This is a genomic window from Gracilimonas amylolytica (assembly GCF_002911695.1).
GTDB lineage: Bacteria > Bacteroidota > Rhodothermia > Balneolales > Balneolaceae > Gracilimonas > Gracilimonas amylolytica.
In genome coordinates this window covers 115344-168994 of sequence record NZ_PQBS01000027.1, presented here as the reverse complement: position 1 = coordinate 168994, position 53651 = coordinate 115344, and the positions used below count along the sequence as shown (strand labels likewise).

The window sequence follows — 53651 nt, the reverse complement described above, 5'->3', positions numbered from 1 at the left end:
CAGTAAGATCTTGTATAAGTTTTGATTTCGATGATTAAAGCGATATTCAGTTTCTTTTAAATACACATAAAAATGAGATTTCGATACCCCATTAAATTGAGCCAACCGGCGTTTGGCATAACTCCAAAAAGATTCAATGCCATTAATGTGACTCGAGGAATTGGCGAATTCATCCTGGCCATGTTGAACACGATAATGTTTGTCATAGCCCACATCCACTAGGCCATTATAGCCTCGCCAACCATCACTGTGAATCACACTGGCCGGGGCCACTTTTCCACGTATAATACACTGGAGTGTCTTTTTTCTTGCATCAGGGACAATTTCGGTATAGACTTTGCCCTTACGTTTGAAAATGCCAAAGACAATGGTTTTACCCGAAGCTCCTCGTCCTCGTTTACCAGGAATTCGTCGTGGACCAAAATAAGACTCGTCAACCTCAATGATGCCTTGGATCCGAGCCGATTGCTCAGACCATCGAGCGATGTGATGGCGCAGTTTGTCAAAGATCACGGTAACCGATCGCAATGAAATGCCGGTTAACTCAGCCGTTTCCGTTGCGGTTAAATCTAACGAAAAACACTTGATCAGATGCCGAAATTTAGCTTCTGAAATATGTGACCGTTTATAATACTTGTTATTCATTGTATAGCAATATGTTACAAGATTTTATAACATGCTATACTTCATAAGACCCATATTTATTATAGTTGTATGAAAAGTTCTAATTCAATAGTATGACGTTATCGATCAACAAATTATATGTATAAAAATTAGTCAATATGATTAGTTATGATGAGGCAAAATCAAATCTTGGTAAATTAATTAATTGGTTTGAACACCATAAGGATGATAGAAATGAGTCAGATACAAGATTTCATTTAATCGATAAAATCTTATTAGAGGTTTTAAATTGGCAGCCCGAGGATATTAACACAGAAACTCATCATAATGGTACATTCACAGATTATATTTTATCAAGTCCAATTCCTTTAGCAATAATTGAAGCAAAAAAAGAAGGAATATATTTCGAACTTCCAGTTGGTAATAAACAAATTACTAGGAATTTAAAACCACTATGTAATGATAATGATGAAATAAAAAAAGCTGTTCAACAAGTTGCAAGTTATTGTCAAGAAAGAGGAATTGAAATAGCTATAGTTACAAATGGGTGGCAATTTATAGTATTTATAGCTAATCGAACTGATGGAATTCCACCACTAGAAGGGAAAGCGTTTGTTTTTGACTCACTCGATTACATAAATGATAATTTTAGAGAATTTTGGAATGTATGTTCAAAAGATGGCGTAACGGAAAAGTATTTACAAAAACAATTATCAGAATCAGAGTTTGAAAAACTACCCCCAAAAAATTCTCAAACATTAGACCGATATCCAGGTTTAAAAAACAGAAATCCACTACAAACTGATATGCAAATTTTAAGTGATTTGGTATTGGAAGATGTAATTAAAGAAGAAGAGGTTGAAGAAGAGTTTTTAAAAAGGTGTTATTCAAAGAGTGGTGCATTATCTCAATATTCACTTGTTAGTAAACAAATTCTAAGGACTAGGTATAAGTTTTTATTTGAAGATAAGGAGAGCAACTTATCAATAGATAAAGCAGTTAAGAAGAAGGGTATTTCTAAGGATTTGGTTGAAGTAATATCAAATAGTCTAAGCCGAAGACCAATTCTTTTAGTTGGTGATGTTGGTGTTGGAAAATCTACATTTATAAGCAATCTAGTTAAAGTCGATGGGAAAAGTATTTTTCGTAAAACTATTGCATTAAGAATTGATTTAGGTTCTAGAGCTATTTTGAATAAAGATCTAAGAGATGCACTTGTTGAAGAGATTGTTAGAATTTTAAAAGAAGAAAATGACACTGATATTCATGAGGATGGCTTTGTAAGAGGAACCTATCATTCTAAACTGCAGGCATTTAAAAAGGGTGTTAATAAAAGGTTATATGATGTTAATCCAGGATTAGCTTTAGAAAAAGAAATTGATTTTTTAGAGAAACTTCAAAATGATAAAATTAATCATGTTAAATATTCTTTAGAGCATATCAGTAAGGCTTGGGAAAAACAGATTGTAGTTTTTATTGATAATTGTGATCAAAGAAGTGATTCAGTCCAACAAGATGCTTTCTTAATTGCACAAGAGATTGCTGAGGACTGGCCAGCATTAGTTTTTTTAGCTCTTAGGCCTGAAACTTTTCATAGGTCTTTAAGATCTGGTGCTTTAAGTGGTTATCATCCTAAAGCTTTTACAATATCGCCACCTAGAATTGATGAAGTGATAACAAAAAGGTTGGATTTTGCTAAAGATATAACGAGTGGAGAAATACCAATTAGACAAATTAACATTACCACAAATCTGTCAAGATTGGATACTATGTTAGAAGTATTATCTTTTTCATTAAAAAGAAATCCAACCCTAATTTCATTTATTGATAACATATCGAATGGTAATGTAAGGATTGCAATTGACTACGTGAAACAGTTTTTAGGAAGTGGTCATGTTGATACAAAAAAAATATTGGATATTGTTGAAGATCAAGGAAGCTATTTGATACCACTTCATGAATTTTTAAGAGCTGTTATCTTTGGAGATAATTTTTATTATGACCCAAATACCTCATCAGTAGTCAACTTATTTGATGTATCACATAATGATAAGAAAGAACATTTTTTGCTTTCAATATTATTATCGATTCTGCAACAAAAAGCAAAAGATGGTAAATCTGAAGGCTTCATAGAGATTAATAGAATTTATGAAAACATACAGAAATTAGGTTTTAATGCTTCTCAAATCGATTCAGTATTAACTTTTAGTTATAAAAAGAAATTAATTGAAAGTTCTAGAAAAGGTGATATACATCAAACTGACCAACTTCCTTCATTAATAAGAATTACTACATTAGGTGCATATCATATAGATTTTTTAATTTCCAACTACGCATATTTTGATGCAATGTGTGTAGATATTCCAATATTTAATGATAATGTATTTGAAGAACTCAATTCCTTCAACGAATTTAATATCGAAGAGAGATTAGATAGAGCTGAACTAGTCTTGGACTACCTTAATAATATTTGGAATGAAATTGATTTGAAAACTGAAATATTGAATTGGCCACATGAAAGTGCTAAGCTAAAAGAAAATATTAATAAGGTTAGAGGGAAGGTTGAGAATAAAAATAAAAGTTAGAGTTTATTTTATCAGTTAAGTTCAATTAAAAATACATCCTGGCTCACGGACCCTCAGAAAGCCTGTATCAGTATTTGGAGACAGGGCGGAGAGCTTGTCAGAAGTATATCATTCCAAAATGCTTCATCTGTTCCGGTGAGGGCAGTACCGGTATCCGGGTCGTCCTATGTTTGGCAACCTAAAACCTATAAAGAGAATGGGTTTGAGCTTGCGATATCGGATCATCAGACTGTTGTTAAAGAATGGTTGGGTAAGATCCGAACCAAACCTACTCATGCCAGGTTTTTGAAGGAAGGGAGTATAACCGCAGATAGTTCAGGTATTTATTATGCAGGATATAACTCGGGTTTCATTAAAGCTTTTTCAATGAATGGAAGTAATGTAGGGGACATTGAACCTGTAGAGGCTGTTCCTAAACCTGAGGTCATCACTAGAGAAATGGACTTCGAGGGCATGAAAGATGTGAGAGTTACGAAGTTAAAGGACGGTTCTGTCATTGCCGCCCTCGATATGGAGGTTTATGATGAGAGGCTGTTTGTTCTGTTTTCTGGTAGTTCGATGGGCCGGGCTAAATCCATCGATGTGTATAATACACGAAACGGAAGATATGAATTCAGTTATGCATTGGAGGATCAACATATCCGAAAGTTTGACATAGCAGGAGACCGGATCTTTGCGATATCCAGCATTGATGGGGAGAATCATTTGATTTAATTTCCTTTGTCTACTGAATAAAAAAATGAGAATCGGAGTCTAATTATAGAAGTTGCAGAATTTGATCCCTTTCAGTAGGATGAGCCTGGTCCTCAAAGTGTAATTTCAGGTTATATCAACATACCGCACCTACGGCGCGAGGGTATGGTGTGGGGTTCCGTGGTTTACATACATGTTGCTCCTATGGAGCAGGGTTAGGGTTTGCCCTGTTCCTATTGCTGTATTACCGAGGCCGGTCCAAATGCCGGTTTATATTATGGGAAAAGGGGTTTTTGCATTAAGAAGCTTTTTAGTACTGACCGCAACATGATCCGGTACCTGTCCCGATAGGGACAACATGCTTGTAAAAAGTGTAGCACCAATAAACCACGTCCCATAGGGACGTTATGTTGAGTTAGTTTCGGACTTACAGGTTACTTCAGGAATATACCGTACCTACGGCGCGGAGGCATGTTGTGGGATACGGTAGGTTACAAACATGTTGCTCCGATGGATCAGGAGGAGAATTGTTTTTTTTAAAAAATTTGTAAGGGATTGCTTTGTAATCGCTCTAACTAAAAAAAGAGAAATGGCGAACACCTACACTCAACTTTATATTCATTTTGTTTTTGCGGTGCAAAACAGAATCAGTTTGATCCAACCCGAGTGGGAGGAAGAACTCTACAGGTACATAACAGGTATCATCCAAAACAAAACCCACAAAATGATTGCTATTAACGGTATGCCTGATCATCTCCACATGTTTATAGGTTTCCAGCCAAAAGGAGCCATGTCAGAATTGATCAAGGTCGTAAAAGGGGAGTCTTCAAAGTGGATCAAAGACCGGAGACTCGTTCATGGCAGGTTTAAGTGGCAGGAGGGGTATGGAGCTTTTTCACACAGCCGAAGTCAGATCGATCGGGTTTATCATTATATCCAGAACCAAAAAGAGCATCACCGAAAGAGAACGTTCAGGGATGAATACCTAAACCTTCTCAAAAAGTTTAATGTGGATTATGATGAAAGGTATGTTTTTAAACCAGTGGAGTAGGAGCAGTAATTCATACTCTAAAACCTGTCCCGTTAGGGGCAGCATGCTTGTTAAAAGAATGTCAGCACCGAAAACTACGTCCCATAGGGACGTTATGTTGAGTTGGAATCTGGTTTGTAAGTTTCATCGGCAACATACCGCACCTACGGCGCGGGAGTTGGACAATAGGTACGGTTTTACAAATATACTGCTCCGATGGAGCAGGGTTTTTGCCCTATGCGATATTCACAATGGTTGGATGCACCGGAACGAGTTTATATAAAACTATTTCCAAAATTCACTCGACTTTTTATCAGGAAAACAAACCGTTACTAAATCCATAGTTTCCATATCCCAATTTATTTTACTATTCTGTGCTAAGTAACCTAAAATTTTCTATTTGCTGCTTAAAAAACCTATAGCGTCTGTAATTTTAGTTCTGGCGGTACTCATTTTCGGGGGTATTGCATTGGAACGGCTCTCCATAGAGCTCATGCCAGATATTGACCGGCCCACTCTATTGGTACGTACCGATTATTCCGGTGCGCCCGCTTCGGAAGTGGAGTTTCGCATTACCGAGCAGCTGGAAGGGATGCTTTCCGGGGTTCGTGGGGTTCAGGAACTGGAATCTCTTTCGCGGCAGGGACAAAGCCTCATCTTCCTCACCTTCGAGTGGGGGTTTGATATGGATATCGCTTTCCTGAACGTACGGGAGAAACTGGATCAGGCCCGGTATATGCTTCCTGATCAGGCCGATCGCCCACAACTGGTGTATTCGTCGGCTTCGGATGAGCCCATTGCGACCATTGCCTTGCAGCTGGCTAATGTATCCAATCAGGAATTTTCGAACCGGCTTTCCCTGAAACGCTGGGCTGATCAGGTGTTTACCCGACGCCTGGAACAGCAGGAGGGCATTGCCCAGGCTTTGTTGGTTGGGGAAGTGCAGCCCGAAGTACAGATCCGGTTCAACCCGCGCTTTATTGACCGCTATGGATTGTCGCTGTCCCAAATTCAACAATCCGTGCAGGATGCCAATTTGTTTTCATCTACCGGCGAGCTTAGGGATGGCTGGTACCGCTACGCCCTCAAGATCGAAAGCAGGATAGAGTCGCTGGAGGATCTTCGAAAAACGCCTGTCATTTCCCTGGCCAGCGGACGGGTGCTATTGCTGGAGGAACTGGCGGAGGTCCGTATGGCCGAGGCCGACCCGACGTCTTTTGCCTTGCTGGATGGGGAAGAGGTGCTGAACGTACTCGTTAAAAAGGAATATGGCTCCAACACGGTGGAGGTCTTTGAGACGCTGGAAAATGTATTGGCGGAGATCCGCGACCAAAATCCGGATATTCTCATCGAGGTGATACAGGAAGATGCGAGCTATATCGAGAACTCCATTTCCAATTTACTGCAAACCCTGTTGATCGGTGGCGTGCTGGCCTTCCTCGTCTTGTTCCTGTTCCTGGATGATGCGCGGAGTCCGTTTACTATTGGGATCTCCATTCCCGTCAGTATCTTCCTCACCTTTGTGGTGATGTTCCTGTTCGATATTCAGCTCAATATCATATCCCTAAGCGGACTCACCCTCGGGATTGGTCTGCTGCTGGATAATGCCATTGTGGTGCTGGAGAACATCAGTCGTTATCGCCAAAAAGGACTGGGACGATTTGAGGCTGCCCGGGAAGGGACCAAAGAGATCAGCCTGGCCGTAACGGCTTCCACATTCACAACCATTTCGGTTTTCCTGCCGCTTATCTTTCTGGGCGGATTTGAAGGCGCCTTCTTCCGTGATCTGGCCGCCACGCTTTCATTCAGCTTGATCGCCTCACTATTAGTGGCTTTGTTCATCCTACCGGTCTTTGTGGCACAGATCAGTAAGCAATCAAAGTCCAAAGGAATTCTAAGTAAAGTCTCCAATGGACTTGATAATATTGTTATGGCTTATGAGCGAAACCTTGGACGGGTCATTCAAAAGCCTTTGCCCATCATTCTTGTGGCCGTAGTTTTACTAGCCGGTGCAGCCTTTGCTTTTATGACCACTGATAAAGCCGTACTTCCCCCCGACGAGCCCTCTAAAGTGGATTATCTGATTTCCATGCCCGGAAACACGGCTCTGCGTTCTGCCAAGCAGGCTTCTGCGGATGTGACCAACATTTTGCTGGAGCGCACCGGACAGACCAATATTCTTTCCCTTGGAGGCTACACCGATAATACGAATCTAAGCTCCATCACCAATGAGGGGCTTAACAAATTTACTATTTCCGTTCCCGTTTTGGGTTTTGATGAGGCAAGGGAAGTGGAGCGGATCATGGAAGGGATCGCCCGAACCTATGCTAACTGGACCTTTCAAAAAATATCAGATGATGCCACGGGTGTGGTTGCGGTTGGACAGGATGCTCCGGTGCAGTTCAGTGTGGTTGGCACCGATCGGGCTTTCAGTAACCGTGTGGCCGGTGCTTTTTCAGATTTCATGAGTCAACAGTATGGTGAAACAAGCCTTGAACTCAAATACCCGCAGCGGATACAGGCCTATCAGATCCGGTTCAGGTCGGAGCAGATGCTGGCCTTTGAGCTTACCGAGGCAGAAGTGATCCGTTACCTGGAATCGCTGACCCGCGGGGCGTTCATTACCGACTGGAACCGTCAGGATGAACAGATATCCATTCGATTGATAGGAGAGCGGGGGCGATCACTGGATCCCACTGAGATCACCCTGGATATCAGGAATAAGATCATACCGTTAACCGATGTGGCGGAGATCTCCCGCATTGATGAAGCGGAACAGCTGGAGCGTATCCGACAGGCTCCAATACTGACCTTTAATTCCGATCTGACCTTCATGGATTGGTGGTGGGATGGAGGAGAGATCCAGCAGCTGGTCAATCAATTTATGCAGGAATCGGGGCATGAGATACAGGTGCGCGGTTCAGCCCTGCAGGTCATTAGCCTGCTGAAAGAATTAGGGTGGCTGCTGATGATCAGTGTGTTGTTGATCTATCTTATCCTTGCCATACAGTATGAAAACCTGAAATATCCGTTCATTATCATTCTGGCCATTCCCTTTGCGTGGATAGGTTCCTTCTTTGCCATGTATATCGGAGGTGTAAGTTTGAACGCACTGTCGTTCATGGGCATCCTGATCCTGACCGGTATTGCCGTAAATGATTCCATCCTGAAGGTCGATTTCATGCGTCGCTATTTTGAGGAAACGGGGAACCTGGAGGAAGCCATTAAGCAGGCGGGTATTAATCGGTTCCGGCCGGTGGTCATGACAAGTATGACGACGATCCTGGCATTGATCCCAATGCTGATCCCGTTTGGCGACGGATATATCTTCCGACAATCATTGGCCATTGCACTGATGGGTGGGATGATCACCAGTACCTTTTTGACCTTGTATTTGATCCCATTGGTGTTTAAATGGACGAATGGGACCCAGTAGAATATCGAATAATGAATATCCAATATTGATTAATGAATTATGAAAAAATCACTGTTTTACTGTTTACTGATCACTGTAACACTGATCTCTGCTTGTAAGAATGAGCGGGAGACACCTGAGGCTCCGGATATGGACAGTGTGGAGATCCGCCCCGAGGTGGTATTTGATGTGGTGGACGATGAACCGTTGAATTTCTATATCGAGAGTCGCGGGGTGGTGGAACCGCTAAGGCAGACCAAGGTCGTGCCAAGGATAAGCGGGTATGTGGAGTCGTATATCATTGAAGAAGGCCGGCAAGTGAATAAAGGAGAAGTCCTGCTGCAATTTGTGGATGATGAATGGGAATATGAGGTGGAGCAAGCCCGGCAGGAATATGTGAAGGCTGAGAATCAGTATGAGATCGACAAGCGACTCCGGGAAGGTTACACCGGCGAAAGTAATGACGAAATGATCCGGATCAACAGTGGACTGGCGGATGCCGAGGTGGCCTACGAGCGTGCGAAATTAAATTTGAGTTACACAACGGTGAAGGCTCCATTCGCCGGGCGACTTTCTTTACAGAATGTGGTCACGAATCAAAGTTTTATATCCGAAGGCTCTTATGTCTCAGCCGGTACGGAACTGGCTTCACTGATCGATGCCTCAACCGTAAGGGTACGATTTGATGTGCTTGAATCTGAGATCAACAATCTGGATGAGGGTATGAAGGTAGAATTGTTTGGCCCTGGGGGCAACGGATATGAGGGTGAGATCATCGCCATCTCCCCGGAGGTCAATGCGGATACTAAGACCGGACAGGTACTGGTAGAGGTGGGTAACCGTGAGTTTGGCCTGAAAACGGGCATGACGGTCGATGGACGGGTGTTTGTGCGCAGTCAGGAAAGTAAGGTCCGCATGCCGCGTGAGGCCCTGTTGGAGCGTGATGGAAGAACTCTTGTATTCCGTTTACTCAATAATGAAGAAGTTGAATGGATCTATGTGAGTCCCGTTGCCATGAATTCCGACTGGGTCTTGATCGATCATCCCGAAATTGAACCCGGAGATACGCTGGCAGTAGATCAGCACTTTAGTATTAGTCATCAGCAGAAAGTGGTGCCGCTTTTGGTTAATTAAAAAATTCAAAATTTAAAATGAAGAATGGATGCTAAGAGCATTTTAAATTTTTCATTTTTAAACCACTATTTGAGATGATAATGCTTTTACGAACCAACAGATTTAACCAAGAATTTCCCCTCTTGGGAGGGGATTAAGGGGTGGGTAAATGTCGCCAAGGAGAAAAATCATTCCATATCGAAAAGAATTAGTTTCAATAGCTAAAAAACTTCGGAAAAACTCAACTCCAGGAGAAATTGAACTATGGAAAGGACTAAAGAAAAAACAGATCCTGGGTTACGATTTTGATCGCCAGAAACCCATTCATAAATACATTGTAGACTTTTATTGTAAAGATTTGAGACTAGCCATCGAAATTGATGGTCGGTCTCATGATTTCAAAATTGGATATGATCAAGTAAGACAACAAGAACTAGAAAATTTGGGTGTTTCTTTTCTGAGGTTTTCTGAATCAGATGCAAAACATTATACACAAAGTGTGTTAACTGAAATTGAACGGTGGATCTTAAAAAACTATGGAAGACCCACCCCTTGATCCCCTCCGAGGAGGGGAAACTCCAAATTAATTGTATTTGCGTTAAGCGTATTTAAATTAATCATAAAACTCTTGAAAGAACTCCTTAACCGAAAATACCTCGTTTCTTTTTTCTATATCATCGTGTGTGTGATAGGGGTGGCGGTATGGCGTGTGTTGCCGGTTGAGAGCACGCCTGAACTCAACTTACCTTCGGTAACGGTCAGTTATAACTGGGGCAGTACGTCTCCCGAGATCATGGAGATGGAGATCACCCGAAAGGTGGAAAGAGAAGCCAATCGTCTTCGGGATGTGACTGATATTCGCTCCATCACTCAGGAGGGAAGGTCTTCAGTGACCATTACTTTCCGCAAGGATTCCCCGGTTGATTACCGCGTGCTTGAGCTGAGGGAATACCTGTTTACGCTGGATGAGAATCTTCCTGAAAGTGTGTCACCGCCAAGTATCACCCGTCAGGTTCCCGATGAGCTTGAAGATCAGCAGACCTTTATTGTCTATACGCTGAATGGGGATATGGCTCCGCGACAGCTGCTGGAGTATACGCGAACCAACATCCGCCCGAAGTTACTCTCCATAGAGGGACTTGCCGAGGTGGCTATCCGTGGCGTGCAGGATCCGGCACTGGTCATTGAATTCAATGTGGATGAGGTTGAAAAATACGATTTGTCACCCCGGCAGATCTTATTGCAGGTCCGTGAGCAGCTGAGCTGGCGTTCTGCCGGATTTCTGGAAGAGGGCATTTCCCGCTACAGTCTGATCATCCCGCCAAAATTCAACAGCATTGCCGATATTGCCGGACTCAAAGTTGAACTTCCCGGTTCCAGAAAGCAACTGGTACTGGATGACCTTGCAGAAATATCCGTTCAGGATTACCCGGCAAAATCCATCAAACGCATAAACGGAGATCCAGCCCTGACCATAGAATTTGTGAAGGAATCGGGAGCGGATGCCTTTACACTGGCTGAAAATGTACTTCAGGCGATGGACGATATTGAAGCCCAGCTCCCGGAAAGTTTATCCCTTATGCTCACTGTAGACTCCACAGAGGAATTGCGTCAGCAGTTTGATGACCTTCAGCTGCAGGCCATCGTAAGTGGGATACTGGTATTCTTTGTGGTGATCCTGTTCATCCGTAAGCTCAGGGCCCCTTTTGTGATCATGGGCAGCGTGGCCTTTTCCGTATTACTAAGCCTGATCGTGCTATACTTGCTGGGATATAGCCTGAATATCATCACGCTGGCTGGAATCACAGTGGCCCTCGGTATGCTGATCGATAATGCGGTGGTGGTTTTTGAACACTTGAATCCCGGTTTGCCAGCTGAAAAATCGGGGCGTATTGAGCATATACTAAATGAGATCGGAAATTCGGTGGTGCCGGTACTGGGAAGTACCTTTACGACAGTAGGGATCTTTATCCCGCTGCTGTTTGCCCTCGATGAACTTCGAATTTTCCTGGTGCCGTTGGCCGTAGCTCTAACGGTTACACTGGTTTGTTCAGTTTTAATCGCCTTCACGTGGATTCCCTATGCACTGGTATGGCTCACCCCAGAGATCACAGAGAAGAAAAGATCCGGTCGGGTCTCAGGCTGGCTGAACCGTTTAGTTATGAAAAGCTTCCTGTTGAAGTCAAAACTCAGATGGATACTGCCGGTAGTCCTGATCGGTGTGATAGGTCTGCCGCTATTTGCTATTGAGGAACCGGAATGGGATTCTGAAGAGGGAACCTGGTGGCCGGAATTCACTCAGGTCTATTTTGATAACCGGGATTCCATTGACGACTGGATTGGCGGACTGACCAAACGGTTTTCAGACGAAACCTACTTTGGCAGTCCCTGGAGGCGTGGGAATGAGCAAAGCATCAATGTGTACATTCAGGCCCCTCAGGGCACGCCGTTGTCAGAGATCGACAAGATCGTGAAGAATTATGAGACCATCGTGGAGCCTTACGCCCATGCCTTTAAGTATTATGAGGCCAATCTGTCAGAATATTTTGGAGCCCGAATGCGGTTTGTAGTCGATCCGGAGTATCTGTACGATACCGACCCCTACACCTTTTTTGGGGAGGCCGCATTCCTGGGTGCCCGAACCGGGAATTTTGCCTTGTCTGTATCCGGGTTGAATCTTCAGGGGATCAGTACCGGATTTGGAGGAGGTTCCTCCAACCACTCCATTCGCCTGGAAGGCTATTCATACGATGAATTACTGAACCTGGCCAAGGACATAGAACGCAGATTGAAAACCAGTCGCCGAGTGCGGGAGGTGGATATCAACTCAAGCTATTACTATCGCCGGGATGATTTTCAGCAATACATACTGCGGTTGAATGAAGAGCGCATACTTGCCAATGACCTGAACCGAAGGGAGGTCATCTCAACACTGATGCTGGACTTGAACCCGGAGAATACCGTTGGCAAGGTCGAGTTTGGGGGGCAGGAAATGTATCTGATCGGGCGGAGTGAGCGCGACAGGGCCTTTGAGAAAGACATGATGAACCGGACCCGAAAGTTTGGGGACGTGAACTTCAATATCAGCCGGATCGGTGAGATCGTGCAGGAAGGAGGTTTGACGGAGATTCGGCGCAATAATCAATCATATGAAAGAACCGTAACGGTGGATTATCTTGGGAATTACCGCATGGGACGGGATTTCATTGAATCGGTGATCGAGACCACACCCGTTCCGGTAGGGGCTGAGATCAATTTTGGACGCGGATTCTTTGGCTTCGGCAACGATGACAGCAGCCGGAATTTCATTTTTATCGCCCTGTTAAGTCTGCTAAGCGTGTGGATGATCGTGTCGGCCCTGCTTGAAAGCGTGAAGTATCCCATCTTTGTGATCATGGCGGTGCCATTCAGCCTTGTTGGCATCATGCTGGGTACGCTGGCCAATGATATGGCTTTTGATCGCGGGGCTATTGCCGGCTCATTGTTATGTATCGGAGTGGTGGTGAATAATGCGATCCTCATTTATCATCAGAAACAGCTGGAAAATGATAATGGTATCTTTGGGTTGCGCTGCTGGATGCATGTGTACCGAAAACGCATCCGTGCTATTCTGATCACGACGGTAACCACCATCACAGGATTGATCCCGATGATGATATTCGGCAACAACGAATTCTGGGAAAACCTGGCCATTGTGGTCATCTGGGGACTGTCGATCAGTACGATCCTTTTGTTGGTGATGACGGGGTTGAGGGTGAAGAGTTCTGCTGAAAGAATTAAAAATGTAGAATGAAAAATTCAAAAATATGGGAAAACTATATAGATATTTGAGCATGTTCCTTCTTCATTTTTTTGTTATTGGGGGTGTAGTAGTCTCACAACCGATAGAAATAATGAATCCACATGAAGGGTTATGGCAGGCAAAAGCATTCGTTCCAATTGAATTCAAGAAGGTTCGTTCTTTTGGTAAAGAATTCCCCGATCAAGGCATTGCGTTTTCAACAAGGGGTAAAATTGTTGGTTTGGATACAGATGCAGAAGAAAATATATATGTGTTAGACAACCAATTGAACATTTTAGTTAAGTTTTCAGATTCAGGCGACCTGATCTGGAAAATTGATCAGGAAGGAAGGGGACCAGGAGATCTTGAAAATCCATTAGCTATAGCAGTCAGTAAAGAACACGTATTTGTATCAAATATTTTTGGTTCGAGGCTAGATGTATTTGATCTAAAAGGCAGGTTTATTAGATCAATTGACATGTATGACATATCAACAAACCCCGTCAAAATTGTGGGTGTCCTGAACAAATCCTATTTAGTGTTAGAAAATGTAGTGTATGGAAAACCCGGTATTAAAATCTCTGTTTTAGATATTGAAAATGAATTTGAATTAGTATCACAGTTCAATGCATTTGACGATACTGATTTGAATATTCCTGCAGGTGCTCAGATAGCAAAAGAAGCTACCGTTATAGGTGAACATATAGTCATTGCGGGAGTGGCTAATTATCGATTGGATTATTATGATTTATTTGGTTCAATCTATAAAAGCATAAAAAGAGATTTTCCGGAATTTGTAAGAGTTGGTGTTGCACGTAATTCTAGCCGAGGATATGCAGTTCAGCTTGGTGGCCTTACCAGCTTTTATCAGCTTTCGGATAGTTTACTTATGAATAATGTTGTTTGGCCGGAAAACATTAAAAATCCTGATAAAGCTGCTGAATCGGCATTGAAGGGTGAATTTGTGCCATTGGAGGCAAAGAATTCATTAGATTTTTATTCGAAGAAGGGTGAATTATTGTATTCAATTTTGTCAGATGGTTTTAGGCCTAAAATTGGCAGTATATTACATAGCGATAAAAACGGACACTTGTATACTGCAACTAATGATCCTTACCCGAGAGTGATTAAATATGAAGTGCTTTTATTACAGAGTTCACAAAGTTTGAGTAAAGAGCGCTAGTTTGAGACATCTTTGTGAACCTTCGCGTTCTTAGCGGTTATGCTATAGTACCAAAGTTATATTTAAAAAAACGAGAACAGATCAATCGAATAAATGGACTACAAAACACATAGAAATTTTACCGGCTTATTAGTATCAGTACTAATGATAACCGGTTTTGGATGCGGAAGTGGTGGGGATGATACCTCTGCCATCAAAAAGGAAAACGGGGTGATCTATAATCCCTCTGTGGGGCTTTTGCAGGATGAAGAGGCACCGGTTGAGTTTGAACTGGTTGAGACCATTGATCTTTCAATGATCGAAGAACCGGTGATTAGCAATGTCGGCTATTTGCAAATTGACGACGAGGGTAATTTCTATTTCATAGACCGCCGGTTGAGCAAGCTGATCTCTTTGGATCCAGAGGGTAATCTCCGCTGGGCTGTTGGAGAAGAGGGCAAAGGCCCCGGTGATCTTGAAAGTCCGTTTGGGATGAGTCTGTATAAGGATAAGTTATATATATCGAATGTTCAGGGCTCCCGGTTAGATGAATTCGATCTGTCCGGTAATTTTATCAAAACTTATGATCTGCCTGAAGATATGCGTTTTGCTAGTATGGTCGGCATACGTGATGATGGGAAGGTCTTGATGAGTGGGGCTAATTATGGGGCCGTGGGTGCATTAGTCTATACGATGGAGATATCAGATAGCCTTAGAGTGATCAGTGATTTCAAGATCACTGAAACGGAAGCAGATGAATACAGCCGGGCAACACTCTGGGGAGGATTTGCTATGCAAGAAGATGGATTCTATTACAGTTTTGGTACCGATTATACATTTCAGATGTATGATTATGATGGCAATCTGAAGACTGAAGTTCAGAGGGAATTCGATGGTACGTTAGGTCCCGGAATATATACCAGCGAGAACAGTGTGAGTTTATATGGATTAGGTAGCATTGGTTCGCCTATATTTTTAAATAGCGACCTTTACCTGATACAGGTTGAACACCCGGTCAATATTGATGACCCACATGCTTATGCCCGCCGGGCATCAACCGGTGATACAGAATCTCCGATCTATGAGCACTTTATGGATGTGTATAATGCAGACCACGAACTGTTATATACCTTTGAGGACTCAGATTTTGTAGAAGGGTTGGGTAGTCTTTCCGTGCGGGATGATGAAGGCTACTACTATTCAGTATTCAGCAGTGATCTTTTGATCAAAAAGTATCAGGTAAACACGAAATATGAGGGGTCTGAAATGAAGGGGATGACCCAATTCCTATTGTTAATTAAGTAATATCCGGCCTCAAGGCGGATATGTACTCGATCCGAAAGTCCATCCTCGGAACACAGTCCCGGAAGCTCCTGCTTCCCGTGAAATAAGAAAGCCATGCTCGTACATTGTTTTCTAAAAACCACAAAGGCCAACCTCCGGTAAACATCAGTGGCTTTTATACCAACCAGGTGGAGGTTGTACGTCATGGTGCTAATTTACCCCGCCCTGAAGGACGGGGCTAGATCCGGTGATTTCTCAGGGATCTTCTCCAAAAAATCATAGCGTTCTAATAAACCATCATTCCGTCCGATCGTAATTGAATGTTCATCAGCTAAGGAGAGGACGGGGTGATGGATGGTGGTTTATATGAGACATGAGCTTAGTTAAAGAATAAGGTGCCACAGCTTGCTCCATCACCCGGCTCTTGTTGGTATTGGAATTTGTTCCAAAAATATACTGAGCCGAATGATGGATTGGTTAGATCCTTACCCAAACTTCTTAACCAGTTCCCAGCGTTTGACCTTTCCCGTTTCGGTCATAGGAAAATCTTTCACGATCTTGAGTTCTTTGGGGATCTTGAAGTCGATCAACATGTCTTTGAGCTGTTCCTTGATCTCTTCGATCTGCGGGGTCTTGCCATTGGTCAGGGTGACCACGGCTGTTACCCGTTCGCCCCATTCCTCATCCGGCAAGCCGATCACAACGGCTTCCTTGATCAGCGGAAGCTTGAGCATGGCTTCTTCCACTTCATTGGGGTTTACGTTCTCGCCACCGGTGACGATGAGATCGGTACGACGGGATTCAATGAAGAGGTGGCCAAAGCCATTCATGTGCCCATAGTCACCCGTATTGAACCATCCATCCTCATCAAATTTGATATCATTTTCTGAGCTGTTGTAATAACCGTCAAAGACCTGGGGACCTTTAAGCCATAACAGGCCTGACTGATTCTTGCCCAATACTTTTCCGTTTTCATCCCTGATTTGCATTTCGTTCGGAGGAAAAGGTTTTCCCACGCTTTTCAGGGGGGTGTACATACCGGACGGAGCCAGTAACGGATTGGCTATGATCTGTGCACAGGTCTCCGTCATGCCGTAACTGGAAACGATAGGAATACCCCGCTCAGCGGCTTTTCTCAGTAACTGTTGGGTAACCGGTCCGCCCCCAAGCAGGATGGATTTGAACTCGCGATGAGTTTTAAAAAGGGAGTCGTTCATCAGGCGCTTAAGCATGGTTGGGACCAAGGAGGCAGCCTGAAATCGCTTATTTTCCTCCAAAAATTCACGAACCATTTCCTCATCAAATTTACCAAGCCGGTAGATGGCCGATCCATAGATCAGCGAGCGCAAAATAATGGATATGCCTCCGATATGATTCAGAGGCAGACAAAGCAACCAAAAATGGTTGGGATCGGGTTTGAAGTTCTCAGCCGAGGCAATGGCAGCACTCAGGATCTGTCGTCTTTTCAGTGGGACGATCTTGGGTTCACTGGTGGTGCCGGAAGTAAAGAAATATCCAAAAACGAGTTCGTCGTCCAGATCATCCGCTTCAGGAAGATCTACGTTACGGGCATCAAAATTAAAGGAGTTTAGGAAGAAATTTTCATCGATCTGAATAACATTATCAAAACCGAGCCGGCTTCGGTTCTTACTGTCGCAGAAGATCAATGCAGGCTTGAGTTCATCAAGGTATTGTTCGAGATCTCCATTTTTAGCGTTTGGATCGATTGGAATAAAGGGGATACCCAGTCTCCAGCACGCTGCGATACAAAAGACCAGGACATCTGAGGATTCGGTAACGAAGGCTACCGGCCACTTTAGGGAATCTGCGTTATCTTCTACCACATCCTTAAAAAAGGCCGTAAACCGATCAAGGTCGGAATAAGTGTACATTCCATGTTTTGAAGACAAGAACACATCCTGTTTCTCATTTTTCCTGAATTCAAAATTATGTAGCCTTGATTTGAACATATACCGTTAAAGCTCTGCGAGTCCTTCTAATTCAATATTTATTCCTAAACCGGGAGTTTCCGGGATCTTAACATTCGGGGAGTTAAGCCAACTGTCTGATGTAAGATCCTCTTGTAAAAACGAGCCGGTTGACAAGCCTTGAGCATATTTAGGATCACCTAAGCCTGCTGAAAGGGCTGCAATAGCTGCCCGACCGACCGCAGATTCAAGTGCGGTAGTTAGCACAGCTTCTATAACATGAGTATCAACGATCTCTTTTGTTACGAAAATATCCTTGTAGGTCCCCATCAGCGTTGGTTTAATGATCACCACATTCATGGCTTTCACAAATGATAGTTCTTTAGCCGACCTTTTGTTCCGAAAAGATTCATCTGCAGCGATCGGAATTTTTACCGCATCAGTAACCCGCTTTAACCCGTATATATCATCTTTTATGACGGGTTGCTCGCAGTATTCAATGTCAAATTTTTCCAGTAACCTGAGGTGTTTGATGGCTTCATCCGGGAGCCAGGCCTGATTGGCATCCAATCGAATCTTAAGTTCAGGATATTTTTCACGAAGCTGCTTTATGATGCGTACTTCTCGTGTGATCTGATACCCAACTTTGATCTTGAGCGTGGAGTAACCGGCTTCTACATATTCATCAGCTTTTTTCAAAGCACTTTTGACCTCTTGAATACCAATGGTGGCATTACATTTTATGTCTGCATTGAAGTGGTCAAATAAGTGGGAAGAAAGAGATTTGCATTCACGTTTTGCGGCAAGATCATGTAACAGGGTATCCAGGCCAAAGCTGAGAGAAGGGAAGCGGTGAATTTGATCGAGGACCTTAAGGGCTTCTTTTCCGTTATTTTCTTTGATGGATGTGTTGATGTAACCTTTGTTGGTTTTCAACACCTCGATCACATCCTCAAGGTCTTCATCTGAGAAACCCGGTAAGGGTGCGACTTCCCCATAGGCTGTTATACCACTTTCGGGATCTTCATAGGTTAATATCACTCCATCCCGATGAAAAAATTTATTCCCCGAGATCTGAAGCGGGGAAGTAAACGGCAGATGATATTTATAGTATTTGAGCATTAATTCATGAGTATACCGATAGAAAACAGAAAGCCATATAATATCATAAATTTAGCCGTCTTTTCAAGCATTCCGTTGAGTTTAGTTTTATCGGTTTCTGTGCAGATCTGATAGCTGTAATATATTAGCAGTGGAGCGGCTGTAAACGGAAGGAGTATCCATTGATCAAAATCCAAAACGAAGTAGAAATGGGGTGGAATGGCGTAGGCTAAAGCCGCCATGAGTATGTACTCAAACTTCAAGGCATTTTCACCCAGTAAAACTCCAAGGGTTCTTTTGCCGGATCGCTTATCCTGCTCCACATCCCTGAGATTATTGACCACCAGAATATTGACACATAAGGCTCCCACGCCAATGGAGACCCAGAATGAAGCTTCAGACCATTCCAAAGCATTTACATAGTAGGTAGTCATAACAGCAACAAAGCCAAAGAAGATGAACACAAAGACATCTCCCAGGCCGTTATAGCCTAAGGGAAAAGGTCCACCCGTGTACAAAACCCCAAAAATGAGAGAGAGAATTCCAATCAACAACACGATCCAGCCGGCAGACCAGACCAGGTAGAGTCCCATAATAAAAGCAAGGGCCATAGTAAGAATGGTAGCACTTTTCATTTGCTCGGGTGATATTAAGCCGGAAGCTGTGGCCCTTCGGAACCCAATGCGATCTTCGGTGTCCGATCCCTTAATGAAATCAAAATAATCGTTGGCAAAGTTAGTACCGATCTGAATGAGAAGAGCACAGATCAGGGCAACGGTTGAATTTTCCCAGTTAATAAGATCAACCCGGTAAGCCAGAGAGGCTCCAACAATGACCGGAACGATAGCGGCCGGAAGAGTTTGAGGGCGTGCTGCTTCGATCCATAGTCTCAACTTTGATGAATTCAAGGAATTTAATTTTCAGGATTGGTTGTGGATAAAATGATCGTAAAAGATACAGCTTTTGAAGGTGGCTTAAAAAGTGAAGAGATAACCCAAAGCAGAAAAATTATTAAGGCTGAAAGCGGTTCAGGCTTCGGTTATTCTTAATAAAATAAAGTAAGAGGTTTAAAATGCCTGTAATAGTTATATGTTGATAAAATATTTATTAAATAAGTTGAGTAAAAGAAATAAATAGCTTTATATTTGGTCGTCATTTCAACAAATAACCAAACTTTTTAAAGAATCACATGACCAAGGCTATCCAACGATACGATAACTTAGCAGCTGCACGAAATTTCAGGCCGGGTGAGGTTAGAAGTACATCCATGGACATTCCTGAGATCTTCGGTAAGAACACCCTTACCCTGGATAAACTCGAAGAACGGCTGCCGAAAGCAGCCTGGAAAGACCTTCAGAAAACCATAGATGAAGGCGAACCTCTGAACATTGATGTAGCTGATGCGGTGGCGTTAGCCATGAAAGACTGGGCAACTGAAAAAGGTGCTACTCATTACACCCACTGGTTTCAACCACTGACGGGATCGACAGCTGAAAAGCATGATAGTTTTATCACTCCAAATCAGGGGGGTGGAGCTATGGCCGTCTTTTCCGGAAAGGAATTGATACAGGGTGAACCGGATGCTTCCAGTTTTCCGAGTGGAGGACTTCGCCCTACGTTTGAAGCTCGCGGTTATACTGCCTGGGATCCGACATCGCCGGCATTTATCATCGAGAATCAAAATGGAACTTATCTTTGTATCCCAACAGCCTTTGCTTCCTGGAAAGGGGAAGCTCTGGATCATAAAACGCCGCTCCTAAGGTCGAATGAGGCACTGAATAAAGCTACCAAAAGTGCCCTTGAGTTGTTTGGTGTTAAGACTAAGCGTGCACTTTCAACGGTTGGTTGTGAACAAGAGTACTTCCTGATCGATCAGGAATTTGTGTACCGGCGACCCGATATCCTGACCTCAGGCAGAACCCTGGTCGGTGCAAAACCCCCACGCGGACAGGAACTGGATGATCACTATTTCGGATCTATTCCGGAACGTGTTCTGTCGTATATGCTGGAAGTTGAAAAAGAATTGTATAAACTCGGTGTACCGGTCAAAACCCGGCATAATGAAGTAGCTCCAAGTCAGTATGAGCTGGCCCCGATCTTTGAGATGGCAAACGTGGCGGCCGATCACCAGCAGTTAACCATGATGGTTCTTAAAAAAGTGGCCAAAAAATACGGATTGGAATGCCTGCTCCACGAAAAACCATTCGATGGATTGAACGGTAGCGGTAAGCATTTGAACTGGTCACTTTCTACTATTGAAGGTGACAATCTGCTGGAACCGGGGGAGAGTCCACACGAGAACATGAAGTTCCTGTTCTTCTTTACGGCGGTTTTACTGGGGCTATATCGTCATCAGGATCTGGTCAGGATCTCTGTGGCACATGCCGGAAACGATCACCGTTTAGGAGCCAATGAGGCACCGCCTGCCATTATCTCTTCTTTTATTGGAGAACAACTGCATGATATTATTGAGCAATTGGTAAATGGAGGGGCAAAAAGCTCCAAACAAGGTGGATTATTAGGTCTCGGAACTCCGGTTCTTCCACATTTGCCAAAACACGCAGGGGATCGTAACCGGACCTCACCCTTTGCTTTTACCGGTAATAAATTTGAATTCCGTGCACTCGGTTCAAATCAGTCGCCTTCATTCCCGATCGTAGTATTGAACACAATTGTGGCGGAAGCGATAGAGGATATGACAGAAGACCTGAAAAAGGCCAGCAAAAAGGGTTCAATTGAAAAGGCTTTAGGTAAGGTTTTATCTGACAGACTTAAGGAATGTAAATCGGTGATCTTTAATGGTGACGGTTACTCAGATGACTGGCAAAAAGAAGCTAAAAAACGTGGTTTACTGAACCTGAAGACGACACCGGATGCCATTCCATATCTTAGCAACAAGGAAAACATCAAGCTGTTCAAAAAGTACAAAGTACTGAACGAAAAAGAGATCCATTCCCGTAAAGAGATCTGGACGGAGCAGTATATCACCACCCGTACCATTGAGGTGGATACCATTGAGTCGATCGCGAAGACCATGATCTACCCGGCAACGGTTCGATATATTGGTGAACTCAGCAAAGCGGCAGAACAGTCCGGTGATCTTGGGCTGGATAACTCAGGATCCAGATCCATGCTGGCTAAAGTAAACGACGGTTTGAATAAACTGGGATCAGCCCTCGATAAACTGGCCGATGTTCAGGCTAATCTGAAATACAAGAATACCTCAGAGCATGCAGCCAAGGTGGAGTCTGAAGTTCTTCCGGTGATGACGGAGATCCGTGATGCCATCGATTTCCTTGAGCGTTATGTTGCTGATGACTACTGGCCATTGCCGGTATATCGTGAGATGCTGTTCATCAAGTAGCCTTTTAGGTTTCTTTTAAATGGTTAAATTAAAGCCCTGTCTTTTTTTGAAGAAGACAGGGTTTTTTAATTAAATGACGTTACATGGATACTATCAGCTGGAGTGATTTTGAAAAAATAGAACTGAGAACAGGTACGATCAGGGAGGCAGAAGATTTTCCGGAGGCTCATAAACCGGCTTACAAGTTGACAATAGATTTTGGAGAACCGATAGGAAAGAAGCGTTCTTCGGCTCAGATAACGGACCTTTACTCGAAAGAGGAGTTAGTTGGGAAGCAGGTAATTGCTGTGGTAAACTTTCCTCCCAAACAGATCGGGCCCTTCATGTCCGAATGCCTGGTGACCGGATTCCCGGATGAAGAAGGCAGGGTAGTATTAGCGGTTCCTGATACTTCAGTTAAAAACGGTATGAAACTATTTTGAAAGTGCTTAGTTTTATTCAGTGATCAGTTTCGGTTCACATTATATCAAATCAAATTCAGATACTGCTTAATGAAATCAGTCTATGCTTTTTTAATAACGTCAATTTTCACCATGAATGTGTTTGCCCAGGAGATATCCTATCCGGAAAAAGAACGAAAGGTCTCAAGCTTTGAATTGGTGATCGAAGGCATTTCAGACATAGAGGGGGAAGTCCGCGTGGCTGTCTTCAATTCTGAAAAATCTTATGGTGAAAAAGAAGATCCACTCCATGCAGTAGTTCTTGAAGTCAGGAGTGATTCGGTTATCTGGGATGACGTTGAATTGCCTTATGGAAAGTATGCCATTGCCGTTTATCATGATAAAAACGTTAATGGGAAACTGGATTCTAATTTTCTTGGGATACCCAAGGAAGCCTATGGTTTTTCAAACAATGCCAGGGGAAAATTTGGCCCGGCATCCTGGAAAGATGCTCATTTCAGTATCGATGAGAAAACAAGCTCTATGTCCATTCAGGTGAAGTAACTTTCTGGTATTTATTTCCGTTTAAGTGAAAAGCCGACATATCAATTATTATGAACGATCACATCAATACTTTTGAATCACCTCAACCCAACCATCCTGAAATGGGTTTGAGAGATTGGGTTATCACGGTATTTTTGTCTTTTCTGCCTTTGATCGGCCTGGTGATGCTGATCTTTTGGTCCCTGAATGATCACATCAATCCCAATAAAAGAAACTGGGCGAGAGCAGTCCTGATCGTCTATCTGATCTTTACCGTACTCTATCTACTTTTTATACTTTTGTTTGCGGGAACAATGATGTCAGGCATGGAAGAGATGTACCGCATGTGATGCGGTCTTGGAACATTTATAATACATCCTGTAAGGACTCGTCCTTCATGATGATCGCCTTGGCAAAAGGGCATAAAGGCATCACTTTAAGATCATTATCCCTGGCAAACTGAACGCCGTGTTTCACAAGCTTTTTGCCGTATCCTTTGCCGCGACCGACCTCAAAGACCTCCGTGTGATCAATGATGATCTTGTCACTGCCGGCTTTTGAGTAGGTCATCTCAGCAATACGTTCCCCTTCCTTCTCGATAAAGAATTCACCTTTGTGATCTGTTTCCTGATGCATAATATCCATAAGAGTAGTTCCTGTTGTTTGATCTGATTAATTACCTATGACGGGGAACGGTCAAATTTATCCCAGTTCGGCTTTCGTTTTTCAAGGAAGGCATTGCGACCTTCTTCGGCTTCATCGGTCATATAGGCCAATCGTGTGGCTTCTCCGGCAAATACCTGCTGTCCCACCATGCCATCATCAATAGCATTGAAGGCAAATTTAGCCATTTTGGTAGCGGTTGGGCTTTTAGTCAGGATCTCCTGTGCCCATTCGTAAGCTACTTTTTCCAACTCATCGTGAGGAACCACTTTATTCACCATACCCATTTCGTAAGCTTCCTGAGCTGAGTAGTTTGCCCCGAGGAAAAAGATCTCCCGGGCTCGTTTTTGTCCCACCTGACGTGCTAACAGGGCTGAACCGAAACCACCATCAAAACTGGCTACATCGGTATCAGTTTGTTTGAAGATAGCGTGCTCTTTGCTGGCAAGGGTGAGATCACACACAACATGAAGGCTATGACCACCACCTACGGCCCAGCCCGGTACCACGGCAATGACCACCTTAGGCATGAACCGAATAAGCCGCTGTACCTCAAGGATATTCAGCCGTGCAATGCCATCCTCACCCTGATAACCTGTTTTGGTTCGAACCGATTGGTCACCACCTGAGCAAAAGGCCCATTTTCCATCTTTTGGAGATGGCCCCTCGCCACTGATCAAAACAACCCCTATGTTATTATCTTCCTTTGCATCACTCAGTGCCTCGTATAATTCGAAGACTGTTTTAGGGCGAAAGGCATTGCGAATCTCAGGCCGGTTAAAGGCGATCCGGGCTACTCCATTCGATTTCTTGTAAGTGATATCTTCGTATTCTTTGACCGTTTTCCAATTCATGATCAGCTATGGTTTTGTATAAATGATTTAAGAATTCTATTCAATTTTTTGGGTTGTTCCAAATGGATACGATGGCCGGCATCTTCAACAATGGTAAATGATCCGTCCGTAAGCTCTTTCTCCATTTGATTGTTGATATGGAGAAATTTAGAATCATTTTTGCCGGCAATAAGCTGAACCGGGATCGGGATCTCCGATAATCTGTCCTTTACACAGGGCATGGTTCCTGTTCCAAACCCGAGCAGTGCATTCGATAACCAGAACGGATCCTGATTCATTTGAATGTTCATCATGTTTTCCATGAAAGAAGGAGCTATGTTGGCTGAACGAAACATAGGCTTTTGTTGCCATTCAGTAAGGAACCCCTCAAAGTTACCGGTAATGGCATCTGCACGACGTGCATCCAATGCCTGCCGGGCCTGCCGTTCCGTTTCGCCTTCGATCCCAAAGGTCGCGCTCTCAAGTATCAATCCCTTGAAAAGGTCAGATCGATGAATGGAGAGCTGTAGGGCTAATCGACCACCCATGCTGTATCCATAAAGAAAGAGAGGCACATGGAGTTGTTCTGAGATCAGTTTACTGAGGTCCGCAACCTGCTCTTTGGTTGAAAACCGATAGTGGAGTTCTGCTCCTTCACTTTGTCCGTGACCCAACAAATCAATAGTTACCGGATTGCAATACTCTTTAAGGTTCTCAATAAGATGCTCAAAAACCTCTCCGCTACCCATAAATCCGTGAAGTAAAACAAGGGTAGGCAGCGCAGGATCTTCCTGATGTAACTCAAAATGATAAGCAACGCCACGAACCTTGATAGTCATGCTTAATTTTTGACCTTGAAATTCCAAAGAGCATGTCGCTGAGACATTGATTCATCCGGGCCTGTCATGACTTCCATAACGTGTAGTCCTTTCTGATTGATCAGATTTTCGAAAGTGGAAACGATCTGTTCAGGTCTTGATACCAGTGTATGGTCCACATTGTGAGCCCGGCAAAGGGCAGCGATCTTAACGCTGTGGGGTGTCTCAAAATATGGGGTGTATTTCTCCTTAAGCTGAAATACCGGGAGCATACGGAAAATGGTTCCACCACCATTATTCAAAACGACAATGACCAAAGGTTGATTAACTTTTTTAGCCAGTAAAAGGGCATTGGTGTCGTGCAAAAATGCAATGTCTCCGGTAAATAAGATCCCGGGTTTGTCCTGAGCAATACTCAATCCGATGGCCGTAGAAGTAATTCCGTCAATACCCGCTGCACCCCGGTTTACATAGATCTCTTTGCCGTCAAATTCCCCAAACAATGAAATGTCGCGCACCGGAAATGAGTTTGATGCCATGATAAACGATTTCTTGGGCTGTGTTTCCATAATCTTTGAAAACACGTATCCATCAGAAATAGGAGTGGAAGGGTGGAGCTGTTCTTCCCTGAATGTCTTGAAGGCTTTTTCAGAATCTTTCCAGGATTTCAGCCAGCTTTTATCTGCCACACCAGAAACTTCAGAGATCTTGAGTGGGGCTTTCAGGATGACCTGTTTTCCGGAAGATAATGTGCCGTCGATCCATTGATTTGGATTCATGAAGCTGATCTGCATACTATCCGCCTGTTTATCCAGGTAGGTATTTAGCGCTTTGCTGACCGGCTGTTGACCAAATCGTAATATGAGGTCAGCTTTCAGGTTCTCCCAGTTTTCCGGATTTCTTAGAAAACCGTCGAATCCCTGAATGGTATGCCGGGAGGATGGAACCATAGATCCTGGTTCAGCTAATATGGGAGCATTCAAAGCACGTGCCAGGGGAGTGATGAAATCCAGTTGATCGGATTTGGAGGTAGGACCAACCACGATCAAGGGCTTTTCAGCGGAAATGAGATCTGACCAGAAGGTTTCACCCATTTTCATAGAATCTATTTCCTGCTCATAGGTAGGCAAAGGTTTTCGTGATCTCTTTTCGTTTTCAAATTCAACCTGCCTGAGGTAGTCAGGATCCGGCTCAAAAGGTTTGGAAAAAGGGAAATTCAGGTGTGAGACGCCGGATCTTTCAACGGCCATTTGTACCGCCTGAACAGCTGCCAGCTTCAATCGCTTGTGACTGCGATCACTCGAATCAGGTTCCCCTACTTCATGATGGAATACCGGATAATGGCCAAAGATCTTTTGTTGATCGATGGTTTGGGATGCTCCAAGTCCCCTGTAATGTGGCGGACGGTCTGCACTTAAAATGATAAGCGGCACACCGGAGTGTGTAGCTTCAATAACAGCCGGATAATAGTTGGCTAAAGCCGTTCCTGACGTACACACCAAAACTGTCGGCACACCCGTCGATTTAGCGATTCCCAGGGCGAGAAAACCTGCCGATCGTTCGTCTATGGCCATGTGTTTTTTAAAGCCGGAGTGAGCCGAAAATGCAAGGGTTAACGAAGTTGAGCGGGAACCGGGAGAAATAACTACCTGCTCAATACCTTGTTCATAGAGTGCCCTAACAAATGTTGTACTCCAATAAAAAGCTGAATTCTGAGGTTCATTTTCTAGCATATTCCAACGCAGTTAACATGGGTATGAATTTCAAATTAGTCTCTTCCCATTCTTTGTGGGGATCAGAGTTCTCTACAATACCACATCCTGCGTAAAATCTCACCTCATTATTTGTTAATAATCCACTTCTGATGGCCACCACGAACTCTCCATTACCATGGGCATTGATCCATCCCACAGGGGCCGCATACCAGCCACGGTCAAAGTGTTCCAGCTTGTTGATAAAAGGCATGGCCGCATCTCTGGGATAACCACCTACAGCCGGTGTTGGGTGCAATTTTGATAAGACCTCTGTTCTGGATACTCCTTTCTTAATGGTAGCATGAACCGGAGTATATAAGTGCTGTACGTTCGATAGCTTCTTTATGCCCGGATTAACAGGATGTTCAAACACATCCGAATATTTTTGCAAATGCTCCTCGATGGCGTCAAGCACAAAGGCGTGTTCATTAAGGTCTTTCTGACTGTGAAGCAGCCGGTGTTCAAGGGCGGCATCTTCCGAAGCTGTTTTGCCACGGGAGATACTTCCTGCAAGTCCCTCAGTCTGTATTTGGCGATCGTTGAAGGAAGCCAACCGTTCCGGCGTGGAACCCAGGAATGCAGAATCTCCATCCTGACTAACCATAAAGGTATAGCAATCCGGATATTGATTCCTCAGTTGATTAAGTATGCGGGTTGCAGATGCCGGGCGGTGTAGTTCAACCTTCAATTGGCGGGCAAGTACGATCTTTTTAAAGCGGTCTGCCTTGATCAGGTCCGTAGCATTTTCAACGGCATTCACCCATTGGTTGTATTCTTCAGATTCTCTCTCCGGTATGGTAATGCTTGAGTTGAATGAGGCATCGACTTGAGTGTCATAGGTGCCGGCATCACAGATCCTTTCAAGTTTACTCAGGCAGATCATGAATGCTTCTATATTCGTGGAAACAGATGCCTTTCGATCGATCTTCTTCGTTATGGTAAGTATGGTGAGATCATCTTTTCTTACCAGCAGCCATTCGGGCAGGGTAAAGGAACCGGCACCAAATTCTCTCCATTCTTTACTGATATTATGCTCAAAAAATGAGAAGCCTCCCAGTAAATGTACCGAAGCGAGGGGATGCTTGACCTCAGAAAGATGGTAAACACTCTTTAGTAATTCCTTTCCCTCATCAGAGGCATTCCTGAAACGTTGCTCACCTGTAGTTTTGATGCGATGAACTGCTCCTGCAGCTGCAATGGAGAAGTTATCAGTGGGCTTTTCCCAGAAATACTGAAAGTTGTCCGTTTTTCCATTTTGTTCCAGAACCGCCAGAGTATCAACTGTGGGAATGTGTATGGAAAAGGAAAGGAATTTGAAATCATCATTCGGTTCATTCAAGATGAACTCGAAAGCTTCTTTGAGTGCCAGTGATGAGATCTGATCACTGAAACACTCTTCAATTTTACCTACAAGGGGATTCTCTGAATCCATATGCAACAAGATTAATTTTCAATATAAATTGAAAGTACGGAATATTATAGCAATGTTAAACTAATTTTAGTTCCGTCGGAGCTATGGGAAAATAAGATCCCCATTAAAACAAGAAAAGCTTAAGGTATTGGGCTGCCGCAGATTAGGTTATTATTGTTGATTTATTCGGCGTCGTCATCCTGACCGCTTGTATAGGGATTGTAAATGCCAAATTCGGTTGGGTCGTACTCAGCCAGTTTAAAGAAGTGTTCCCAGGCAGCTTCACTTTTACCATCCTTGTCAACCCAGGTTGGGTGGCTCTGTTTGATCAATCCAACAACTCGCTTTGCGTATGAAACGCGTTCTTCAGTGTCTTCAATACGCGGCAGGGCAGCGATCATGAGGTCCAGGTTGTAGCCGCAGTCAAAATCTTTTGGTTTTTGTTGATGTATGAACATGTGATGAGATAGGTTTTGTTTCGGCTCGAAAATAAGCCTTAAAACACATATATGTAAATATTATCTGTATTTAAATATCCGAAGTGGATTAAGTGATCTTCAACGAATATTCTTAAGTGTGTGGACCAATAATTTCTTAGTTTTGGCGCACAAAAATAATCAATAAAAATAACCTATGTATCTGAACTCCATTCTGGAAGCGGTTGGCAATACCCCGCTCATCAAACTGAATCATGTAAATGGAAATTCAAAAGGCACCTTGCTTGCCAAAGTGGAATATTTCAATCCGGGTCACAGTATAAAAGACCGGATCGCAATTAAAATGATCGATGATGCTGAAGAAAAGGGATTGTTGAAACCCGGAGGCACCATTATTGAAGGAACTTCCGGAAATACCGGTATGGGGCTGGCTTTGGTAGCTGTAACCCGAGGTTATAAGTGTATTTTTACCACAACGGATAAACAGAGCAAGACCAAAGTGGATCTTTTGAAAGCTTTGGGTGCTGAGGTGATCGTATGTCCAACGAATGTAGAAGCGGATCACCCTGACAGTTATTATTCTGTGGCTAAACGATTGAGTGAGGAGATCGAAAACTCCTACTACCCCAATCAATATGACAACGAGAGTAACCTGATGGCTCATTATGAATCGACTGGGCCTGAGATATGGGAGCAGACAGAAGGTAAGATCACGCATTATGTGGCCGGAATGGGAACCGGTGGAACCATATCCGGGGTTGGAAAGTACCTGAAAGAGCAGAATCCTGACATCAAAGTGATCGGTATTGACAGTTTCGGGTCCGTTTATAAAAAGTATTTTGAAACCGGTGAATTTGATAAGAATGAGATCAAACCCTATATGACTGAGGGGATAGGCGAAGATATTATTCCCGGAACCATTGACTTTGACTACGTGGATGAAGTGATACAGGTGAATGACAAAGACTCTGCAAATGTGACCCGTAGACTGGCTCGCGAAGAGGGATTACTTGTTGGGTGGTCGTGTGGAGCGGCTACCATGGGAGCTTTGGAATACATCAAAGAAAACCCACTGGGTAAAGATGACCTGATGGTCATTATCATGCCGGATAGTGGTACACGTTACATTCATAAAGTGTATAATGATGAGTGGATGAAAGAGCAAGGATTTCTTGAAGAATAAGATCAGCCGTAAGTAATTAATTTCTAAAAAAAGCCAATCAAATGGATAAGAAAGATCAGACGATGAATCCCGGACAAATGGAGATCGAACTCAAAGAGGAGGAAGCAACCGGAACGTATTCAAACCTGGTTATGATCACCCATTCTCCTTCAGAATTCATACTGGATTTTATTGCCGTGATGCCCGGTTTGCCCAAAGCCAAAGTGGTCAAACGAATGATCCTGACACCGGATCATGCCAAGCGACTGGCCAATGCCCTCAACGATAATGTGGCAAGGTATGAAAAGGAACACGGAGCCATCAGCTCGAAGGATAAGGTGGATATGCATATGTATCGGGGACCACAGCCGGAGGCTTAGGAATATCGAGCCTGCCTCATCGGTAGGCAGGCATTCAACTTTTTAACACTGAATGTTGAAATTATTTTTTGGCTTCGATCAGTAATCCTATCCCCAAGAGGAAAAAGAATATATGGGGAAGGGTGGCTGCAAGTTCGGGAGATAGTGTCCCATAATACCCAAAGGGTTCAATGATCTTCATAAAAGCCAAGTAAAGGAAACTAATGGTGAGTCCTGCTGCAAGATAAGCTCCTTTTCCACCCCTGCGGCGCACACTGGCAAAGGCAAAACCAACTATAATGACAACGATAATAGAGAAAGGGTAAGCCATTCTTCCAAACAACTGAACCTGAGGGATCTCAATGCCGCCGGCTCCACTTCGCTCAATGGATGCAATGTAATCTATGGCTTCTGCGTAGGTAAGCTGATAAATATCCGAGGTTGTACGGGCCAGGTCTCTCGGAAAAACGTTGATCACGGTATCTTTGGTAGTATGAGATTCTTCGGTGTAGCTATTTTCATTGAAAACCAGCTCTTTAACGACCTCCATCTGCCAGCTTTGGGTGGAATCGATCCACACCATTCGGTTGGCATTGGTAGTACGTGTGATCCGATCGCCCTCAAACTCAAGTAGCTGTACACGGTAGGCTATATTCTTGTTCTTATCAAAGTAGTTGACCTGAAGTTTTGTATGAGGTGAGGGTTGCCTGTAAATATCATTCTGATCGATCTTTTCCGATTTATTTTTCAGGTATCGCTCTTCAAAGGCAATACGTTCTGCATTCGATCTGGGTATCACATTTGCATCCAGGTAGCTGATGCCCAATGCGCAAAGTATTGCAAAAACAAGGTAGGGCACAATAAGCCGGTATAAACTTACCCCGGCCGCTTTCAGGGCTGTGATCTCAAGCCGGTCAGAGAGTTGTCCCGTTAAGAACAGGCAGGCCACAAAAACCGCCACCGGGATCACCAGGCGTGTCATCTCAGGAATGTAGTTCAGGTAGTAATTCTTGAAGATCTGACCCATTTCGGCCCCCTGATCTGCAAAATCATCACTATTCTCGGAAAAATCGATCATAATGAAAATGAAGATCAGCATCACCAGTACAAATACGGTAATGGTCAGCAGTCGGAAAAATATGTATCGGTCAAATCGGTTGATCACTGTTTTCGGAATAGGTCTTTAAAGCTGAAGCCGGTTGAAAGATGAATGATCAGGTAAATACCTGCAATGGATAATAGGATGTTGAAGGTCCACATACCAACAAAGGGTGTCACCATCAGGCGGTCGGCCAGTTTTTCTCCCTGTATGAGGGATACCCAGTAGAAGGTCAGAACCACGGTACTGATGAGAGCAGCATAACCAAAGTTACCCCGTTTGGTCATAATTCCCACCGGTGCACCGAATAAGATGAAAACCACGCAGGCAAATGGAATAGATAGTTTTTTATGGACCTCAACGAGATAGCGGGCAATACGTTTTTCCCTCCATTCCACATTGGCTTTGATGGATTCAATGCGTCCTCGATACTCTCTGATCTTGCGAGTCGATTCCTCTACCAAGCGTCGTTGAATATCGGCCTTATCAAAATGATTGACCATCACGTAGTCGGAATTTGACCCGGGAATGGAGTCGAGGTGAGAAGGCAGTACAAGCTTTGAGGAAAAAAAGGATTCTTCACCCTGATAAACTTCTGTTGGATAAACGGGTTTATCATTGACCAGCATACCAAGCTGTTGATCGATCTCTTTGTTGAGTGAGTCGACCACGGCCAGCATGGTTCGGGAGCTCATGGTACGGTCACTTTTATTTCGTTCGTCCGGATCCGACCGCATGAAAGAGAGATCAGAGAGGTCCAGGGTCATAATATGCTTGTCAAAAGTATTCCGCTCGATGGATCCTTTATTGTTTCTCCGGGCCTGCGTGTGTTTCAGGCTGTTCCCATTAATAAGGTGTAAATCAAGAGCCTGATCCCCTTTACTCACCAATAAACCCTTTTCAGCAGTGATGATCATACGATCCCGGTTATTTTCCGGATCCTGAAAAAGAGTAATGTTGTACAAGCTGTCTGTGGTTCCATCGATCTCTTCCACTAAAAACGTGTATCCCTCAATGCCATCGTAGAAGATGTTGGGTTTAAGGTCAAAGCCCGGTTTTTTAACCCTGATATCGATGAACAGAGATCGGGCTTTTTGGTTGGCTTCCGGCAGAACGTTGTTTGAGAACCACGCTAAACCAACAAACAAAAGGACGGAGGTTACGAGTACAGGACGAATGATCTTAAGCGGATTGATACCGGATGCGCGTAAGGCGGTCAGTTCATTGAGTTCGGAGAATTTACCATAGGCCATCAGTGTGGCGACCAATACGGCCATGGGAGCGGCCAGCACAACCATATAAGCCAGGTTGGTAACAATGAGTTCTGCGATAACCGAGAGGGGAATATCCTTACCAATGAGGTTATCGATATGCAGGATCAGAAACTGCATCAGCAACAGGAACATCAGCGTAAAAAAACAAAACAGAAAGGGGTTAACGTGCCTTTTGAGCAGGTCGACCTGAAGTTTATTTATTTTGGACGCCACAGTGCTGTAATCTATAGTTTTTGTTAAGGGAGAAATATCGTTTGATTGACAGTAGAATGCCAAAAATCATTTATGATTCCATTTTCAACATATTCAAATATATGGTATTATCGTTTGCAACCATTTACATTCATCTGCAAATTAAAAAAGAAAACCACTTCAGCCTATCGCCTAAAGCTACAGAAAATAAGTAATAACCGAGCCACTACATATCCGGTGTATTCTTTTTTAAAGTTAGTTTACTATTTACCATTCGTTTGTGTGTTGAATGGGGTTTTAGCCATTGGTACGTCCTATGCCCAGGATCGTGGTGCCATCGCAGTGGATACGACTGCCGCTGATTCAACCGCTTTATCCGACTCACTGATCTTCAAACCTTCCGGCAGGTTTCCAACGGCGGTCACCCGACCGAAATTATATTACATACAGAGTCAAAATGAGCGCTTTGATGTTGAATGGGATTCAATGGCTACCTATCGGATCAACCACAGGTTCGGTTCACAAATGGTATCTCCTCCGGTGATCCTTTCTTTTGAAGAGTATGTCAACCTCAGAAGAGAACAGCAAAAACGGGAAATTCGATATACGTTGATCGAAGAAGGGAAGCGGATGACCGGCGATGAACGTGGCCTGCTTGATTTCAGCCTTCAGATACCGGGTGGAGAGGCATCCGTATTCAGTTCTATTTTTGGTAAACCGGAGGTAAACCTAACGGTAAACGGTACGGCCAATATGAATGTGGGGGTTTCGATCCAGAATATTGATGATCCCACTATTGAGCCTGACCTGCAGCGAAGAATTGATCCTACATTCAATCAAAACTTACAGCTTAACATTCAGGGTACTATTGGGGATAAACTCACGATAGCCACTGACTGGGATACCGAGCGAGCTTTCGACTTCCAGAACCGGCTGAATATTATTTACGAAGGCTATGAGGATGAGATCATAAAATCCATTGAGCTGGGAAACGTCTCGATGGAAACAGGTAATTCCCTGATCCGCGGTGGTGCCTCTCTGTTTGGGATAAAGTCGGTGGCAGAGATCGGTTCCCTGAAGATGACATCCGTGTTATCTCAACAAAAGGGTGAAAGTCAGACCCAGACCATTACGGGCGGTGCTCAGGAGACGCAGTTTTCACTGCGTCCGGCTCAATACCAAAACAATCGTCACTTTTTTATTGATTTCTACAACCGGCAGCAGTTTGAAAATAATGTAGCTGATCCTCAGCAGCTGGGTCAAGCCTATCAGATCTCTGATATGAAGGTTTGGATCTCTGAACCCCAGGTTAATACTACGGATCCAGAAGCGGTGAGGGCAGCGGCCTTTGTTGACCTTGGAGTTGTTGATAACGGTAATGGCACATACGGGCTCCCCGATCCGGAACTGGACAGCATAGATGATGCCCTTCTTGAGGCGAACCGGGGTAACAACAGTGCCTCAGCTGAATCTTTTAATGTGAGTGGAAACGACTTTTATAACGGATATTTTCGGCCTTTGCAGGAGGGAAGTGATTACACGGTCAATAAAACGCTGGGTTATATCAGCCTGAACCGAAACCTGAATGCGGGTTCCTATCTGGCTGTATCATTCGTAAGAGAGCGAGTGCCCGGGGAAGGTACCGGTAATGTGGTGGTAGGAGATGTTAACCCTCAATCCACCGGTTTGACCTATCTGAAACTGATCCGGCCCAATAACCCGACGCCTGACCTTAGTTCCTGGCCATTAACCATGCGAAATTTCTATTCCCTTGGGGTTTCAAACGTAACTCAAGATGGGTTGGAAGTGGAGATCAATTACACGACCGGAAATGTGGATGAAACCAACCTTCCGGGCAGAAACCAGACCTTGCTTCAGGATCTTGGTCTGGACAGAACGGATACGCAGGGAGCCGTCAACCCCGATAACATCATTGATTTCTCAGGCATTGTACTGAATGCGAGAAACGGAACCATCATGTTTCCCTATCTCGAGCCATTTGGAGCACGTATTCGAACGTTACTGGAACAAACAGGGGCTTCTGATTCGCTTATCGAATCAGTGACATACAGTGAGCTTTATACTGAGAGGCAGAACACGGCTGATCAATCCAATAAGAATAATTTTTATCGGATCGATGGAGTATCAAGCGGGGGAGTTTCCGGGAATTTTTCACTGGGTATCAGTTTGGTGGAAGGGTCGGTTAAAGTATTTGCGAATGGAACCGAACTCATAGAGGGAGTGGATTATGAAGTGGATTATTCGTTTGGGAATATCACCATTCTGAATGACCGATATTTGGCATCCGGGCAGGATATCAGGATCGAGTATGAGAATAATCAGCTTAATGTGATCGGGCAGAAGAATTTTACCGGTTTACGGGCTGAGTACGAGTTTACAGACGATATCCGTATCGGAAGTACCTATTTCAAACTGAAGGAACAGCCATTATCCGATAAGATCCGTATTGGAAACGAAACGATAAACAACACCATACTTGGAATGGATGCCGAGGCTTCGTTTGAGACGCCATGGCTAACCCGAGCGATCGATAAGGTACCCTTACTTCAGACTAAAGAACCTTCCAATATTGAGGTAAGTGGCGAGGTGGCTCAATTGCGACCCGGCGTTTCACAAACCAATGCCGTGAGGGATGCGATCGACAAAGGAGATCTTTACAGCGATGAAGAGAATGGGCTTGTTTTCATCGATGATTTTGAAGATTCAGAGCTGACCATTTCGTTTATGAGCCCTACGCGATGGAATCTTGCGGCTGCACCGGCAGCTATCCCGGGATACACTCCTGATCAGGCTTATTTCACGGATCCACAGATCACACCGCTAAATACTCTCGAATCAAAAATTGACCGCTCTGATCTGCGTTCGCAGTTTGCCTGGTACACAATACCACGTAATATAAGCGGTATTTTGGGTGGGGTTGAGGTGACTCCTGAATCTGAAGTGGTGCTTACGGAAAATGTCTTTCCGGGGCGGGAGACCAATCTGGCCCAGGATGAAGTGATCAACACTTTAGATATCTATTATGACCCGACGGTTCGTGGCCCCTACAACTACAACATGAATCTCAGGGATGATCTGGAGAACAACCCGGAAAATCAGTGGGGAGGTATGACAGCTGCCGTTCCTTCGGGGCAGGAAGACCTTACTCAGAACAATGTGGAATTTATCGAATTCTGGGTTCAACCTATCTTACCAAATGGGCAGCCACCTACCGCCGGGGATCTTCAGAGCTATGATGGCAAGATCTATATTGATGTGGGGACGATCTCTGAGGATGTGGTACCAAACTTTGATCTTAATTCTGAGGATGGACTGGCTAATAATCTGGCTAACCTGGAACTGGATAGTTTTGGCGAGAATGCGCGATCGTATGTGCCGGCAAATCCAACAGCTCCCCAGGGGCAATTCTCTAACGAAAATCGACAGCTTGAGGATGTTGGGTTTGATGGAGTACCAAGTGCAAACGGCTTTGATGCCCAAAAAGTAGAAACGGCTCTCTTCGCACCTTTTATTGATTCCATGCGGGTAGCCTACGGAGGAAGCAGTGAGGAATTTCAATCCATTTTGGCGGATCCATCCAATGATGATTATGTGTTTTATGGAGAATCGAAGGTACAGAATTTACCGCTTCACAAAAGATTTCACCGTTTACTCGGCTATCATGAGGGCAATACACCAACGGCGGGAGGAGATACAAGAGCGATCACTCCAAGGCCGGACTCAGAAGGACTGGTAAGCCGCGCGAATATAGAGACCAATAATAACTACTATCAGTACGAAGTAGATCTTAACCCGGCTGATTTCAGCAGTTTACAGATCGGAAGTCCGGGTACATACATTGTGGATAAGGTACCGGGCGACAGGCAACAGGATCGGTGGCATTTGGTTCGGATCCCGCTTTCAGAATTTACACGAAAGGTTGGGGAGATAGATGGCTTTCAGAATATCAGCCACATCAGAATGTGGATGTCGGGTTACGAAAAGCCATTTACATTACGTTTTGCCAGTTTTGAGTTTATAGGGAGTCAGTGGCGGAAGGTTGAAAATATTGAGGAAACCCAGAATGCAACCGGTGAATTCAGTGTAGCAACCATCAATATCGAAGAGAATGCTAACAGAACACCGATCCCATACAGACAACCGGATGGAGCGATCAGAGCCCTGGATAGGGGAGTTCAGGTTCAAACCCTTCAAAATGAACAGTCTATCATTCTTGGGGTTGAAGGACTTGGTGCCGGAGAGCTTCAGATGGTAAAAAAAGTATATCCCGGTGGACTGAACCTTCTAAATTACTCAAATATGCGCATGTTCGTGCACGGAGAGGGTTATGGGGATGGACCTGAAGAGCGCAACCATGCAGAACTGGTGATCAGAATGGGAACCGACCTGAATGCCAACTACTACGAATACCGACAACCGGTAACGCCGTCTGATCCAAATTTCCCGTTTTCAGCTTATAGTCCTGATGCTGCCGGAAGCCTTGAAGGGGATGCTGAGGAAGTCTGGAAGTATGAAGAAAATAGTATGAATGTGCTTCTTTCGGCATTCAATGAACTCAAGCAACTTCGGGATCAACAGGGGAGCGGTGACCTTAATCAAAAATTTGAATTACCATTGTCTGTTGAAGGAGACGAAGCTGTACCCGGCGCGGTCATAGCTATAAAGGGTAATCCATCGTTAGGAAGGATCTCGGAGCTGGCCATGGGTATCAGGAATCCCTTCGACCCAACAGATGTGAATTCTGAAGGCGTACCCAACCTGAACGCAGAATTCTGGCTGAATGAATTGAGGGTTTCTGGTTTTGATAATGAAAAAGGGTGGAAGGCGAATGCCAAAGCCAGTTTTAAGCTGGCTGATTTTGCCACGGTCAATACCAATTTCACGCGAACTACCAATGGTTTTGGAGGCCTGGAATCCCGATTGGGTCAGCGAAGTATATCAGATGATGTCGGATATGATCTGAGTTCCACAGTTAATCTTCATAAACTGGTTCCGGACCGATATGGGTGGAATTTTCCGGTTACGGTTTCAACCCGAAGAAATGTATCCACCCCGAAGTTTTTGCCGAATCAGGGGGATATCAGGCTTGAGGATTTCAAGAATGCCACAAATAATAACTCGCAACTATCTGAATCTGAAAAAGAAGAGATCATTGATCAGAGAATCGATGAGATAGAGACGGTCAGGAATAATTTTTCGGTGAATGTGGCTAATATCTCCAAGCAAAATTCAAAGAGTAAGCTGGCTCAATACACTATCGACCGAACCAAGCTGAGCTATGTGTACAATGAAGGAAATTCCAAAAATCCGGAGACCCTTTTTCAAAATGATTGGAATTACACTTCATCCGTTCAGTATAATTTATCGTTTAATAATGTAGGGTTACTGCGTCCCTTTGGTTTTACTGAAGAGGTTCCTCTGCTAAATATTCTATCCGGGATTCGATTAGGTTATATGCCTTCGTCCGTAAATGCATCAGCTAACTTGAACCGATCTTACTCTGAAAGAAGGCGCAGAAATCTTGCTGATGTAAATGGAACACAGGGTCTGCAACCCCTTCAGCAAAGTCACACCTTTAACCAAAGGTCTTCATTTGGCTTCAATTACAATCTCACTCCAAGTATTCCGATCTCATTCCGAAGCAGTACCGGATATGACCTCTCGCGAGCCGGCCGGGAGGATGTAAATGTCACGGGGAATGAAGTCGATAGTCTTTCATATAGAGTCGTTCCGACCTTTGAGGTTCTCAATAAGATCATCACGGATTCGCTGTCTGCACGCCGTTCAAACTATGAGGAAAGTTACACCATGAGCTGGCGACCAAGGTTTGATAATATTTCCGCCCTCAACTGGATGAATTATACCGCCTCATATAGTGGAGGGTACAATTGGACCAACAGTCCAAGAGGTTCTCAGCTTGGAGCCGGTGTGGCAAACAGTTTTAGAATAGATCATACCCTGAAATTTGAGGTTGAGGATCTGTTTGATAAAATGCCGTTTTACAGTAAAATGATCGATAAGAACCGGGAAGAAACAGAAGCAAGGAGAAGCGACTCTCAGGATTCTGACCCAGACCTGGCAAAAGATGTGGCATACATAGGGCGGAAATTCATTCTGGCTTTATTTAGCATGCGCAGTATTGACATCACCTATAATGATAACAAAACCTCAAGTCAGGCCGGCTATAGGGGCGACTCCCAGCTTTATTACACATTCAGAAGCCCGGATTCAGACCATTTTTCACCACCCTTTGGGTATAGGATCGGTTTACAGGATGAGATACCGATATCTCAATTGATCCGTCAAAGTCCACAGGGAAGAACCATCACATTACCTAAAAACAACACCTATTCGGATAACCTAACGCTTGGTACCAGCCTCAATATTCTGACTAATTTGAAGCTGGATCTTTCATGGGATACCAAGTGGGATGAACGCACAACCGATAACCTTGCTCTGAATGCGAGTGGCGATATCAATTCGACGATCTCTGCGAGTGGTAATATCAGTTCTTCGGTATGGGCTTTTGGAAATGGGTACAGGGATCTGTTTGAAAGGCAACTGCAAACGGCTTTTGATGATCTTGATGGAACGAACATGATCAGTGATGAGAGTGGGAATGGAGATGGCCGAATTGTACTGAACCGGAATACCCTGGAGGAAGATTTCAGAAGGGCTTATCTGGGTGGTGGGGTGAATTCTATTGGAGAGAAGGGATACACACCGATACCAAGGCCAAACTGGAGATTGACCTGGACCGGGGTGGAGAATGTGATCCCTTTTATTGGTGATAACATGAGGCGTGCCACCATTACTCACAGCTACAGTGGAAGCTATCGCCTGGGATGGAATCTGAACAGTATTACCGGCCTGCAGTCTGAACAGGGACTTGGAGCTTTCAGCCTGATAGACCGAAGGGATCTTTATGAACCAAATTCTATCAATATCGAACAGCGATTTTCACCGTTCTTACAACTGAATGTAACATGGGAGTCCAATCTCAGAACACAGATCAGCTTTGACCGCAGTAAGACAAGCAGTCTTGCTCTTTCAAGTAAAACAGTAACTGACCGACTTTCAGAGGGACTTACGGCCTCCATTAATTATACATTCAGGAGAGTGACATTGCCTTTTTTACCACGCATCAAAAACAATATCGATGTAACTATAAATGGTGGGTTTGCCGATGATACCGAGCAAAAGTATTATCTGAATCAGGATATCAGTCAGGCTCTGAGTGACCCTGATCCGGTTCAAAACGTAAGCTTGTATGATTTTACGGATCCATTTATAACCGGTCAGCGAAGGATCAATGGCTCCATCGTGTTGGGTTATCGGTTTTCTCAGACTGTGACCTCAAATTTTGAATATACCTACACCAAAGTAACGCCGAAGTCCTCTGCTTTTCCACCACGAACCAATCACGATATCAGATTTAACTTCAGGATCGCTATTCAATCACGATAGGTCAGTATCCTCTTTTCTGAGATAAAAGTAGGGAAAGAACCCAACGGTCAGCATCAGGCAAAATATGGGAAGCCAGTCGCCAAAGCGGGTGTAAAGGGTTTCTGTGTATCTGTTGTACACGTTTGAGACAGATCCGGTTCGAACCCAATAATCCGTTTGACTGATGATCTCACCATTTGGAGCGATGATCCCTGAAATACCATTATTGGCACTCCTGGCGACCCACCGATCGAATTCAATGGCTCTGAGTCGGGCATAGGCAAAGTGTTGCAGGTGGCCCGATGTTTTACCCCACCAGCCATCGTTGGTGATGATGGTGATGAATGAAGCATCATTGCTTACAAAATTACGGATCCAGGAAGGGTACACGGAATCGTAGCAAATGAGTCCGGGCGTACTAAAGTTTGAAGTTTCGATCATATCGGGAGTGCTTCCTTTTCCAAAGCCTGCAATGCTACCCCAATCCACCCAGTCAAATATATCGATGGCAGCGAGTTGTTCAACAAATGGAATGCGTTCGACGATGGGAACCAGGTTGGCTTTTTCGTAATCAGATATGGCACCGTTTTCATCAACAAAGAGGGTGGCGTTAAAGTAGTTATAGGGAAGGCCTGAATTTGGGGCTACCCCTCTGTATAGCTCCCGGGTACCAGGATCATAGGTTTTGAATAATCCGGTTCCCACTACAAAATTAGTGCTCCACGTGCGGGCAGAATCAGCTAATCGTCTTGCTGTACGTGAGTTTGAAAATATGGCTCCATCAATAGCATTCTCTGGCCAGATGACCAGGTCTGTATCTGCAGTGATGGTTCTTTCAGTCAGGCTCATTAGGCTGTCCATAACCTCACCCAGGCCACTCATGCCACCATAATCTTGATAGGAGTCATGATTAGGTTGAATAATAGCCACTTCAACGGCCTGTTCAGGTGGCGTTTCTATATTGGAAGACGCATAATCTATCAAGGACCAGAACGGAAATATCAGAAAAGTACATAACGTGAGGTATGCCATAAATTTGTCTCTTCTCAACAAGAACTGATAAAAGAGAGCAGAAGATAGTACCACCCAGAAGGAGATCCCCAAAAACCCCGTCACTGAAATATATTGAATGATCCCGATCCAGTTTGACCACGCATTACCAATAGCCAGCCAGGTCCATGAAAGATCCCAGTGATGGTGAAGATATTCATAACCTACCCAGGCAGAAGCCTGCAATATCGCGATCAGAATAGGCAATTTACTCTTTTCTGAAAAGAATTTGGCCAGGCACAAGGGAATGGTCATAAGCACACTATTGGCAAGAATAGCCGCAATTCCCGCCGGCAGGCTGGCCATCATCAACCAATAGGTTCCGATCAGATTCCAAATGACAAACCCCGCATAGCTGTAGTAAGCCAGTTGCTTGTAGGAGTCTGTTGTTTGAACCAGATGAAATAATAAAATAAAAGCCGGAAAACTCAGGAATGAGAGATTAACCGGAGGAAAGCTCATTCCCAGTAAGATACCCGCGGTGATCGAGATCACCCATTTATTATCAAACCACTGTTTCATTCTGAATATCCTTTCCCGGCCACAACCACCACGATCTCGCCTTTAATGCTGTCACGGGATTCAAACTCGGTTTTGAGTTCATTTATTGTGCCACGCACCACTTCCTCGAATTTTTTTGTGAGTTCCCGGGCTACCGCTCCCAGTCTTTCAGGTTCAAAATGTTCTTCAATTTCACCGAGTAATTTTAGTAGTCTGTGAGGACTTTCATAGATAATGATGGTGCGTTCGTCTTCAGCCAGCTGGCCTAATCGTTTTTGTCTTCCTTTTTTGTGGGGAAGAAATCCTTCAAATACATATCGGTCGCAAGGCAGTCCGCTTGCCACTAAAGCGGTTGTGGCAGCGTCGGGGCCGGGAATAACACTCACGGTGTGACCAAGGTTTTGAGCCTCACGCACAGCCAGAAAACCGGGGTCGGAAATACCTGGCATGCCGGCATCACTGATAAGTGCCACATTTTGACCGGCATCCAAAATGTTGGTCAGGTGCCCGACTTTTCGGTGTTCATTATGCTGATGAAACGAGAAAGTAGGTTTCTGAATACCAAAATGCTGGAGCAGATTCCCGGATGTGCGGGTATCCTCACAGGCAATATAATCCACCTCTTTTAGCACCTCAACGGCACGGGGTGAAAAATCACTCAAATTCCCAATGGGTGTGGCAACGATAAATAATGTAGACAATAGACTATATTTAATTTTAGCTGTGCAAATATCAAAGTACAGCATTCAAAAACCAAACTGCAATTCATGTTTTGGTTTGGAATTTAAGCAGTTGGTTGTATGTTTAGCGCAGAAATAAAAATAAACTTAATCAGATACAGCATATGAATTTTAAACCAACCGGCCTGAATCACATTACCATCAGAGTGAACCGTATTGATGCTTCCAAAGAGTTTTATGGTGATATACTTGACCTTGAGTTAGTAAGAACCATGGGGCAGAGTATGGCCGTTTATAAGATCGGGGAAGAAGATACCCTTGTGATCGTTGAGGCGGAAACAAGTTATGATCCAACTTCAAGAGATTTCAGGGTAGATCACTTCGGGTTTTATGTAGACAGTCCGGAACAAGTAGATGAACTCGCAAAATATTTCAGAGAAAAAGAAGTGACCATCATGAGTGGACCTGCAAATCGGAAAAAAGGCCGCTTTCTTTTTGTTGCTGATCCTGATGGGAATATGATCGAGTATTTTTATGAGGAAAAAGAATGAAATAGAACAAAAGCTGGATGAAAAGGAATTAGAAGCTGACCTGCATAGAGATCTGAGTAGTCAGTATTCCAACATTGAAGTCATTCAAAAGCTCTATGAGGATAAAAATCCTTATGTGATCGGTGTGATGAATTTTTTCTTCACATTGGTATTTTTTGAGCTTCTTTACTTTTTGGTGAAAACATTGATCAATTCGATGACCTTAGGTTTCACCGGAGAATTTTTCTTCACCTTAAATCCGTTTGTTCACATCATCATACTCATTTTATGCATCACTTCGGTAATTAATAGGAAATCGGCTGTTGAGGTTGTTATAGACCGATGGCCATTTTGAAAATGGATTGTTAGAGATCATGCCAACAAAATCAAGGACCGATACCACTTCGTTTGTGATCGATGTGCCTTACAAGCTTATTGAGACAGGTTTAACTGAAGAAAAACCATTGATCATTTACCTTCACGGCTTTAACCAAAACATTGAGTACCTGGAAAAGAAGGTACATAGAATGCTGGAATTTCAGGCCTATCATCTGTTTATACAGGCTCCTTATCCGATATACGATAAGAAACAAAATCGTCAAGTAGAGCAATGGGGAAGGGCCTGGTACTTGTATGATGGGGATCAGGAGCAATTTCTAAAGTCGATGGAAAAGGCTTCAGAATTCATTCAGAAATTGGTGAATGATATTACTGAAGATCTGAAAATAAACAGAACCTGTCTGTTTGGGTATTCCATGGGGGCTTACTTAGGGGGCTATTTTGCATTATCAAGACCGGAATACTTGACGGAACTGATTACTATTGGTGGCCGGATCAAAACAGAAGCCTTTGAAGGAAAAAGAGCAAAAGCGAACCACATCAATATTCTTGCCTTGCATGGTAGTAATGATACAAGTGTCTATCCTGAGCCCCAGAAGAAGTGTGTGGAACAATTACAGAAAGATGGATTTAAAGCAGAATTCAGACTTGTTGATGCGGGACATAAACTGGAGGATGTATTTATAAATGAAACCGTAGAGTGGTTGCATTCTCTTGATTACTCGGAAAGGTGATTTTTTGTTATACTTTGTTTCTAATGTTTGTTAAGTTATTTTAATACAATTATAATAAGGCGGCTCTTATGGTGAAGTATTACTTGATTTCACCATATCATCACTAAATAATTTCAGGTAAAAAATGAACATACTTGTCATAGAAGATGATCCATCAGTACGAACCTTGGTCAAAGCCGTGCTGGAACATAATGGTAACTCAGTATCTACTGCTGATAATGCAACCGATGGAGAATCGCATGCCATAAATAATGATTATGACATGATCATTCTGGATCTTGGATTACCGGATGGAGATGGCTACGAAGTTTGTAAGAATATTCGGGATAACAATATTGAAACGCCGGTCCTTATTCTTTCCGGAGAACAAGAGACAGACGTAAAAGTGAAAATGCTGAAAGTTGGAGCCGATGATTACCTGACCAAGCCTTTTAACACTGAGGAATTGATCGCCCGTATGACCGCCATTAAGCGACGGACTGAGTCGGGTGGTGAGCAGCAAATTTCATGTGGTGAACTAAAGGTGAATTTGCTGAAACGAGAATTCACGATCAATAAAGAACCGGTTCAGCTTACCAATAACGAGTTTAACCTACTTGTGTACTTTATGAAGAACCGTAACCGGGTGATCACACAGGAAGAGCTGGCTGAGAAGGTATGGGATATCCATTTTGATACGCAAACGAATTATATCAATGTGTACATCAGTTATCTGAGGAAGAAGATCAGAGAACACACTGAAGTGGATTACATTGAAACGATCCGTAAAAAAGGATTTGCATTCAGATGTGATTAGGATCATACACTAATTTAAAAGATCATTGTCCCTCAAATCATCATTTGAGGGACTTTTTTTTGTTACCTATGGAACAACAAAAACTAAAGAGATTAACCGGATATTTAAGAGAATTTGCTACCGAAGAACGCTGGGAAACCATTTCTGAGGTAGCAGCTAAAAGAACCCGTCATATCACGGTGGTAGTTGAAAATATATACCAGCCTCATAATGCCAGTGCCGTTTTGAGGAGTTGTGATGGATTTGGTATTCAGGATGTATATATCATTGAAAATGACAATGAATTTGATGCTTCCAGTCAGGTAACCATAGGAGCTGATCAGTGGCTGAATATTCAGCGGTTCAACAAAAAGGGTGTAAACAACACAATTTCGTGCATCAATACGCTGAAGGAAAAAGGGTATCAGATCATTGCCACGAGTCCACACGAAAATGATACAGATTTAAATAACCTGAGTGTTGATCAGAAAACAGCCCTGGTATTTGGCAATGAACTGGATGGTATCAGTGATACGGTTAAAGAGATGGCTGATGGGTACGTAAAAATTCCGATGACAGGGTTCAGTGAGAGTTTCAATATTTCGGTCAGTGCAGCCATTTGTTTGTATGATGTGACATTGAGACTCAGAAACTCAGAGGTAAGCTGGCGTTTAGATGAGGATGAACTGGAACAACTCAAATATGAATGGTTGAAAAACTCAATCAAGGCAGGGGATGAACTGGAAAAGAAGTGGCTAAAAAATAACCCCGACACCTGAATGGTACCGGGGTTGTAAAACTTAGCACGAAAAGAAAATTATCTCGGAAGGCGCTCATCAATATCTGCTACAGCATAGGCAAAGGCAGCCATGGTAGCCACACATTCATTGAAGTCGTCTTTGTCGAGCTTATCCATAGTATCAGCGGCCGTATGGTGATACCAGAAATACTTTTCCCCATTCACGACCAATCCCATTCCGGGAACGCCATCGTTCATTAGCGGTCCAATATCTGCACCACCACCGCCTTTAGTTACCACACCGGATTCAATTGATCTCAGCGTTTGACCAATTTCGGTAAGGATCTCAAAACCACGTTCACTTCCTGTAAAACCAAAACCGATGGGATCGAAAACTCCGGCATCTGATTCCATAGCCAGTACGTGATCATCTAATGATTTTTCATCTTCCTTAACCCACCGATGATATTCAGTGGCACCACGCAGACCATTTTCTTCATTGGCCCATAAAACAACACGGACCGTTCGCTTTGGGCGAATACCGTTTTTGATCATCAATCGTACAGCTTCCCAGGCAGCGATGCTTCCTCCACCGTCATCCATCACACCCTGACCAACATCCCAGGAATCAATATGTCCACCAAGCACAATGATCTCTTCCGGGTGCTCTGTGCCTTTAATTTCAGCAATGATGTTGCGAGACTCAAAATCCGGCAAGGTCCTGGCATTCATCTCCAGGTGAATTCTGATGGCATCACCCCGATCATACATACGCTGTATCATCATGGCATCTTCAACAGTAATGGCAGCATGCGGGATCTTTTTAACCCCATCTTCATAATTCATGGTTCCTGTATGAGGAGTTTGCATGGAGTAGGGGCCTACGGAACGAATGATACTGGCTACAGCACCCAGTTTAGCTGCTTCAATGGCTCCGTTCATTCGATACTGAACAGTGCGGCCGTAAGAAGTGAATTCGGAGTTGAATAAAACGATCTTTCCCTTCACTTCATCTTTAACCTTTTCAAGTTCCTCAAAACTTTTAACAACCACGACTTCAGCGGTGATGCCGCCCTCAGGTGTCGCCACACTTCCACCAAGTCCTAACATCGGAAGGTCTTGCTCGCGTGGAGATACCAAAGTGGCTTTTTCTTTTCCGCGGACCCAATGAGGAACCATCACCGGCTGAGCCCAAACCTTGTCAAAACCGTCTTTTTCCATTTCCTGTATGATCCAGTCCAGGGCATCTTCCAGATTTTGGGAACCGCTGAATCTTGGACCAAAGGTATCAGCCATATAGCTTAAACGGTTCCAGGCAAGATCACTGGATACAGCCGCTTCAACCAGATCGTTGATATTTTCTGTGTTTGTTGGGGTTAATACGTCCTGGGCCTTAACCTGAGTTACGGTGAGGCTTAGAAGACACAATATGGTGGAAAGTAACAGATGCTTCATCTTAAAATATTTGGATTAAAAATCGAATCAATTAAACGAAAAGATTACTTCTAATCCACAAAAAAACCCGACCTGAAAAGACCGGGTTTGAATTACCTTGTAAGTAAAAACTGAATTAGTCCATCGAGTTCTGATTCGTCTCGGCGATCTCTTTGAACATGGCATATTCCTCAGGGGAAGTATCAGCAAACAGATAGTAAATAGGGTCAACCGGACGCTTATTGTAATGAACTTCATAGTGAAGGTGGGGCCCCTCAGAAAGACCTGAATCTCCGGCCATAGCGATCTGTTGTCCTCGCTTAACCTCAACACCTGAACGAATGCCTTCCGCAAAACCGGATAGGTGAGCATAGAGTGTTTCAAACCCAAAGCCATGATCTACGATCACTACATTACCAAGAGTGCTCTTTTTGCCGGCAAATCGGATCTTGCCGTCTCCGGTGGTTAGAACCGGATCGCCCACGTCAGCTCTGAAATCCAATCCGTTGTGTGGACGGGGATAACCAAGAATTGGGTGGTTTCTCATACCGAATCCACTTAATAGAATTCCGGTAGTAGGTTTTATCGCCGGAATGTTGCTCATTTTCTCTTTATTCACATTGTACTGATTCTTGATCTGCTCAAAACTCAGCTGCTGAATTCCAATACGTCTCTCAATATTGTCAACTTTGGATGCGGTCCATTTCAAAAGTTCTGAGGTGGATTCAGAGAATACGTCAAAATCTTCGTAGGGGTCAGAGCCACCAATACCGGCCTGACGCTCTTCATATGAGATCTTATCCATACCAAGTACAGAGCGATACATTTCGTTATCCTTTTGGGCGATCTCCGTTAGCTTGGTATCTAATTCAACAATGGAGGAGCGGGTTGATTCCAGCTGTTCGTAAAGGGCTTCATTTTCTGCTTTGAGAGCTAATTCAGCCGGGGTGCCCACATAATTGGAAAGTAGAATGATCCCTATACCGGTAAGTATGACCCCGGACAGGATCCAGATCGAGAGATTATAGATGACCTGTTCAGTCCGTTTGTACGTAATTGGTACAAACTCACACTTGGTTTCGTCGTAGTAATAATGATTTTTTAAAGACATGTATTATCCTTGTTACAAAACGTGCTAAAGATACAGACCTCATGGCCCTTATCAAAGAGTAGTAACTAACTCTAATGTTACACTATATTTATTCAATATCTCCCTCAAAATATTCAATGGCTCGTTTTGGAGTCATATCTCCGCCTTTGGCTTTATCACCAATACTAGTTTTAATGCGCTCCTGAAAGGCTTTTGCCGGATCATAGCCGTAATGTTTGAGCAGGTAGTTCATGGCGATGACTTCTGCAATTACGGTAATATTTTTCCCCGGAGTGATCGGTAAATGGATCAATGGGATATCAAGATCCAGGATATTCACTGAATCGTGGTTCAAACCGGTTCGTTCTACTTCCTGTGCTTCATCCCATAGGGTTAATTCAAGTACAACTTCCAGGCGTTTTTGATACCGGATTGAACGGATACCGAACATGGACATCACATCCACGATACCGAGTCCCCTGATCTCCATGAAGTGCTTGCTCATCTCTGTGGCAGAGGACATCAAGACATTGTTTTTCTTTGTCAGCATGACCACATCATCGGCAACCAGCCGGTGGCCACGTTCCACAAGGTCGAGAGCGACTTCACTTTTCCCGATCCCGGATCGACCGGCAACGAGTATTCCAATCCCATAAACGTCCATCATTGAACCATGAACCATGGTTTGAACGGCAAATTGATCTTCCATGAAATCCCGCAAAAGATACATGAAGCGCGTGGTTTCAAGGGGAGTGGAGAAGACGGGTATCCCTGCTTTTCTGGCTTCCTCCAGTAAGGGTTCCGGTAATTCATTTCCATCGGTCAGAAAAATGACCGGAATATCAAATTGTGTCAGATTTCGGAAAGATTCTAACTGTTTATCATCTCCCATATGGCTTAGAAACTGAGTTTCCGTGTTGCCAACGATCTGAATTCTTTGATAGGTAAACAGGTCAATATAACCCGCAAGAGCCAATCCCGGCCGGTGAAGGTCCGCTTCAGTAATGAATTTATCTGTACTGCAATTCTCAGCAGCACAAGATTCTATCTTGATGTTGACTCGCTCTTTGAGCTTATCAACCAGGTAGTCAACCGAAATCTTATCCTTTCGGGGGATCGGGTCATGCGGTTTAAAAGGCATATTTGCTTAATTATTATTGGTTAGCGTGCATTTTGTCTTTGTACTTTTTCAGCTGACGTGAAGCTGTTTCAATAGCATTATGTATGGCTTGTTCGTAAGATTTTCCACTTTCTTTCACCGTCAAGACTTTGCGTGGAACTTTGATGATCAATTCAGCCTGATTCGGATTTTCATCAGAAGGAGTAGGTTGTAAAATAATATCGCACATTACGATACGGTCGTAGAATTGGTCTAATTTATCGACACTGTCGATGCAGTATTGTTGCAGGTCCGCGCTGGCTTCAAAATGGCGTGCTGTGAATGTAGTTTTCATTATTCTACTCCTTAATTAAGTAATAATTGAGATTATTTTAGGTTTTAGCTCTTGGATGGGCTTGCTCATACACGTTTTTGAGCCTGTCAATGCTGGTATGAGTGTAAACCTGCGTAGCCGCAAGATTCGCATGCCCAAGAAATTCTTTTATGATCCTAATGTCTGCACCATTGTCTAACATATGAGTTGCAAAACTATGTCGCAATACGTGCGGGCTTTTCTGTGTGACCTCACTGGTTAATTTAAAATATTTTTCCACGATCAACCCGACCGCTCTGTCGTATATGCGCTGGCCGCTTGCAGCAATGAACAAGGCTTTTTTAGCATCTGAATCCGTTCTGTCACCATAAAGTTCAGGCCTTTTGTTAATGAACTCCTTTAAGATTCCGGATACTGTGTTACCTAATGGGATAATGCGCTGTTTATTGCCCTTTCCTTTCACAGTTACCTGATTTTGTTTAAGATCGATATCACTTAGGTTCAAGCCGGTCAATTCACTGAGGCGCATTCCGGTACTGTAAAATAATTCGAGTATGGCGCGATTTTGAAGACCTCGCGTGGTTTCTGTATTAACGGCTTCCATCATACGTTCAATATCTTCAACGGTAGCTGTTTTGGGTAAGCTTTTATCTTTCTTGGGAACCACCAGCAAATGAGCCGGATTTTTTTCTATGTGCCCGCGTTTAAAGCAATATTTGAAAAATGAGCGAATTGCGGCCACCTTGCGGGCTATGGTCGATTTAGCCATGCCTTGTTCTGAAAGCTCACCTAACCATAGTCTTATAGATAACCGGGTGATGGAGGACACATCCACATTCTCAGGATCGATTTCTTCAACCTCAGCGGTAAAATTCAGAAAAGAACTCAGGTCGTTTTGATAAGAAACTATGGTATGTTCAGAAGCATTTCGTTCTACGGAAAGATATTTCAGGTATTTCTCGATCAATGCTTTCATATGCCTGAATATGTCTATGTATCTGCAAAAAAGAAAACAATACTTCGTGAAGGGGAGATGAATTTAGATCTAAACTTCACGGCCTTTCCATGTTGCTTTTTTACCGGTGTAATGATCCCAGAGGCAACGTATCCCCAGGACCTCGAACCAAAGAATGGTAAGGGGTTGCAAAATGCTCATCAAAGGATTCCAGCCAAATTTCAGGTCCAGCACCCAGCGTTGTAATAATATCAGTCCTAAAAGGGCAGCTGCAGTAAGTTGTTGATGGGGTTCTCCAAAAGCTAAAATATATACCGGTGCTATATACACGATGAACTGCATGATTGCCATGAATAGGAAAAGCACAATGTTTCTACCAAAACCCACAAAAAAGTTTTTACGAAGCCCTTCAAATATCTCGTGGTGCGATGTATACATTCTGCAGTTAACGGTATCAATGCCATCAAACATAGTAATTCTGAGGTCGTTTCGTTTAACAACCTTAGCGAGCTCTACGTCTTCCACGATCTGTTGTTTTACGGATGAATGTCCCCCGATCTTTTTATAAGCCTGTCTGTTAAAACCAATAAACTGTCCACAGGCTGCCGCAAATTGAACGCCGGCTTGTTTTCGAAAGGGCTTTGGTACCCATTTTGGGTTTTCCTCCACGTACTTGGCAGGTAACAAGCTGTATAATCCATAATAGATCATCGGGATGATGAGCTTTTCCCAGAAGGTTTTGATCTCTTGTTTGGGCCATACGGTTATGACATCTGACCTCTTCAAGGCTTGAGCAGCCTTAAATACTGCACTCGGTTCCAGCCAGACATCGGCATCGATAAAAAGGATGATTTCACCCCTGGAGGCATTACCCAACTGTTGGCAGGCCCAGGGTTTGCCCAGCCAGTCATCGGGCTTAGGCTCACCATTGATCACTCTTAGTGCTTTGTTTTTAGAACCGAGCGTACTTAAAAGATCAGGAGTTGCATCTGTGGAGTTATCATCAAGAACAATGACCTCAAAGTTTGTATAATTTTGGTTTAGAACTGACCGAACACAACGTTCAATAACATTTTCCTCATTTCTGGCAGGTATGCAAACACTTACAAAAGGTTCATCCTCCAAAGACTTATTACATTCATTGAGAGAACGAAATTCAAATAAGTTGCGTACAAATACAGCAACGGTATAAAGCAAGTAGGATACTGCAACAATGAGTAAAATGTCCATAGATGAATATAGGTGTCAGAATCTTAAATTGAGTCTCTGACTTAAAAATTACTTTTATGAATATAACAACTGACCTGGATCAAGTTTCTCCGGATTATAACAAGCCACCGGAAGGATATGAATGGTGGTATTTTGATGGAATCAGTCATGATGGTGAATTCTCCTTTGTGATCATCTTTTATCATGAAAATCCATTTTCAACCAAAAAGATAAAGAAGCTGGAGTCTGATCCGCTTCAAACCGGTGCTCATCCTGCTATCAGTGTTTCGGTGTACCGCAACAGCAAGCCGGTGTATTATAGTTTCCTCGAGTTTAAAGAAAATGCTTTTCACTGGGATGCTGACCAACTCTCGCTTAAGGTTGAGAATAATTCTTTTCGGTATGATCTGAAAAACAATGAATTCTCCTACGAACTTTACCTGGATCAGCAGCTGCCATCCGGTTATGAATTGAAAGGTTCAATAACAGGAAAAGGACCAGTTACGGATTCAACGCTTCTAAGTTCAGAAAGTAAAGACAAACATTTGTGGAATCTGGTGCTCCCGGCACTTGAGTTCAAGGCAGATCTCAATATGAAAGGGAAGAATGGGGAGGAGGTAATTGAAACTGAAGGACTCGGGTATCATGATCACAACATCGGATATGAGCCGATGAAGGAAAGCTTTAAAGACTGGTATTGGGGAAGATACCACTTCAAAGATTTCACACTCATTTATTACCTGATGGAAAAGCATGATGACAAGCAATTTGAAGCTTGGCTGATCGATAGAGAAAATCGAACAGTGTTAGAGCACTTTGGTGAGGCTGAACTAAGCTACAAGTCATCAAATGTGTTTGGGCTAAGATCTGCCCGTAAAATTGACTTAAAAAAACCACATGTTACTGTAAATATTAACTTAAAGGATAAGATTGATGACGGGCCTTTTTATCAGCGTTTCATAGGTAATTCAGTAATCAACTATAGAGGACAAGTATATGCAGCCCAAGGAATTTCAGAGTATATATATCCTGATTATATATATAAGAAGATATTCTGGCCTTTGGTGCATATGAGGTTGAATTATGCTGAAGATGCAACACATTGGGTGCAAAAATCGCCCCTTATGTACCCGTGGACGTGGTAACCTAAATTATTTAGGCTAAAATTGAGGAGTGAAGCCTGAATCAGAATACCCGGCTACGCTTCTAATATCGGTTAAATTATCATGCAATTTTCGCTGAAATAATTTAGTTAATTCTTTAATGCCCAATTCTTTATCAGGAACAACTGAATTTCCTATTGATATATAAAGTTCAGGTTTGGGGGATCTGAAGGAATGCATGTAAATACCTATAGGTACGAAGTCAATTTTATCTGATCTCTTATAAAGCCAGCTTAGTCCGTTTTTGAATTTGGGCTCACCTTCAGACACCGGTGTGATCTTACCCTCGGGATAAATGAAGAGACAGGATCTTTCTCTTTCCATGGACTTGAGGGCATAACGAAGAGAGGTCAATGATGATCTGGGGTTATCGAGATCAATGGAGAAGGCACCTATCTTGTTGAAGAATGAGTGCTCTCTCATTTGTTTCATTTCCATAATGGCGCGGGCCTTTTGATGGAATAGATTTTCATTCAAATAGAGGGGGATCAGTCCATCCCACCAGGAGTTATGATTGAGATAATACACAGTTCTCGAATCAGAAGAT

At 43.6% G+C, this 53651-nt stretch carries 43 protein-coding genes (1 of these 43 only partly in view); 22 read left to right on the top strand and 21 right to left on the bottom strand.

Annotation, left to right across the window (positions count from 1 at the left end):
- On the bottom strand, positions 1-645 hold a 645-nt coding region (locus C3B73_RS06900), incomplete at its 3' end, for an IS1595 family transposase (protein ID WP_103664703.1).
- 137 nt (positions 646-782) lie between these two features.
- Between C3B73_RS06900 and C3B73_RS06895 the strand changes: the two genes are divergently transcribed.
- From C3B73_RS06895 to C3B73_RS06855, 9 genes are all read left to right on the top strand, one after another.
- Positions 783-3209 carry a hypothetical protein gene (locus tag C3B73_RS06895; RefSeq protein WP_103664863.1) on the top strand — a complete coding sequence of 809 codons (2427 nt, stop codon included), beginning with the start codon at positions 783-785 and terminating at the stop codon, positions 3207-3209.
- Between the two features lie 135 nt (positions 3210-3344).
- On the top strand, positions 3345-3923 hold the full coding sequence (locus C3B73_RS06890; protein WP_103664862.1) for a hypothetical protein: 579 nt from the start codon (positions 3345-3347) through the stop codon (positions 3921-3923).
- A gap of 568 nt (positions 3924-4491) precedes the next feature.
- Entirely contained in the window at positions 4492-4953 is a 462-nt protein-coding gene (gene tnpA, locus C3B73_RS06885; protein WP_103664861.1) for an IS200/IS605 family transposase, read from the top strand.
- Between the two features lie 379 nt (positions 4954-5332).
- The gene (locus tag C3B73_RS06880) at positions 5333-8368 is read left to right on the top strand and encodes an efflux RND transporter permease subunit (RefSeq protein ID WP_103664860.1); all 3036 of its coding nucleotides are present in this window, start codon (positions 5333-5335) and stop codon (positions 8366-8368) included.
- Between the two features lie 39 nt (positions 8369-8407).
- Positions 8408-9481, top strand: a complete 1074-nt coding sequence (locus tag C3B73_RS06875; RefSeq protein WP_103664859.1) for an efflux RND transporter periplasmic adaptor subunit — start codon at positions 8408-8410, stop codon at positions 9479-9481.
- A gap of 148 nt (positions 9482-9629) precedes the next feature.
- Positions 9630-10016 carry an endonuclease domain-containing protein gene (locus C3B73_RS06870; RefSeq protein ID WP_103664858.1) on the top strand — a complete coding sequence of 129 codons (387 nt, stop codon included), beginning with the start codon at positions 9630-9632 and terminating at the stop codon, positions 10014-10016.
- 72 nt (positions 10017-10088) lie between these two features.
- A complete protein-coding gene (locus C3B73_RS06865; RefSeq protein ID WP_103664857.1) occupies positions 10089-13253 on the top strand; it encodes an efflux RND transporter permease subunit in 3165 nt (1054 codons plus the stop codon).
- 13 nt (positions 13254-13266) lie between these two features.
- The gene (locus C3B73_RS06860) at positions 13267-14424 is read left to right on the top strand and encodes a 6-bladed beta-propeller (RefSeq protein WP_157939442.1); all 1158 of its coding nucleotides are present in this window, start codon (positions 13267-13269) and stop codon (positions 14422-14424) included.
- A gap of 93 nt (positions 14425-14517) precedes the next feature.
- The gene (locus tag C3B73_RS06855; protein ID WP_157939441.1) at positions 14518-15708 is read left to right on the top strand and encodes an NHL repeat-containing protein; all 1191 of its coding nucleotides are present in this window, start codon (positions 14518-14520) and stop codon (positions 15706-15708) included.
- A 464-nt stretch (positions 15709-16172) separates the two neighbouring features.
- Here C3B73_RS06855 and C3B73_RS06850 read toward each other — a convergent pair whose 3' ends face one another.
- Genes C3B73_RS06850 through C3B73_RS06840 form a run of 3 tightly spaced genes read right to left on the bottom strand, consistent with a single transcriptional unit; the run spans position 16173 to position 19624 of the window.
- Positions 16173-17657 (bottom strand): class I adenylate-forming enzyme family protein, encoded by a 1485-nt coding sequence (locus C3B73_RS06850; RefSeq protein WP_103664854.1) that lies wholly within the window; start codon positions 17655-17657, stop codon positions 16173-16175.
- Positions 17658-17663: 6 nt separating this feature from the next.
- Entirely contained in the window at positions 17664-18737 is a 1074-nt protein-coding gene (gene menC, locus C3B73_RS06845) for an o-succinylbenzoate synthase (protein WP_103664853.1), read from the bottom strand.
- Entirely contained in the window at positions 18737-19624 is an 888-nt protein-coding gene (locus tag C3B73_RS06840; protein ID WP_103664852.1) for a 1,4-dihydroxy-2-naphthoate polyprenyltransferase, read from the bottom strand. The genes menC and C3B73_RS06840 overlap by 1 nt, the downstream gene beginning before the upstream one ends.
- Positions 19625-19905: 281 nt before the next feature.
- Between C3B73_RS06840 and C3B73_RS06835 the strand changes: the two genes are divergently transcribed.
- The 4 genes from C3B73_RS06835 (at position 19906) to C3B73_RS06820 (ending at position 23353) form a co-directional block, all read left to right on the top strand.
- Complete coding sequence (locus C3B73_RS06835; protein WP_103664851.1) at positions 19906-22080, top strand: glutamine synthetase III family protein; 2175 nt, start codon at positions 19906-19908, stop codon at positions 22078-22080.
- An 83-nt stretch (positions 22081-22163) separates the two neighbouring features.
- On the top strand, positions 22164-22502 hold the full coding sequence (locus C3B73_RS06830) for a tRNA-binding protein (protein ID WP_103664850.1): 339 nt from the start codon (positions 22164-22166) through the stop codon (positions 22500-22502).
- A gap of 69 nt (positions 22503-22571) precedes the next feature.
- The gene (locus tag C3B73_RS06825; protein ID WP_103664849.1) at positions 22572-23024 is read left to right on the top strand and encodes a DUF2141 domain-containing protein; all 453 of its coding nucleotides are present in this window, start codon (positions 22572-22574) and stop codon (positions 23022-23024) included.
- A gap of 50 nt (positions 23025-23074) precedes the next feature.
- Entirely contained in the window at positions 23075-23353 is a 279-nt protein-coding gene (locus C3B73_RS06820; protein WP_103664848.1) for a hypothetical protein, read from the top strand.
- A gap of 16 nt (positions 23354-23369) precedes the next feature.
- Here the strand turns inward: C3B73_RS06820 and C3B73_RS06815 are convergent, their stop codons facing one another.
- From C3B73_RS06815 to C3B73_RS06790, 6 genes are all read right to left on the bottom strand, one after another.
- Entirely contained in the window at positions 23370-23648 is a 279-nt protein-coding gene (locus tag C3B73_RS06815) for a GNAT family N-acetyltransferase (RefSeq protein WP_103664847.1), read from the bottom strand.
- 35 nt (positions 23649-23683) lie between these two features.
- Positions 23684-24523 (bottom strand): 1,4-dihydroxy-2-naphthoyl-CoA synthase, encoded by an 840-nt coding sequence (locus tag C3B73_RS06810; RefSeq protein ID WP_103664846.1) that lies wholly within the window; start codon positions 24521-24523, stop codon positions 23684-23686.
- Positions 24523-25338, bottom strand: a complete 816-nt coding sequence (menH, locus tag C3B73_RS06805) for a 2-succinyl-6-hydroxy-2,4-cyclohexadiene-1-carboxylate synthase (protein ID WP_103664845.1) — start codon at positions 25336-25338, stop codon at positions 24523-24525. The genes C3B73_RS06810 and menH overlap by 1 nt, the downstream gene beginning before the upstream one ends.
- Before the next feature lie 2 nt (positions 25339-25340).
- Positions 25341-27050 carry a 2-succinyl-5-enolpyruvyl-6-hydroxy-3-cyclohexene-1-carboxylic-acid synthase gene (gene menD, locus C3B73_RS06800; protein ID WP_103664844.1) on the bottom strand — a complete coding sequence of 570 codons (1710 nt, stop codon included), beginning with the start codon at positions 27048-27050 and terminating at the stop codon, positions 25341-25343.
- Positions 27037-28503: an isochorismate synthase gene (locus C3B73_RS06795; protein ID WP_103664843.1), complete on the bottom strand. Its 1467-nt coding sequence runs from the start codon at positions 28501-28503 to the stop codon at positions 27037-27039. The genes menD and C3B73_RS06795 overlap by 14 nt, the downstream gene beginning before the upstream one ends.
- A 161-nt stretch (positions 28504-28664) precedes the next feature.
- Positions 28665-28940, bottom strand: coding sequence for a DUF4290 domain-containing protein (locus C3B73_RS06790; protein WP_103664842.1), 276 nt, complete (start codon positions 28938-28940; stop codon positions 28665-28667).
- Between the two features lie 175 nt (positions 28941-29115).
- Here C3B73_RS06790 and C3B73_RS06785 point away from each other — a divergent pair, with 175 nt between their 5' ends.
- Both C3B73_RS06785 and C3B73_RS06780 read left to right on the top strand, forming a co-directional pair.
- Entirely contained in the window at positions 29116-30102 is a 987-nt protein-coding gene (locus C3B73_RS06785; protein ID WP_103664841.1) for a PLP-dependent cysteine synthase family protein, read from the top strand.
- A gap of 41 nt (positions 30103-30143) precedes the next feature.
- Positions 30144-30461: a DUF3467 domain-containing protein gene (locus C3B73_RS06780; RefSeq protein ID WP_103664840.1), complete on the top strand. Its 318-nt coding sequence runs from the start codon at positions 30144-30146 to the stop codon at positions 30459-30461.
- Between the two features lie 61 nt (positions 30462-30522).
- Here C3B73_RS06780 and C3B73_RS06775 read toward each other — a convergent pair whose 3' ends face one another.
- Both C3B73_RS06775 and C3B73_RS06770 read right to left on the bottom strand, forming a co-directional pair.
- Positions 30523-31605 carry an LptF/LptG family permease gene (locus C3B73_RS06775; RefSeq protein ID WP_103664839.1) on the bottom strand — a complete coding sequence of 361 codons (1083 nt, stop codon included), beginning with the start codon at positions 31603-31605 and terminating at the stop codon, positions 30523-30525.
- A complete protein-coding gene (locus C3B73_RS06770; RefSeq protein ID WP_103664838.1) occupies positions 31602-33026 on the bottom strand; it encodes an LptF/LptG family permease in 1425 nt (474 codons plus the stop codon). Before C3B73_RS06770 ends, C3B73_RS06775 begins: the two co-directional genes overlap by 4 nt.
- Before the next feature lie 264 nt (positions 33027-33290).
- Between C3B73_RS06770 and sov the strand changes: the two genes are divergently transcribed.
- The gene (gene sov, locus C3B73_RS06765; protein WP_103664874.1) at positions 33291-40493 is read left to right on the top strand and encodes a T9SS outer membrane translocon Sov/SprA; all 7203 of its coding nucleotides are present in this window, start codon (positions 33291-33293) and stop codon (positions 40491-40493) included.
- Here the strand turns inward: sov and lnt are convergent.
- Together lnt and rsmI are read right to left on the bottom strand one after the other, a co-directional pair.
- On the bottom strand, positions 40485-42044 hold the full coding sequence (gene lnt, locus C3B73_RS06760; RefSeq protein WP_103664837.1) for an apolipoprotein N-acyltransferase: 1560 nt from the start codon (positions 42042-42044) through the stop codon (positions 40485-40487). The genes sov and lnt overlap by 9 nt on opposite strands.
- On the bottom strand, positions 42041-42724 hold the full coding sequence (gene rsmI / locus C3B73_RS06755; RefSeq protein ID WP_103664836.1) for a 16S rRNA (cytidine(1402)-2'-O)-methyltransferase: 684 nt from the start codon (positions 42722-42724) through the stop codon (positions 42041-42043). Before rsmI ends, lnt begins: the two co-directional genes overlap by 4 nt.
- A gap of 143 nt (positions 42725-42867) precedes the next feature.
- On the opposite strand from rsmI, the gene C3B73_RS06750 reads away from it, so the two are divergent.
- The 5 genes from C3B73_RS06750 to C3B73_RS06730 all read left to right on the top strand — a co-directional run bounded on the left by C3B73_RS06750 (position 42868) and on the right by C3B73_RS06730 (position 45860).
- A complete protein-coding gene (locus C3B73_RS06750; RefSeq protein ID WP_103664835.1) occupies positions 42868-43254 on the top strand; it encodes a VOC family protein in 387 nt (128 codons plus the stop codon).
- Positions 43238-43588: a hypothetical protein gene (locus tag C3B73_RS06745; RefSeq protein WP_103664834.1), complete on the top strand. Its 351-nt coding sequence runs from the start codon at positions 43238-43240 to the stop codon at positions 43586-43588. The genes C3B73_RS06750 and C3B73_RS06745 overlap by 17 nt, the downstream gene beginning before the upstream one ends.
- Before the next feature lie 19 nt (positions 43589-43607).
- Complete coding sequence (locus C3B73_RS06740) at positions 43608-44306, top strand: alpha/beta hydrolase (RefSeq protein ID WP_103664833.1); 699 nt, start codon at positions 43608-43610, stop codon at positions 44304-44306.
- A 124-nt stretch (positions 44307-44430) separates the two neighbouring features.
- Positions 44431-45102: a response regulator transcription factor gene (locus C3B73_RS06735; protein ID WP_103664832.1), complete on the top strand. Its 672-nt coding sequence runs from the start codon at positions 44431-44433 to the stop codon at positions 45100-45102.
- Positions 45103-45170: 68 nt separating this feature from the next.
- Positions 45171-45860, top strand: coding sequence for a TrmH family RNA methyltransferase (locus C3B73_RS06730; RefSeq protein ID WP_103664831.1), 690 nt, complete (start codon positions 45171-45173; stop codon positions 45858-45860).
- A 38-nt stretch (positions 45861-45898) separates the two neighbouring features.
- Here the strand turns inward: C3B73_RS06730 and C3B73_RS06725 are convergent, their stop codons facing one another.
- The 6 genes from C3B73_RS06725 to C3B73_RS06700 form a co-directional block, all read right to left on the bottom strand.
- Complete coding sequence (locus C3B73_RS06725; RefSeq protein WP_103664830.1) at positions 45899-47275, bottom strand: M28 family metallopeptidase; 1377 nt, start codon at positions 47273-47275, stop codon at positions 45899-45901.
- Positions 47276-47390: 115 nt separating this feature from the next.
- Positions 47391-48365: a M23 family metallopeptidase gene (locus C3B73_RS06720; RefSeq protein WP_103664829.1), complete on the bottom strand. Its 975-nt coding sequence runs from the start codon at positions 48363-48365 to the stop codon at positions 47391-47393.
- Positions 48366-48453: 88 nt separating this feature from the next.
- The gene (hprK, locus tag C3B73_RS06715) at positions 48454-49485 is read right to left on the bottom strand and encodes an HPr(Ser) kinase/phosphatase (RefSeq protein ID WP_103664828.1); all 1032 of its coding nucleotides are present in this window, start codon (positions 49483-49485) and stop codon (positions 48454-48456) included.
- A gap of 13 nt (positions 49486-49498) precedes the next feature.
- Entirely contained in the window at positions 49499-49798 is a 300-nt protein-coding gene (gene hpf / locus C3B73_RS06710; protein WP_103664827.1) for a ribosome hibernation-promoting factor, HPF/YfiA family, read from the bottom strand.
- Between the two features lie 37 nt (positions 49799-49835).
- Positions 49836-50753: a tyrosine recombinase XerC gene (locus C3B73_RS06705; RefSeq protein ID WP_103664826.1), complete on the bottom strand. Its 918-nt coding sequence runs from the start codon at positions 50751-50753 to the stop codon at positions 49836-49838.
- 69 nt (positions 50754-50822) lie between these two features.
- Positions 50823-51962, bottom strand: a complete 1140-nt coding sequence (locus C3B73_RS06700) for a glycosyltransferase (protein WP_103664825.1) — start codon at positions 51960-51962, stop codon at positions 50823-50825.
- Between the two features lie 56 nt (positions 51963-52018).
- On the opposite strand from C3B73_RS06700, the gene C3B73_RS06695 reads away from it, so the two are divergent.
- The gene (locus C3B73_RS06695) at positions 52019-53086 is read left to right on the top strand and encodes a hypothetical protein (RefSeq protein ID WP_103664824.1); all 1068 of its coding nucleotides are present in this window, start codon (positions 52019-52021) and stop codon (positions 53084-53086) included.
- A gap of 15 nt (positions 53087-53101) precedes the next feature.
- On the opposite strand, the gene C3B73_RS06690 is transcribed toward C3B73_RS06695, so the two are convergent.
- On the bottom strand, positions 53102-53651 hold the 3' portion of the coding sequence (locus C3B73_RS06690; RefSeq protein WP_232803051.1) for a lysophospholipid acyltransferase family protein. The gene runs 116 nt beyond the window's last position; the window shows 550 of its 666 coding nt (coding positions 117-666); its start codon lies off the right edge, out of view; it ends in the stop codon at positions 53102-53104.

What these genes read in the sequence shown, in the direction of transcription:
- C3B73_RS06725 (WP_103664830.1), bottom strand. Translation starts at nt 47,275, where the DNA reads ATGAAGCATCTGTTACTTTCCACCATATTGTGTCTTCTAAGCCTCACC.
- C3B73_RS06830 (WP_103664850.1), top strand. Translation starts at nt 22,164, where the DNA reads ATGGATACTATCAGCTGGAGTGATTTTGAAAAAATAGAACTGAGAACA.
- menH (WP_103664845.1), bottom strand. Translation starts at nt 25,338, where the DNA reads ATGACTATCAAGGTTCGTGGCGTTGCTTATCATTTTGAGTTACATCAG.
- C3B73_RS06790 (WP_103664842.1), bottom strand. Translation starts at nt 28,940, where the DNA reads ATGTTCATACATCAACAAAAACCAAAAGATTTTGACTGCGGCTACAAC.
- C3B73_RS06895 (WP_103664863.1), top strand. Translation starts at nt 783, where the DNA reads ATGATTAGTTATGATGAGGCAAAATCAAATCTTGGTAAATTAATTAAT.
- hpf (WP_103664827.1), bottom strand. Translation starts at nt 49,798, where the DNA reads ATGAAAACTACATTCACAGCACGCCATTTTGAAGCCAGCGCGGACCTG.
- C3B73_RS06740 (WP_103664833.1), top strand. Translation starts at nt 43,608, where the DNA reads ATGCCAACAAAATCAAGGACCGATACCACTTCGTTTGTGATCGATGTG.
- C3B73_RS06835 (WP_103664851.1), top strand. Translation starts at nt 19,906, where the DNA reads ATGACCAAGGCTATCCAACGATACGATAACTTAGCAGCTGCACGAAAT.
- C3B73_RS06745 (WP_103664834.1), top strand. Translation starts at nt 43,238, where the DNA reads ATGAGGAAAAAGAATGAAATAGAACAAAAGCTGGATGAAAAGGAATTA.
- C3B73_RS06815 (WP_103664847.1), bottom strand. Translation starts at nt 23,648, where the DNA reads ATGGATATTATGCATCAGGAAACAGATCACAAAGGTGAATTCTTTATC.
- C3B73_RS06750 (WP_103664835.1), top strand. Translation starts at nt 42,868, where the DNA reads ATGAATTTTAAACCAACCGGCCTGAATCACATTACCATCAGAGTGAAC.
- C3B73_RS06780 (WP_103664840.1), top strand. Translation starts at nt 30,144, where the DNA reads ATGGATAAGAAAGATCAGACGATGAATCCCGGACAAATGGAGATCGAA.
- C3B73_RS06705 (WP_103664826.1), bottom strand. Translation starts at nt 50,753, where the DNA reads ATGAAAGCATTGATCGAGAAATACCTGAAATATCTTTCCGTAGAACGA.
- C3B73_RS06695 (WP_103664824.1), top strand. Translation starts at nt 52,019, where the DNA reads ATGAATATAACAACTGACCTGGATCAAGTTTCTCCGGATTATAACAAG.
- C3B73_RS06875 (WP_103664859.1), top strand. Translation starts at nt 8,408, where the DNA reads ATGAAAAAATCACTGTTTTACTGTTTACTGATCACTGTAACACTGATC.
- C3B73_RS06795 (WP_103664843.1), bottom strand. Translation starts at nt 28,503, where the DNA reads ATGGATTCAGAGAATCCCCTTGTAGGTAAAATTGAAGAGTGTTTCAGT.
- C3B73_RS06860 (WP_157939442.1), top strand. Translation starts at nt 13,267, where the DNA reads ATGGGAAAACTATATAGATATTTGAGCATGTTCCTTCTTCATTTTTTT.
- C3B73_RS06870 (WP_103664858.1), top strand. Translation starts at nt 9,630, where the DNA reads ATGTCGCCAAGGAGAAAAATCATTCCATATCGAAAAGAATTAGTTTCA.
- lnt (WP_103664837.1), bottom strand. Translation starts at nt 42,044, where the DNA reads ATGAAACAGTGGTTTGATAATAAATGGGTGATCTCGATCACCGCGGGT.
- C3B73_RS06820 (WP_103664848.1), top strand. Translation starts at nt 23,075, where the DNA reads ATGAACGATCACATCAATACTTTTGAATCACCTCAACCCAACCATCCT.
- C3B73_RS06785 (WP_103664841.1), top strand. Translation starts at nt 29,116, where the DNA reads ATGTATCTGAACTCCATTCTGGAAGCGGTTGGCAATACCCCGCTCATC.
- menC (WP_103664853.1), bottom strand. Translation starts at nt 18,737, where the DNA reads ATGCTCAAATACTATAAATATCATCTGCCGTTTACTTCCCCGCTTCAG.
- C3B73_RS06850 (WP_103664854.1), bottom strand. Translation starts at nt 17,657, where the DNA reads ATGTTCAAATCAAGGCTACATAATTTTGAATTCAGGAAAAATGAGAAA.
- C3B73_RS06735 (WP_103664832.1), top strand. Translation starts at nt 44,431, where the DNA reads ATGAACATACTTGTCATAGAAGATGATCCATCAGTACGAACCTTGGTC.
- C3B73_RS06825 (WP_103664849.1), top strand. Translation starts at nt 22,572, where the DNA reads ATGAAATCAGTCTATGCTTTTTTAATAACGTCAATTTTCACCATGAAT.
- C3B73_RS06730 (WP_103664831.1), top strand. Translation starts at nt 45,171, where the DNA reads ATGGAACAACAAAAACTAAAGAGATTAACCGGATATTTAAGAGAATTT.
- tnpA (WP_103664861.1), top strand. Translation starts at nt 4,492, where the DNA reads ATGGCGAACACCTACACTCAACTTTATATTCATTTTGTTTTTGCGGTG.
- menD (WP_103664844.1), bottom strand. Translation starts at nt 27,050, where the DNA reads ATGCTAGAAAATGAACCTCAGAATTCAGCTTTTTATTGGAGTACAACA.
- C3B73_RS06720 (WP_103664829.1), bottom strand. Translation starts at nt 48,365, where the DNA reads ATGTCTTTAAAAAATCATTATTACTACGACGAAACCAAGTGTGAGTTT.
- C3B73_RS06700 (WP_103664825.1), bottom strand. Translation starts at nt 51,962, where the DNA reads ATGGACATTTTACTCATTGTTGCAGTATCCTACTTGCTTTATACCGTT.
- hprK (WP_103664828.1), bottom strand. Translation starts at nt 49,485, where the DNA reads ATGCCTTTTAAACCGCATGACCCGATCCCCCGAAAGGATAAGATTTCG.
- C3B73_RS06855 (WP_157939441.1), top strand. Translation starts at nt 14,518, where the DNA reads ATGGACTACAAAACACATAGAAATTTTACCGGCTTATTAGTATCAGTA.